Origin of the sequence: Paenibacillus sp. 276b (assembly GCF_900107875.1) — a bacterium.
GTDB classification, from domain to species: domain Bacteria; phylum Bacillota; class Bacilli; order Paenibacillales; family Paenibacillaceae; genus Paenibacillus; species Paenibacillus marchantiae.
Map to the genome: position 1 here is coordinate 1,557,130 of NZ_FNRR01000001.1, position 57,671 is coordinate 1,614,800.

Genomic DNA, 57,671 nt, shown 5'->3' on the forward strand with positions numbered 1-57,671 from the left:
GAAAATAAATATTTCATTACCTTCTTGCATTGGTGTGTAATCTTCATAATTTATTCTAATGCTACCCTCTTTATCTTCGATCACATAGGAAGGTTCAAATGTTACAAGCTCTGAATCGATCTCCTGTTTTGTAGAATCCTTATATACTTGGGTTACTTTCACCTTAGTTTCTGTTCTGCCTGAAGGCCCCCACTCGAAATTTTCAATGACATTTTTGCTTTCACCAGTTGCAATAACTCTAACTACAGCGTCTGATTGAGATTCTGCATCATCTGCGTTTGTGAAAATTGCATGGTTGGCTTCGATTTTATCTGTACGCACTACAGATGGAGCAAATTTCTTAGCAATTAAATCAATATTTTTACTTATTGCAGCACTATCGTTTTTGCTCTCTACAGTAGAGCTATTTGAATATGATAATACCCCTAGCCCAATTGCTAAAGAAGCAACGGTTGTCAATACTATAATTTTCTTCATGCTTACCACCCCCATTTTTTCTTTCATGAGCCAAATCAGTAGCAGTAGGTGAAGTCAGTTTATATTTACCTGATTTCATCCAATGGTCGCCAGAGTGTGCCGGTGCATTCTCAAAATGATTTAAGCCGAGTATATGACCGATTTCATGTCCAGCATTCATGTATCTTCCGACTGCCCCCAGCCACTTGTCCAACCGGCATCTATTTGTTTGTAAAGGTAATACAAAAAAGGATCGTCAGCATTTCTGCAACGATCCCTAATGTCAGCCCGCTAGTTGAAATCAGCAGCTGATCAATTTTGATGCCTTCTTAAGTTTCATTAAGCTAACGTTACATGCTTAAAAAATATTTATCAAAGTATCCACTATGGTTTACAGTTATATGGTGTTTGACTGCCTTAACTGTATTTTTAACTTTGCTGTTTTGGAAAAACGGTTTAATAATTCTCCTTTCAGTGATTGTTTTATATGTGGCTAACGGATTTCGGGCGTGGAATAGTGATCGGAAATTATCTCTTGTATCGTTTGTATTGGCATTCGTTTTCTCTTATATCTTTTATCGGTTTTTGACTTTGTAGACGCTGTAGAAAAGGAATATGGCTTCCCGCCAAAAATTGCCGGAAACTGTGATGGTCGGTAGAAAGACTTCTGTTTTCTGGATATTTGAATATCCTGCCTGTTAGCTAAAAAAGCTGCTGATACTTTTATCAACTGTTTTCTTTGTATCATTGAGTTATCGTTTCCCGTTGGTTTAACGAGTTTTAATAATTTCTTGCCAGTTAGGAGGCAAGTCATAATCCCTAATGTGCTTATACTCAAGAACCACTATTAATCCGGAGTTATCCATACTAAACCTCATCGAGTCGAGTCCAACATCCAAATGAGGTCCAACGTACGGGATTGTTTTAACCTGAACTTCAATATGTGAAGGTTGATATTTAACGTCTACATCAGTTCCATCCAAAAAAGGCGTAAACGAAGGTGATACAGTTAATTTATTTTTGTAATAGTGGTTAATCTGTTCCTGTATTTTTGGAGCTAACAAAGTAAGTACAAGCCGTTTCAATTGTTCATCGTTTGGCTTTGCACAAACGGGCTGGATTGCCATCAAGAAAATGATGACTGTTAGCAATGATCCGATAAAACTTTTCATTTCTAAAACCCTCATCTTCAGCATTTTTAAGGGTAGTCTTCACTAAATAAAGTGAATTTATAATGCTACCCTGCCCGTTAGTTGAACAAAGGCAGCCGATCACGTTGATCATCTGCTTTGTTGGTTTTATTGAGCTATCGTTTCCCGTTATTTTAATGAAAAAATAGCCTCTCACTTGAACGAATTCATTACGTCACGTTATGTTTTTATCATTCAAATATTCAATTAAGGCACTTAAATCATACTTAGGCAGCTCTAATATGAATGATAGTCCGATAAAACAAAAAAAGCCGCTAAAAAAATAGCGACTTTCAACGGAATATGTTATTTCCCCTAGAGAATTATCAAAATACACTAGTCACGATAATATGGTTCCATAACTCCTTTATTGTTTTGCCCTCAATTTTGGATTTTGATATTAACTGTTCTACAGAGTCATATCTAAGTTGAACTTCTTCATTTTGTTTAACGCAATACCATCCATCTTCATTATAACTGATTAAGAACAGCGGTATATAGACGCGTTTTGCGTTCAATCAACGTCGCTACGCAGCCCTTACTTTTCCCACGACCCGATAATACGACGGTATCCAGTTCCCAGTGCCCAAACGTTTCACGGGAACGGACTTCTTTCGGACGATCTGAAATGGTTCTGCCAATGGCGAATTTACCGCGAGTTTCTGCGGGTTTCTGACGCTTCCCTTTGTGACGGAGAACCTGTAATGTGCCTTGAACCAGGCGTCCTGCGTAGATCCAGCGATAGATGGTTTTAAAGGAGACCGCAGGTAGGCGATCGGCGAGGAAACGTTCTGTGATTTGTTCTGGAGACCACGTTGCTGCCAGTTTTTCCTCTAGTAGAGCAGCCAAGGCGTCTGAACATTTACCGGGAGATACCGAAGCCTTACGACGTTCCTGATAAGCATTCTGGTGGATTCTCCTTGTGTGAATGTGGTGTAGGAACCTTCATTCTACACGAATCCGGCCATGGGCCCTTTTTTATTTATTTCCAGTAGGTGTCGCACTTCATATTACAATCCGTTCTGCATATAGAAACCCATCGTTTTGAATAAAATTGTTCAAAACGATGGGTTTCTTTTGTTTTTTAAAAATTGTTTTTATTAAAAAGTTTGTTCTGGAGTCACCATTTAAATTTCTGGTTCAAAGGCCAGTCTATCGCCCTCCGTATTTGGTTTGTTCACCCCCAAATTGCGACGAACTTCCAATTCAGGTGATTCCGCTAACTTAACAACTAACGCCGCAACACTCTTACGTGAAACTTCTGTCCCTTTAAATGGCTCATTCTTTTGAGTAATCTCATAGTCAATTTCATCATAATCCGTGAGCCAGGCAGCCCTTAACACTGTATAGTCAAGGTCTGAAGCCTCAATAATATCAACTGACTTTCGGTATGGGCCTAAATATTGACCGATTGTCCGCTTATTCCATTCACCAAACTCCCCTGGGATTTCCTCATAAATTCCAAGCGAAGTGATAAAAATTAAGCGTTTCACTCCTGTCGCACCCATTGCTTCAACAATATTTTTGGCTTGTTCTTCTAAGTCTCCATTTAGATTAGCATACACGACATCCTGTCCAACCATTGCTTTTTTTAATGCCTCAAAATCTAGAACATCACCTTCAATTACTCGTACACGATCGGAATCAAGGTGGTTTAATCTGCTAGAGTTACGCAAATAAAGTGAAAGTTGGACATCAGTTTCGTTTAGAAATAATTCAATTGCATAACGTGCAATTTGACCGCTTGCTCCTAAAATCAATACATTACTCAAATTCAAAACTTCATTTCATATCTTTTATAAAAATTATAAATAAGGTAGTAATTCTACAGCCACATTATTAGTTACAGACTTAATGAATCACTTCAATTGAGTCATTGACTCAAAAACATCTTGCTTTAAAAATAAACTTTAGCTAATTTTATTCTTCGATTATAAACCATGGTCCAGAAGCTTGGATGACACCCCAAAGTTTTTCCGGAAGCTCAAGCTCACTAACCTTGGAAGCCTTTATAGTAGTTTGAATTTCGGACTCTTGTCCACTTTGAACTTTTTCAACCCAGTCTGGTTCTGTAATTAACGCGTGTCCGATCACTGCTAGTTTAAGCCCTTTATCTAATCCTTTTGCAACATCATCCGGCGTTACCATAGAACCCGCAGCCAGTACGGGAACCCGGCTATTTACATGTTCAACGATCAACTCTAGATACGTTTTTTTATCTTGGCTATCGACTGGCTTTGAAGAAAGAGCATCAGCTAGTGAAGCATGTACATAATCAACACCCGCTTCAATCAGTCGGTCAATCAATACATAAGAGTCCTTCATTCTTAAACCGCCTTCTTGATGTTCGTCAGGAGAGATTCGGTAGCCCAAAATAAATGGTTCTGTAGCATGGTTTTCGATGACGTTTTTCATTTCCTTAATCACGGCTAGTGGGAAACGTAGGCGGTTTTCAAGTGATCCTCCCCATTGATCCTCACGTCTGTTGAAGAAAGGAGAGAAAAAGTTTTGAAGCAAAAATCCGTGCGCACCATGGATTTCAACGCCATCAAACCCTGCTTCAATGGCTCTTCTTGTTGTTTCTCCAAACCCATGAATCACTTCCAATATTTCATCGTGCGAAAGTTCTCTTGGCATAACGGAAGGAGCAAATCCAGTTGCTTCCGTCTCTACTGCGCTGGAACTAACCACATCCCCATTTGGTGTAAGATCCGGCAGTGCTTTGTTGCCTGCGTGGAAAATTTGAAGTACCACAGGGGCTCCACCGCTTTTCGCTGCATCCGCCAATTTACGTAAACTTGGGATGAATCTATCGTCATATGCTGCAAATTCATTTGTAAAACCTATTCCATTAGGTTGGACATGCGTACATCCTGTTATGACTAGACCCACGCCTTTTACTCTTCTTTTGTAATATTTCACTTCATCATCTGAGATGGTGTAATCATCATTACTTGCCCAAGTAGTCATAGGCGCCATTACAACTCGATTTCTAAGGGTAATTCCATTTTTGAATGTGAAGGATGCAAACAAATTTTTATAATTTGTATTCATTTTCAAACCTCTTTCTAATTTTTTATAAGCTTTATTAATAGTTGTCTGAACTTAAAGCGTTTATTCTTATTCCAAATTTATCACCAAAAAAACATCTATGTTTCTTGTTTGATAACTGCGAAACGAAGAAGGTAATTTCCAGTTGATGGGCGTTCACAACATTGGTAGAATAAAATCATAAAGTATTCGAGTAACTCGAAGTCAATAGCATGGAGGTGCGAAATTTGAGTCAGACATTACATGAACCAAAATATACGGTAAAAGATGTATCTGAAATAACTGGACTTACAAAACATACGATCCGTTATTATGATGACCAACAATTGATACCTTTCGTTTCAAGAGACGGCAGAAATAATCGTTTATTTTCTGACCATGATCTGGATTGGTTACGAATGGTGCACTCCTTTCGTATTTCAGGATTGCCAATTTCAGAAGTCAAACATTACATTGCTATGTGTTTGCAAGGTGATAAGACGATTCCTGAAAGGGCTGAGCTTGTTGCAAAACAAGAAAAACAACTAGAATCGAAGATCTATGAGTACAACCTTCAATTAAAACACATCAAAGAGAAGAAGGCTTACTACAACAGTGTCTTATCTGGTCAATTGAACGATACCTGGAATCCTGTTAACAGTAACCCAGAATGCGGAGAAAAATATGATATTCCAGAACATATCAAATCAGCATCAAAAGTTCATGTTTGACCTTAAATGTGAGTCTAAGGCTTCGTGTGCACACGAAGTCAATTTTTTTTATTTGATTGATGGGTATTGTACTAACCTGCCCGTTAGTTTAATGAATTGAAGGGCAAGATGCCGATTAGATACACGCCTAATCGGCAATAGGAACATGTTCTTGTCCATTCCGGCAATCGGTACAAGTTCTTGTCCTCAGTAAGGGACAAGAACTTAGTTCCTTAAAACAAAAAAGCCGCTAAATAAGCGACTTTGAATGGAACAATGTTCTTGTCCCGCGACATCTTTTCAGATTAACGGCTTTCAAAAATTCAATTTTTTCACAAATCGATAAGGTCAGTTGCTCTTTCTCAATTTATTAACATTTGGCGCATCCCATCCAACTAGCAAATGGCCATTGTAACACCTTATAAGTTTATTGATCTCTCTATACCTGTTAGAGGTATTCCTATTACCAAAGGTTCAACTGCACCTCATGTAACCTTGTATTAGGATAGCCGATGAATCGACCATACTATATCCGTACTGAATCCAATGGGTAGACCATCAGCTTCGTAATATAACTCGACTTGATCACCTGCCTGCAGCTCTACATCACCGGTTAACGTCACCGTCGCACTACCTAGTACAGTTCTCATTGTTAAAATTAACGCTATATTAACGTCAAGGAAAGGCATATAACCTTTTATTAAATCAATATTGCCATTCTTCTTTACAGTAAAAACCGGATCAATGCCTCTTCCTATGCTTACACTGATTGGCGCGTCAATCTTATAATTAACAGTTGCATGTATGGAATATCTACCAGTGTCCGGTGCCGTAAATATCCCTGTAGCAGGATTAAATGTAGGGCTTCCATAATATGGAGACGCCTCGTTCCAATTCGAAAATAGCGTGCTACTATTGATTGAGTATGTCGTACCGGTAACAGAAAATCCTTCCGAGGTAAAAGAAGTCCCCGCTGGGCCTGGATCTCCCTGCGGTCCCGCCAGGCCTGCTGGACCTTGTGCTCCTGCTGGCCCTGGATCTCCTTGCGGCCCTACCGGACCTTGTGCTCCTACTGGCCCTGGATCTCCTTGCGGCCCTACCGGACCTTGTGCTCCTGCTGGCCCTGGATTTCCTTGCGGTCCCACGTGGCCTTGTGGTCCTGCTGGCCCCGAAGCTCCTTGTGCTCCAACTGGTCCAGTCGCTCCGGTATCGCCTTTATCTCCCTTGGCTACATCGCCTGTAGAATTCTGCGATTCTTCGACAACCGATTGCAAAGTACTAATGATTATGGTTTTAATGGTGGGATTCCATACTACTTTTGCTCCGAATAATTCCGCAATAAAACGTACTGGTACCATAACCCGGTTCTGAATGATCTTAGCAGGTTGATCGAGCACCACCTTCTCCTCTACATCACCGATTTTAACGCTGGCAGTCGGGTTTCTAATAATTAGAACACCCAATGCATCTCCTTTAAAAACCGTTATGGTTTGTGTAGAACTATTCCAGTTAAGAGACACACCGAGCGATTCTTCAAGGACCCTTAAAGGAATAAGTGTGGTTCCTTTATGGACAACGGGTTTAACGTCACTCTGGACTACACTATCATTAACAATAATAGAGATCTCATCTATTTGGCCAACTGGAGCCGCCTGAGCAGCAGAAACCACAAACAACGTCATTACAAGCACAAATACAATAGATAATTTCAATCTTCTTATCACTTAACTTTCCCCCATATTAATGAATTTTTATCCCTTAATCCCGGTTGCGATCATCTGCAGAATTCGAGCCCTGCGATTTCAACTAAAGCTCCAAACAACGGATAGAACGTTCCTCATTATCTTCGAGCAACAAAAGAATCCTATCATTCCCCACGTAGACATTGTAGACAAAATTATAGAAGTTGTAGTCATACGAAAGTAGTACGCTGCCCTGAAAAAACGATCGTTCGGGTATACGCCGTATATAGGGTTTGAATAAATTCAAAATTATGAGACTCACTACTCAGACTTAGATATACAACTAATAGGCAATCGGATAAAACAAGTGACTCATTCAATCGGGCTTACTGCTACTTCCTATGCAGATCCATTTACCGTTGCCCGACAGATGGCTTCTCTAGATAAAATTAGTAAAGGACGTGCATGATGGAATGCCATCACTTCGAATCCGGGAGGATTAGCAAATTATAGCCGCATCCATCTTTCAAAAGCAGATTTGTATCCTATGAAAAAAGAGTTTTTAGAGATTGTTGAAGGCCTATGGAATTTCTATGAGGATGATTGAAATGTGGCTTTTATATCGCCACCTAACTTCCATCATAATGCTGTTTAGATAACTACCTAATCCGAAATGACACAATGTTCTTGTCCTTTTCGGCAAAGGAACCAAGATCTTGTCCTCAACTTTGGACAAGATCTTGGTTCCATAAAACAAAGAAGCCGCTATGATAGCGACTTTGAATGGAACAATGTTCTTGTCCCGCGACACTGCCTCACGTACTGGTTCAATCTCAAAAGCACGCATCAATAGTAGAGCCATGTGCTGGCGCTTGATGCTTTCATTGGGATGAAAAGAACCGTCTGGATATCCTGTAATCATCCCTTGACTTGCTAATTCCTCAAACATTTCTTTTGCCCAATGTCCTGAAATATCGTCAAAAGTTACAACGGGTAGTTCAGATTGTGGCTTAAGATGACCTCCTATCACTTGACTCCATCTAGACATTATAGTCTCATCACAGGATATTTAAGTCCTACTAAAGTAGTACACCATAAAAGTTTGATACATAAATTAATCGGACCCATTTTTGTGCATTTCTAAGACTTCTTCCTTTCTACAATATGGAATGACCAAAGAACTCGAGTTGTCGTCTGTTTGAAAACAAACAAAGAAGCGGCCCTTTCAGGCTCGCTTCCTTGTTTGTCACTCTATTAATTTCAACTCTCTAGCACGTACGACAGCTTGTCCCCGCCGTTTTACACCCAACTTGCCGTATATTCTAGAACTATGTGTCTTGACCGTCGTCTCCGCTATACCAAAGAGATTAGCAATCTCCCTGTTCGACAAGCCTTTTGCAATCGCTTTAATAATTTCCGTTTCACGTTCAGTCAGCGGTTCAGTCAGCCCCGGTTGTATGAGACAAGGCACCACGGACAAAGCGTTACTGTCAAAAGCCTTCGGGAATGTTGTATCCGCAGTTTCGTCTTCCAGCATCTTGAGATAAATGATCCGTGTCGCAATAAGCTCCATCATCTGAACATCCCTCTTTGTAAACACACCCGACATCTGTCGATTTTCCAAGTATAGTAGATAGGAAGCTTGTTTTCCCGGAACATCGATTGACATGCACAGAATCGACCTCTGTTTTTTTGCTGCAATATAAGCATCCCTCACCCAAAAACTCTGAAGCGCGTCATGCAGAATTAGCGGTTGCGCCGTCATCGCTGTATGACGTAAGACGCTCTCCGCATACAGGTCGGCTTCTTTTTCCTTATCAGTCCAGTAAGAAGAGTTAGCTTCAATAATGAACTCATTATTTTGACGCTTCAACAACAGACCACGCTCTGCTCCGGTTTGTCTTAGAGCCGTTTTTAAGAGATTTAACCTCCAGTCTGCCTTACTCGTCTGTGCTAACCCATTGATGATTCGTTGTAAAAGCTCGAATTGCTCTTCGCTCTTCGAGCCTTCACCTATCTTAGGGCCGTTCTGCCAAGCTACCTCTGTGATGGTTTGAGTCATATGTGCTCGCTCCTGTAATACTGGACCCTCATAACGTTTGTAAACCGGGTCCAGCAATTCAGCGTGTCTGCTTCTAATTTGAGTTACTTTGGAGGTGATTCCCCATTCGGCGTATGCCGCACAAGCATCCATCATCGTAATTGCCGCTCCGGATCGGCTAAGCAGATCATCTTGATAACATACAGCAAGCCGTTCGCAAGCAATGGCTTCGAGCAATACGTATTTTTCTGTTCTCGCTCGCTTAATTGCAGCCGTATATTGATTCATGGCGACAAACGAATTCCCTGCAATTCGTTCACTTTCTGCTTTGATTAGCAAATATGCGGAGGACTTTCTGTCTAGAAATCCTCGCCAACTCTTCATCAATCGCAATTGCGCGCGTATGGTCTTCCGAATCCGCTTACGATCCTCCCTATTCGTCTCAAAATAAAATCCAGCTAATGCCAAACTCTCGTAAACACGTTGTTTACGAACTCGCATCCAATCCAAATGAAATTCGTTTACCCTTCCTCGTTGCGACCAATACAGCGCTTCCCTGTACCTGCCCGACAGCAACGCCACCTCAAGCCGACAACCGCAACTATAGTTGTCTTCGCCCCGGTGATCCAACTCACTGTCAGTCGACACCAGTGGAATAGAAACAAAACTGTCGATCAAAGAATCGTCTTGCAGCACTGCTGTGTAACTACTCGTCAGCAGCATCATTTCCAGTATCTTGTCGTCGGCAATCTGTCGCATGTTCTCCTCAAAGTATCGGAGCAATTCATTTATGACATATGCATTCCCATGATTACCCATAACACAAAAAATTAAGGCAGAATTAGCAAAGTCATGATCGCCTGCTTCCATCCCTTGACGCATCGCATTGAACAAGACAACAGAAGATTCCAAAGGACTGTCCATTTGCTTGATCATTCCGCTCAGAAAAGTAAAAACATGCTTTTTCCTCAATGTAGAGGTGTTCGCAATTTGCAGAAACACCCCCTCAGCAATCGGACTCGCTCGAGTAAAGCTCGGAAATGTCCTTTGCACAATCAGCTCATATCCTCCGATCATTGATGCTAACGACTCATTTACCCCTTTATGCAACCCATAACGAATAAATGGGGCATACAATTCCAGTAGCGATCGTGCATCGTGTGTAAGTAATGGAAGAAACAACAGCTCCATTAAATGGCATAATTCCTCATAATCCTCGTCAAGTGGGTTGGACAGCAGAAGGTGCTTCTCCCGTTTTCGATGTAAGAGGACCGCGGTCGAGGCCATTTCCTTGGCGATAGACAACAGGGAACTCTTCTTCCCAAGCTTCCAGCCGTACGAGCCTAGCGCCTCCATTCCAAATTGAACCGCAGTCTCATTGTCCACGAATGCATGAAATTGTATTAAAGGTGCCCAGATTTTGAGTCGCTCCGATCGGCTCAGTCGATCGCTGCTTTGGTTCAAGTCCACCAACAGTTCTTTCGCCCGTGCGCTATTGCCACCCATATACTCCGTCCAAGCTAATACCAACTGCAACTCGACATCGAGTGTACCTGGTACTTCCGCCTTGCATATTGCCAGCAGATGAAGCCCATTTTCTGCATAATACTTCCCTTTTGCATAGCGCGCCGCTGCCAACGCCTCTTGTCCCGCTTGAAGATTGTACTCAATCAATTGCTTCGTTTCTTGGTCTGATAATGACGAAGCTGCCAAGTTCAGATGATCAATCGCTGTTCTTGACAGGTCATCGTGTGACTCCTGAGTGCGATCCAGTAGGAACCGTCCAATTACCCGGTGTCGGTGGATATTGCGTCCTGAATCGAAAGCATATACCATTCGGTGAATGAATTCATGGGCAAACACATAGATCAAATCCTGTTCATCTTCTTGCTCTGCTTCGTCTTCCCGATAAATAAACCCTTCAGCTTCCGCCTCTTGAAGATTAAGGAATACCATATCCACTGATATGCCGCACACTTCGGCCAAGAGTGTTAACTGAAATACCGGACCAATTGCGGCAGCCATAGCCAAGAACTCCTTACGATCTTCCTTGAGCTTGGAGAAGCCTACCTCCAGCAAACGCAGATGTTCTTTCGATCTGCTTAGTTGCCGGGTTATTTCAGAGTCCCATACCCACTGACGTCGTCTTTCGTCAAAACGTAGTCTGTTCTCCTTTATCCATCCCTCCAGCAAGAGACGAACCGAGCCAGGATTACCACCTGTCTGATCGTGGACAGACCGCGCCAGAAGTTGAATGCGACCGGATTTCTCATATAGAGCATCAGAGATCAGCTGCCTCACATCCTCATAAGCCAGCGGTGGCAGAGTCACTTGTTCCTCTGGATTGGCACGGCATCTATAGGTTAACCATGCCAGCAAATCCTCTTGATCAAAATTCGCTACATCCCCCGTGGAAGTGATCAACTCCTCCGTACGATAAGCCCCTATTAGGAATAACCCATGCGCTTTTTGTGATAATGCAAGTTCACGAATTACCTCTTGTGTACCATTGTCGACCCACTGCAGATTGTCCATAAATAAAACAAACGGTGGCTTGCATTCAGCCATACAACAGATCAAGTCGGGCAGAAGTTCTTCAAACCGTTCCCAGACCTTCGCATCGTCCGAGATATGTGCTACCTTCGCATCGTTGTCGAACAACAGCTTGGCCTCAGGCCAGCAGGATACGATTACCTGCATTTCTGGACCGAAACCGGCTTGTAGTTTGGCTTTCAGACGTGTAATGATTTCAATCGGCTCACTCCACAGTTGATAGACCCATTCCCGCATTCCCTGAAGGATCGGCCCACATCGAATATTTTTTTGGGAAAGTTCCACTTTCATAGTGATCATCCGGCCACCATGTCGAACGACGTTTTGTTCGATTCTATGGACAAGCGCCGTTTTACCCGTTCCTTCTTTGCCTATCACCCAACGAAAGGCATTCATTCCTTGAAAAGCCTGCTCCAGCCCAGCCTCCATTTGCACCACTTCGGCACTACGTCCATACCACGATTCGGATAGGGAAAGCGTACGGATTTTATCTAAACGTCCCACTTCCAATGGCTTAAACGCTCCATCGTTATCCATCATCATATTCTGATACAATTTCAGATCTTCAAGCACCCCATATATACTCTGATAACGCTCCACCTGTGATTTGGCAAGTAATTTCATCAGTATAGCTTGCAGTGTTTCGTCTAAACTCGGTCGAATATCGGATAAAGATTGAGGTACCTTGCGGGTATGTACGGTACCCCAGTCTTCATCATTGTCAGCATGAAAAGGCAAATGTCCGGTTAACAACTCATAGAGAATAACCCCTAATGCGTAAAGATCACTGCGTTCATTCGGCACCAGATTGAATCGTGCAAATTGCTCGGGAGAACGATAAGCTGCATGACTTTCCGTATGCCAGGATACTTGAGCTGTTTTCCCCTCCCACTGTACGCTGATATGGTCAGGGCTAAGGTATCCAATTATCCTATTCCGCTCGTGTTCACGATGCACCATTTCTGCAAGTATAATAGACAGTTCAATGAACACCGCCAACTCTAAAGGGGACTGCGTTATGTACTCTCTTAAAATCTTAATAATGATGCACACCTATCTGAGTTATATTTGCGTTTCGTGAAAAGGATATTTTTGAATTTAATAATAATTTCGGCTGGATGAGATCGATTTATAAACCTAAAATAATCTTAATCCATGATGCATTTAGAGTCTAGCCACCGATATAGATGCTATATATTTGCGAATGGCAAATGGTGGAATAAATAACCGCAAATATAAGTCGTTTTTTTTCCTCTACGCATATATGCAGAAATAGAGATGAACTGCGGCTTAAGAATAGCTGTCTCTATAAATTAAATCATCTTGTACAGAATGAAAAAATAAAGAGCACCTGATTAGGTGCTCTCTAGTAACCACTATTGCGTTGCAAGTAACTCCTCTACATTGACGTTGGAAGCGGCTTGAATATCGCCATACGTCCGGAACCATTCGGCAACGTCGTTCCACATAATGGTACTTCCCTCAATTGGCTCGTGACCTAGATGCTTATTTAGAATAACAACGGCCTCTGCTCTTGTTAAAGGTGAATTAGGATCTTAAAAATGACTGTGCCGAAACTAGCCAATAACACTCATCTAATTTAGCTATTATCTTTGGTAATCTGCTTTTATCACGCGCGTTGATTTCCATCATCTAACTGTTTAAATAGTCATCTAATCCGAAATGACACAATGTTCTTGTCCTGCGACATTTTACTACATACCGAAGCTTTCAAGATCCCCATCACAGAGCCCACTAGTAAACTTTTCAACCAAAGTTATATTTAGCATAGTTTTACTAGTGCGTCTCTGATCAAACCATCGCAGTAAAAAAGAAGGATTCTGTCGAAGTGTTAACGTTTTGCACGGTAACGCAATCCATCTACAAGAAGAGAAACAATATTTTTCGCATGCGCTATATCACCGTTGTCTACTCCCGTACAGAGACTTGCTACCGCCCACAACAATTCATCTGGTGTAATATTGGCACGTACTTCATCTGCAGCTGTTGCTGTTTCAATCAAAGTCTTCAGAGCTGGACTTAATTCCTCTACAAAACAAAGTGGACGCACTGATCGAAGCCGAATAGCAGCAGCTGGACATTCCTTCGGTGGCCATACGGCGGGCAATCTCTTGGGATTGCGAGTCCTCGACCCAGAAACTAAGAAGGACGTGGACCTGTTTGACTCGCGCATCAAAGCGGGCGTGCTGTTTGCCACCGCTGGACAAGGTGGCGACAGCCTGACGACGTTCGCGGCCGAGAATATGCCGCACTTGAACGTGAGCTTCACGCACATGACCACACCCACACTTGTGATCGTCGGGGATCAGGACTACACCCCGCAAAAGTATCAGTTGACCGTCCGCGGCCCGGAATGGATGTCCGCCCCCTACTTCTTAAGCCCAGGGGCCGAGAGCCTGCTCACCCTATTCGGTGCAGAACACTCACTTGGCGGAATCCCGGGTTATGAAGTTACGGAAACAACAGATGAAAATCCAGAACATGTCGCCTTAATTCAGCTGTTCTCATGGGCTTATCTTTGTCATGCGCTTTGCTCCTTTACCCACCTCTCACTGGTAAAGGAGCTTTTACGTCTATACTCAAAGGACAATTTACAGTGAGGGAGGTATGAAATCATTTCTTTCTGAATCCCATATGTGCAGCAAAATTTGCTCCATATATGATCGAGTTGGTGTTGGCCGCCATAATCGTTATATTGCGTCCTACAAGACTTACAAAATCAAGATAATCATCTAATAGGTAATCGGAATATGTTCTTGTCCATTTCGGCAATCGGTACAAGTTCATGTCCTCGGCTCGGGACACGAACTTGTACCGATAACATAAAAAAGCCGCTAAAATAGCGACTTCAATGGGACCATGTTTTTGTCCCTCGACAACAAAGACTGAATTTTTTTAAAGTTCCCTACTTTCATGCAATTATGCCCTTTAGTCTTTATTTAACTGAGCAGAGTTAGAACTTGATCTGTTGGTCCCCTTTCTTGCAGTACAATTTTATTTATTATCCTCAAATTTATGTGGCTCTTTAACAAAACTTTTTAAAATAAATCCACACGTTATACAAATTACATGAGTAACATCTGATCCTAATGTTAGCATCTTTTTCATAGGATATACCCTAGCTTCGCCGTGCGACTTGCCCTCCCCTAATTTTGTTCCTCCACATTCAGGACAACATTCTTCGTTTCTCATCTCGAACCTCCTTCAATGAAATTAATCTTATCATTGCTTCTATATAGACCATATGTAACTTTCTATTATCAACGTAAAGCCTATTTTTTTGTAAAAGGCTATTAGATCAACGTGTGAAATCGTATCATCTGAAACTATACCATCAGTAATATGAGTCACACCTTCTTTAATACCGATTTCAATTAGACTGTCACGAAACAAAGGAACTACCTTGAAAAATGTGCTACAACCCAACGGATCGCTACTATTTCTATAGGCGTCAGTTAGTACTCCTGCAAGGTTATCCCCTTCCTTCTTCAAAATAGAAAATTAACTTATAGCAGCTTGCTAAGCGGTAATAAGGCATGATTCATATGTCCTGCCATATGGTATTGGTATTTACGAACTTCTAAACGAAGATACTTCAGTCGTATAAGAGACACCCGTTAATTCCCAGAATTCTTGCCCATCTAGTTGATAACCAATATAACATGGATCTCCAAGTTGTATCTTAGTTACATTTTCTGACGGAATTACTACGTAAGAATTATCTTTTGTTTCTTTCGAAAACGAATCCATTATATGCACACTCCTTGTTTGATTAATGAAACTATCATTTTATTCTTTTATTAATGTGGCTCAAAGGGTTCTCTTGTTTATTGTTTAGTAACTTTGTGTCATTGTACATCTGCATTACATCTATAAATGAATTAACAGGCAAAATAACGATTAGATAAACGCCTATCGCAATGAGAACATGTTCTTGTCCCGCGAAATAAACAGCTCCCTTTCTTTCACTTCTGTGTTTTATTTTGCATACCTCGGTCCGTCCTGTTGCAAGCAGCTTTATGCCGTGTTCTTTATCTGATAAGCCACAGACCACGGAAATGTCTGGGCTGGAGGATGAAAAAAGAAGCTGCAACAAAAGGTCCGGGTAACGCCAAACCTCTTGATGCAGCTTCTTTTGTATTTCTACTCGCTTTGCACAGCGAATTCATAATAACTTTAAGCCTTGCGAAGCATTTGTCTCTCGCTTAGCTGTGAAAGCATATCCTTCGTCATGGCCTTCAGGTCGTAGCGGGCATGAAATCCCCATTCTGTTTTCGCTGCCGTCGCATCAATGGAATGTGGCCAGCTATCGGCAATCGCCTGTCTCTTCGGATCAATGTCATAATCGAGGATAAAGCCGGGAAACTCATCCCGAATCGCTGCAGCGATCGCCTCCGGATCCACGCTCATTGCGGTGACATTAAATGAATTTCGGTGAATCAACCGGGAAGAATCCGCTTCCATCAATTCGATGATAGCGTTCAGGGCATCCGGCATATACATCATGTCCATGTTTGAGTCCTTGGCGATATAAGATGTATACCGTCCAGCCGTCACGGCTGCGTAATAAATTTCCACGGCGTAATCCGTCGTTCCTCCGCCGGGAGGCGTCATATAAGATATTAAACCCGGGAATCGCAGCCCCCTAGTATCCAGGCCGTATTTGTGAAAATAATAATCACAAAGCAGTTCGCCGGACACTTTGTTCACGCCGTACATCGTATTGGGCCTCTGGATCGTATCCTGCGGGGTATTGTCTTTCGGAGTCGAAGGACCAAAAGATCCAATGGAGCTTGGAGTGAAAAATTGGCAGCCGAGCTCCCTGGATATTTCAAGTGCATTCATCAATCCGCCCATATTCAAATTCCAGGCAAGCAGCGGTTTCTCCTCTGCGGTAGCCGACAGCAGAGCAGCCAAATGGATGACGGTATCAACTTCGTACCGCTTGGCGATTTCGAACATCGCCTTATCATTCGTCACGTCCAGCAGCTCGAATGGCCCGGATCGGGTAATTTCGTGGGCTGATGACCTGAGATCCGTAGCAACGACGTGATCCGCACCATAGATTTCACGTAATTTAACAACTAACTCAGAACCAATTTGGCCCAGTGCTCCGGTCACCAAAATCTTGTTCATAAGACATTCCTCCCGAAATATACTCCCGCGAATGCAGCTAAATCAGCTTCATTTCCTTGCCAACTTTCTCATAAACGGAGATCACCTGGTCGAGCATCTCCTTGGTATGGGCAGCTGTCGGCATGTTGCGTATTCTTCCGGTTCCTTTGGGAACCGTCGGAAACACGATTGCCTTGGCGTAAACGCCTTCTTCATAGAGCCGTTTGCTGAACTGTTGGGTGGTTACTTCATCGCCAATGATACAAGGTGTGATCGGCGTTTCGCTTTGGCCCACATTATACCCAAGCCGGCTCAAGCCGTTTTTCAAATCATTGCTGTTCTCCCACAGCTTCTCGATCAGCTCTTTGTCATTCATCAAGATGTCGACAGAAGCGCTGCAAGAAGCGATTGCAGCCGGAGGTAGCGATGTCGAGAACAGAAACGGACGGCTTCTCAGCTTCAACCATTCAATCAGTTGTTTTTTACCCGCCACATAACCGCCGACAACGCCGATCGCCTTGGAAAGAGTACCAATTTGAAAGTCAATGCGGTCGGACAATCCAAAATGCTTCACGGTTCCCGCACCTGCTCCGAGAACGCCCGAACCGTGGGCATCATCCACATAAGTAATCAGATCGAATTCTTCTGCTATTTTCACGATTTCGGGCAGCTTTGCTATATCACCATCCATGGAGAAAACCCCGTCAGTGATAACCATAATTTTACGGTACTGACCGGATTCCTTGGCATCTTTCGCCTGCTGTCTTAAATCATTCATATCCGAATGCTTAAAGCGAATCACCTTGGCTCTCGACAAGCGGCAGCCATCAATAATCGAAGCGTGGTTCAGCTCATCTGATAAAATCGCATCATGCTGGTCCATTACCGCGGATATAGCAGCCATATTGCAGTTAAATCCCGATTGATACACGATAACAGCTTCCGTTTTTTTGAAACGGGCCAGTTTTTCTTCAAGCTCAATATGAAGATCCATCGTACCATTAATTGTTCTCACAGCCCCTGCGCCTGCCCCGTATGTCTGCGACGCCTTAACTGAAGCATCAATCAGGCGGTAATCTGTTGCCAGTCCCAAATAGTTATTGGAAGACAAATTGATTAGGGACTTTCCGTCGATACGAATAACAGGACCATTTGCACCCTGCAGCGTATCGATGACGTTATATAGACCTTTAGTCTTTAGATCTTCGATGTTCGAACTTAAAAATTGGTCCAAGGCTTGACTTGACATCCCATTCCCTCCTCGATATACGTATGTCCTCGTACAGGAGACATAAGAATCCTCCAAAAAAACCTGTTTTAAAAGGGATTAAACTAATTTCAATGTATCATCTTTTTTATTTATTGTACACATGTGGCGGACAAAAAAATAAAAATATCCGCACAAAAACATAGCGCGTTCTAAAAGGATCCTCCACTTCTACTTAGACATTCATCTAATCAGAAATCGGATCATGTTCTTGTCCATTACGGTAATCGGTTTAAGTTCTTGTCCCTCGACACGCAATAAACTTTTTGATTATCTTCTTTCATCGTAATTATTAGGCCGAAATGATTTTATACTATTTATACACTAGCCAGCTTTCATGTTAAACTATCCTGCCCGTTAGTTTAACTTCGCCCTCGATTTGCGCATCTACTTTAATTTCTCATTCTAAGTATGGAATGGCAAACTCCGACCTGATGTTATCCTGATGGACCTGTACATGCCAATAATTGACGGCATTGAAGCCAGTCGCCTCATATCGGAAGCGTATCCGGATACACGAATCATCATTTTGACCAGTTTTTCCGACCGCAGTCATATCGTACCGGCCCTTCAGGCAGGAGTTATAGGGAGGGGAGTCTTAAGTGGCTTTCCAAACGTAGCATGATGATCCTTGTTTGCGACTTTAGTAATAAATAAAACGACCGTTCCCAGGTAGAATCTGAGAAACGGTCGCAGCTTAAATAATTTTGAATAAAAATTTATATATGGGCTACGTAATGTATTTAATCTCAATGACATCCATAATTTCAATTGGAATATCTCAAAATATGGATTTTTTGCTCAACAAGAAAGTTTTCACTATGTAAAAATTTCATGTGGATTTGATTTTAATAACAGCTAATACTCCTACTGTGAGGCCCCCACAACTTCATTTTACCAAAGGATCTTTCCATATCACTCATTATCTTTAATCACTCAAAAGAGATCACCACTCTCACTTAGATTTTCATTAAATCGGAAAGACAAATAACCTTAGCACTGTAGTTCTTTTAGGACTCTTGACAACTTTCTTCCAGCCCCACTCATTTACATACCCTAACTCTTTAATTTTCTGGGCAGTCTCTTTAAATGGTATAATATCCCTTGTGAGGTGATTTGATGAACAAGATTTTAGCGATCTCGATTTTGGGAATGGGTTTAACAGGTGCTGTTTTAATCATCTCAATTGCTCTGTTGTTTAACCCTCCAATAGGAAATGTGTTGAAGATGGTTACTGCTGCTTCAATATTATCTTTTATTATATTTGCTGTTTCGGCTTTGGTATTTCGTCGGCGATTAGATAATGAAAAAAGAGAGTAATATATTTATACTTCCTCGATTTAGGACGAATGATACCCAGTAGCAATCCTAACAATGTTTCTACTCAAGAAAATAATGAAATATATTTCCTCCAACATGCATTCTCCCCTACAAGCACCCATGCCAGAAAATAGAATCTTCTGTTTTAAGATATATAGAGTTTGTTTCTATTGAGCTGTGTCCGGCTCTAATCTCAAATATCTTACTAATGTCCTTCATCATCTCATCAATCTGATCGATTCGCCTAACATTCTCCGGTTCATTTTCTTCAAGCTCTCTGGAACGTTTCCCGTTAGCGTAACGATGGATCAATACTTTTCGAGTTCCTTCTCTAAATCATTTAGTAGCACTTGAATCTCAAGAACTGCAGAATCATCTCTATTCCAAAAAATCGACAGCTTATGCTGATCCTCCACCATATTGGGTAACCAGTCACTAATAAACTCGTCTAATGAGATACAATGTGCTTTATAATTTGACCATTCTTCATAAGCACAGTACTCTGCAAACTCTTTCCTAGGCCAGAATGAAATAAGCAATCTCTCTTTATCATCTGAAGACATTGCCCAACCGTCATCATACAACCCCCAAATTTCTTCTGAATCAGTAACCTTCTTTATAAAATATTCATATCGAATATTCGCAGGGAGTTTAATAACAGCTTCAAACTCTTTCGAGGTTATCGAATTCATTTGCGACCTCCTTGTTAGAACTTTAAATTAAATATACCACGCTAACCTGCCCGTTAGCTTAATGAATTAGCAGGCAGAGATAGAATAGATATACTTCTAATCGGCAATCGGATCATGTTCTTGTCCATTACGGTAATCGGGACAAGAACTTGTCCAAGTTCCCTACTCTCCTCCTGTTTTGTTGGAAATTCTATATTAATATGATGCAAAATGTCTGACAGAGCATTGCCTAATCTGTACTGATTAATAGACTCATTATTTGAAAGAATGAAGATACATGTATCTTCATCAAAATAATACTGAACATAAGTGCTTATCCCAAGGTGATCTCCTCCATGGGAGTACCGATCGAAATTCATCTCCGAAATTATAAATAAACAACCTCATTTATGTTGCTCTTTAGAAAAATCCATCATCAAATAAGAATAACTAAAAGAGTCCGCCTAATAATTAGGTGGACTCTTACTCCTATTTCCCGTATAACTTTTGGGAAGTGATTCTTTTTTGAGTAACTACTGATAAATGCAGACTGGATATTGAGTTTAAAAATGCTGAGATGAAGAGGTTCCACGGTATGGCAACAGCCAAGTACCGAGGTCTATTTCGTATGCGAATACAGACATACCTCACAGCATTTGTTGTGAATGTGAAACGAATGGTAAAGCTAGTCGAGCAAAAGCAGTCTTTGGCATATTTGAATAAATCAACAAAGCTTATGACTGAGACAAAATTCCTTTTACAAACAATGAGACACTGTGCTTGTAGAAATCTTCCTCGGTGACGAGTTGGGACTGATATTGCCCGTGAATCAGCTCGCTCATCTGAAATCCGTAGCACATCGAGAGAAAAGACATGGCGGCAAGGGGCTCATCCTGTCTGGCTATAACTTTTTTCTTCTGCAGGCGTTCAAAATATTCAACCAGCAAGGAGTGCAGCTTCACCGGTGGATCGGCCAGCACTCTGTCCAATTCGGGAAACATTCCTTTGTCGCGGATGCCAATCAAAATGATGTCCGCATTTTTATGGAAAAACAATCGGTACTGCTGACTTACATTCAGCAAATCGACTTCCGGATTATCGGTCGCGTCCTCTTTTAACAGCTTCTCAAATTGCGGAATATCCGAATGTCTTTCAATGATGGCTTCCAATATGCCTTGCTTGCTTCCAAATTGCCGGAAAATCGTAGATTCATTGACTTTAGCTTCCGTAGCAATGGCTTTGGTGCTTACTCCACGATAGCCATTCTTTTTGATGAGCCTTGTCGCGGCTTCAATGATTCTGTCTGAAGTTTGCATTGTATTTCTCCTTTTGCATATGTTAAACCTATTCTACTACAAGTTTTGTATATGCAGCAGGGTAGGGGTTCATTATTTTCATAACGTTTATTTAAGGTAAATCGCATCTCTTTTCCCAGCGGCTTGGTTCCGTAATCTTGACATGATCAGGCACCAATTGCGTGAGCGTGCCTAATTTATCAAATGTAATCTGGATTCGGTCAGAGGGCAACAGCCATTCTTCGGTCTCGATTGCGCAGCAATCCGGTATCGTCCCCATTCCTATAATTGTGCCCGGGAGTGGCGTGAAAACTTTGAGAACCTCCTCCATCACTTTTGCAGGGTGTGCAGAATACTCGGATGTGCTTCCCTTCCAGTGCAGTCTCTCCCCGATGCGTACATCCACATCCAGTGCCAGCGGGTTGTCGATTTCATCCGGCGTTACCAGAAATGGTCCTATTCCTTTGCTGCGATCGAAATCTTTGCAGCGCGTCGGTCCGGTCATCGCCTGGAAATCCGGCCACTGCACATCGCGGACAGTACTGTCGTTAAAAATAACATAACCTGCAATGCAGTTCCCCTTCCCTGTAACAAAGGCCAGCTCCGGCTCGATATCCAGGTAGGAAGAGTACGAAGGCCAATGAATCGTATCCCCATCGCCAATTAATGCATTATGGTTACACTTATAATAACTGAAAGTTACTTTATTCAGATCTTGCTGGAATTTTTCAGAAATTTTACGTGTAAGCTCTTCTCTTTCCGGCCCTGTATATTCTCTTTGCAGCAGATTTACGCCAGCATTTCTCAGATGTCTTGGCGTCAGCCCGAAATCGATAAGCGCAGCCGGATTCGGAACCGGCGGTTGCAGGTTTACCGCTGCAATCGGGCTGATTTCATTTTCATTGAATTGATGCAACTGTTCGACAGCATATTGCATCATTTCCTTAGCGGCATCATAACTTGCCGGCAAATAATGAAGATAGCTGTCCATACTTTCAAGACTGTCAACGAATGTTCCCTGCTTTTTCATGATTGCGGCAAAAGACACGACAAATTTCTCGTTTATTACAAGCCCAAACAACGGTTCCTGGGATGTATTGGTTTGAAAGGTTACTAGTTTCATGTTGCAGCGCCTCCATACATGTAGTGTGATGTTGTTCTGTTACTATCATATCGTATAGCATAAATGCGAGCAAGTACATGCTTGCATTTATGTTTTCTGTTCTCTATAATAAAGCCATAGTCAGTATGCCTTACCCCAAAAACATATACGCAAAGGAGAATTTTCATGAAGTATGGACGTATTATTCAAAAACCTCGTGTTAAATTTATTGAAGTCGCAGATGGCGTTTTTGCCGGTATTTCGCCGTATCGCGGGATCAGTTGGGCCAATGCCGGGTTTATCAACAAGGGTGAAGGGCTGGTGTATGACACGTTCTTCGATTTGTTCCATGCGCGGGAAATGAGAGAGGCTTTTATGGAAGTAAGCAACGGCGGCTCTCCCGCATATGTGGTGAACTCGCACTATAACAGCGACCATGCCTGGGGAAACAAAGTGTTTGAAGATGCTTGCATTATTATGCACAAGGAAGCCTCCAGAGAGCGCCTCACCGAAAATATCGCCTGGATGGACAGCGTCATTAGAAGAGGAAAGGATTCTACGGAATCTACTCCGGGCGAGCGGTTTTTTGCAGCGGAATTTGAAGGATTCGACCTGGAAGGCGTAGAATGGTTGCTCCCGAATATTGAGATAAAGGACGATATAAACATCCGTCTTGGCGATACGGAAGTAATGATTTACAATGTTGCTCCGGCCCACTCTGACAGTGACTTGCTGATGTGGATGCCAAAAGAAAAAGTGCTGTTCGCCGGCGATGTGGTGTTTAACGGGTGTACGGCATACAGCGAAGAGGGAACCCTCAATTGGGTTAAAGTGCTTGACCGCATTATTGATGAAATTAAACCCGAAATCGTTATTCCAGGACATGGCGCCATCTGCGGCCTGGACTTCGTGAAGGAGCAGAGAGACTACCTCCTGAACCTGATCAGCGAGTTCAACAAGCATTACAATGACGAAATTGATGCCTTGTCCCTGACCAAGCAAATTGATATTTCCCGCTTCCTTCATTGGATTCAGCCAGAACGCTTGTATGTTACAGTGGACATCCTATTGAAAAGCAAACGAGGGTTACCACCCCTTCCAATTTGGAACGAGGTGCCTGCTAAGCTGGAAGACATGAAAGTTTTTTTGGCCGGAAAATATGGTAATCAAATCAAGCCATGGGACCCTATGAGTGTTTGGCAAGAATGAATAGCAATTGATGCTAGCCTACGAAAAACAAAAAACGGCCCTGTCGCAAACGATGCGAACAGCGGCCGTTTTTTTGAATTGTTCCACGGAATTAAAATGGGTGCTTAAAAACCGATAATGAAGAAAAATGGAGTTGGACTTATGACTTACTAGTAGAACTCTTTTAAAACGATATAACCAAAATTTGATGTTAAGTATATTTCTCTTCTTTATCCGATAATCTAATAACACAAAGATCTATCCATAATTTAAAGCAGTTTTTAAAGATGTTACCATTATATGATAGAGTACCGCATCCAGCAGCTGCAATGCTATTTTACCGTTTTCAGCCGTTTGAACGACGTCGTTTTCTCTTCTCGGTACGAGCTCAATTAAATCTCTGATTGCGACTTCATCGTCAATGACAAGTATCTTCTTCAAGTGCACCCCTTCTAGCCTTGCTCCCCAGCTTGAATCATAATTTACCTTCATCTTAGCACAGACACTTTAGATTCCTTCACCAACTGGAAGTTGAGGTATATTCCATTGAGCCCAACATAACTTGTAATAAACCCGAAGAAAGGAGAACAATCCATGGATCTGCTCTGGGTACTCATTGTTGGTGGACTTATTGGCTGGTTAAGCGGCAACTTGATTGGGCGGGACGTACCAGGTGGTGTACTTGGGAACATTATTGCGGGTTTTATCGGTTCCTGGTTAGGTACGGAATTGCTGGGACCAAGGGGGCCGGTGATTGGCGGATTTCATATTATTCCCGCCATCGTTGGCTCAATTATTGCCCTGCTCATCTTCTTCGCTCTGGCACGCGGCGGAGCCTTCCGAAGACGTTAACAAAGAGAGGCGTAAACCGATACCGTCGTTCATTAGATATTTTTATAAAGATGCTGCCAGGCATTAAGGTACAGGTTAAACATAAAAGGACCGAAAGCATTCATCGATGGAAGATGACACTTACGGGTCCTTTTTTTTATTTTTGCTGATTTCATCCATTCTTTCAGTGCCTGAACAACCTGCTGAAGCTGTTCCTGACCTGTAACCTTAGGCGCGCTGTCTCCCTTTTGCATCCGGTAGGAGCCAAGTTGACCATGGTTGCCACCCTTTATACTCACGAATGTCGTGTTTTTCGGAAGATTGGTTTTGGCTTTTTTCCACGCTTCCCTGTTCAGAACACCATCATTACTTGATGTCACTCCTCAGTCAGGTTGGGAACTTTATGTCTTTCTACATTTTTATTTTTCTATATATTCCCGATTACATGAGCGTTTCTATTCCAAATTCTTTATAATTTTCCCAGGAACACCTGCAGCAATCGTATTGGGTGGAACGTCCTTGGTGACCACTGCACCTGCAGCAACGATAGAATTTTCTCCGATCGTAACCCCAGGCATGATCATCGTGCCTGCACCAAGCCAAGCGTTTTTCTTGATGACTATTGGAGTAGATATCGTGGAGCGTCTTTCAGCTGGTTCCAGCGGGTGGTTAATGGTAATCAGGTTAACTTTTGGACCTATCAATACGTTATCTTCGAGGGTTATCCCACCTCTGTCCATAAAAGTACAAGCATGATTGATAAACACATTTCTTCCCACTCTGATATTCTTGCCAAAATCCGTGTAAAAAGGAGGAAGAAGTCCAAACGATTCATCCACCTCTACTCCCGTTAATTTCGAAAACAATCCTCTGACTTCTTTCGCTTCATGATATGAGTTGTTTAATTGCATTGTAATTTTCTGTGCTTCAACAATAAGATCATGAATTTTATAATACTCCGGGTCATTTAAAGAAATTAACTCGCCATTTTTATCTCGTTCAAGAATGTCTTTGGGTTTCATTTCACATTACTCCTTTTCCATATAGATAAACTAATCAGTAGTCTTACTTCTCTAGATAACTTCACCTCTGGAAACATTCCTGCGGTTTATTCTGCAAGCGACCAGGTGACTTGTACATGCCCTGAACCAAGCGTAGCTGCCAAATTAGACGGATCGTCAACACTTCCGAGTAGTACATAACCGCCATAAGAATTGGAGAAAGTCTGATAAAAAAGCACCAAAGTGTTTCCGGACCAGGACATAATTTCACCGGCATGAATGGTTTCAGGGCGTTCGGTAGATGCAGCAGGAAGCTCCTCGGGCAGATCATTATACTTTTCTAGCCCATTCAGTTCTTTCATTTGGATGGTCATCGGAAATTGCGCTATCAGGGCTTGTGTCGTTTCATTGTTATTTAAAGTTGCTGTAAACGTGCTGCCGCCAACAATAATATGGATGGGAATCACGCTGTTTTCCTCCGTCTGATGATCTACTGTTTCAGCCGTTACCTCCAGATTTTACGAATCCTCTCCATTCGAACCGGTTCAGGGTTGTCTCTGCCGCAATGTAGTCGTTTAGTCAAACGCGATTTTGATCGTTTACACGACATGTGTATAATATTATATTGAATCTAGGCACTTACAATCGTTAAATGATCTGTGTTTGTCGATTATTCTACAAAATCCCCTGAATTGACTATTAACTAAGAGAGCTTGGTGGAAATACGTGCCTAAAATAGATCGAAGAATACTCAAATCACAGGAAGCAATAAAAAAGGCCGTCATTGAATTGATGTCAGAAAAGAATTTCGATTCCATTACGATCCAGGAGATTTCCAACAGGGCAAATGTTCACAGGGCAACCATCTACCTGCATTACACAGATAAATTTGATCTGCTGGATAAACTGATTGAAGAGCATATTAACAACATGAAGGACATTAACCAATATGCATGTGAAATGGAGTGGAGTGAAGCGAATCTGGTCTATTTCGAATACTTTGAGCGCAATTATTTATTCTTTTCAACGATGTTGGCGAGTAAAGGAGCTCCTTCTTTTCGTGCCCGGTTCCTTGAGTTTCTTATTGAAGAATATAAAGGTGAAGTAAATATGAACGAAGAAAGAAACCAGGGATTGGATGAATTGATTGTGGGCTCCTTTATGGGAACAGCTTTTGTAGGAATAGTGGAATGGTGGATCACGAACGGGATGCCTTATCCACCTCATGTCATGGCAAACCAGGTTGGGGTCTTGCTTGAGAGGGTTGTATAAGAGGGATATCAAACGAACGAAACAAAAAAGCTGCTAATTCAGCAGCTCCAGGCTATCGAGACATTCTCGGCAGCTTGAGCCCTGTTTAGCAGAGAGGTTTTATCCGTGTCTATTCAATATGATTATATTCCTCGAAATCGTAATTCGTTCATCATGGCAAGCAAAGTCAATTTGGAACTAGTCGTATTCACAACAAATATCCCAACGGACACCAGACTCTATACCCTTGCGCAGAACCCATGGCATAATCCACGCCCCCATTAAAATGAACCAGGTCCGCTCGAAGTCCATCCGACATTCCCGCCAGATCAAGCTTGGTATCCACCTGTAGCCCTGTCGTCATGAGGTAACGTTGAGATTAGCGTATTGCCAGCCCGGAAAAAGCCACCTTCCTTGATAGGTCTGAATCCCTTCAGTCGCAAATGTCCCGGCTGTTCAGCGAGAGACCAGTAATCCGCCCATAAAATACCATTGTCCATTTGGTGTATGCCTTCCCCTTTATAACAATTCACATATACTCTGAATACTCCTTCATGATATTGAATGGAAACACCTGCAAGCGATCATATGCCGGTTTCGTTTTATCCAGCTTGCTCTGATTTCGAATATCATAATCCAGCGATCCACTGAGACGGTTCCTGAAGTCCTCGAACGCGCTCGCCCATGGCTCTGCACCAATGGCAACCTTCTCCTGCATTAGCTTCAGCGCATCGCCAGTGAAACCCACGGAAGGATGTACGAATCTTGACGGGCTTACCGTCCCCAAGATTGCTGGCTGAGTATGGATAACCGAATCATCGGCGGCCACCCTACCGGGAACGTAACTTATAACCGCACAGATGCTTACGACAAACACACGAATAACCATCCATTTAACAAGGTTATAGCACTGCTTCATTTTTATTGCCTCCTGATTCGCTTAAATGTCGAATTCATCATTATTGCCTCTCGATTTTCTGCTGTCTTCTCCTTTCCTTTGGGATATTTTTCTTCATGAATCGTAAATAAAATCCGGTCTGAAGTGAACCCAAATTTCAATGAAAAAAGTAGGTGAAAACTACTTTTTTCATAAATAAATCATCGACAGGCACCATACGAATAGATTTTTGCAAATATAAAAGACCGTTTCCCGAAAGAATACGGGAAAACGGTCATAGTTAAAAAGTATCTTTTTCCCTGTCTATTAACAGGCATATGAACATGCCAGAAATCAAGGGCATCAGATGTTCAGAGAATCGCTCCTCCTAAGTAAGGGAATATAACTTTAGCTTTGTTTTATAATCCTCCCTCGTCACATTGCTCCTCCTGCACAATTCGAGCAATGTGAATCATCAAATATAATAATTCCTCGTTCGATATGGAGATATCCAGCATGTTTTGCACGTAGGTTTTGATCATCTCCGCGCATTTGTATTCAAGCGGATGCTCCTTCGCCATGTGTTGAAATATAAAATCTTTCGCCGAATTGCCCAGACGCCCTTCTTGTAAACGCTGGATGAAGAATTGCAAATGTGTGACGAGTCTCACATAATGGATGGAATTTTTGTTCAATTGTATATCAAAGGTGTATTGAATCAGGTTAAAAATATCTTTTAACATCTTAACGGATTGCATCGTGCGCTCCATATTCTGCTCATGTGTTTGGGCATTCACAAAATGAAAAGCGATATTCCCTGCTTCTTCTTCCGGCAGTTCAATACCCAATTCTAGATTCAGCATCTGAACGGATTCAACCCCCAGTTCGAATTCGACAGGATGAAACCTCTGGATCTCCCATAACATGCGATTCTGTAATGCTACACCTTTTTTCCATCGTTCAATAGCAAACGACAAGTGATCCATAAGCGTAAAGAAGATTTGATCATCAAGAGACAGCTTTTCTTTGGCATTGGAAATCAGTTTGTTTATGACATTCACATGTTTTTCTGGCATGTTTTCGATGGTTCGTACGTAAGCCTGGGCAGACGGATTATTTTGAAGAATGAATCGTTTCTGGATGTGCTCCTCATCGAGTCGCTCGCCGACTTTGCCTTTGAATGCCAAGCCTTTTCCCATGACAATCATTTCTTGTCCCTGTTCATCTTTGGTCAGAAGCAAGCTGTTATTCAATATTTTGATTACTCTCATGCATTCATCACGATCCTTTATTCTTTCGTGATCGCCTGATCCAAGTTTCCGATACATCTGCCATTCTGTTTAATGACCTCCTGATACCACGAGAAGCTTTTCTTCTTCAAGCGCTTCAAGTCTTTCAGATCCTGTTCACCGCGGTTTACATAGATCATGCCGTAACGTTTCCCATAACCTTGATGAGTGCTTACCACGTCAATCACGGACCAAGGGCAATAACCAATCACATCTACCCCATCCGTTAGAGCCAGTCTGATCTGTTCCAGGTGTTTCTCAATAAAATCAATCCGGTACGTATCGTTAATGGTGTGATCTGCCTCCAGTACATCCGGAGCACCTATACCATTTTCCGTAATTAGAATCGGGAGACCATATCGTTCACATACCTTACGCAATGTTAGCCTCAGGCCAACCGGGTCAATGACCCAGCCATATTTTGTTTTTTCGGTATAAGGATTCTCCGCGGCCCGGTATACTCCCTGCTCGCCAAGCATGATTTGCTGATCACCCGCACGAGCTGTAACATCCGACGCATTGCCCGTACTGGCGGCAATGGTTGCCGTCGAATAATAATTGATTGCTACCAGATCGGGACGGCCAGACCGGATATCATCCATGTCACCCTGCTCAATAACCGGCTCAATGCCACGTTCATGTAAATAACTCCAGAATAATGGGTTATACCGTCCCCATACTGATAAGTCGAGAAAACCCCATCCGCGAATCGTCTCCCAGTTATGTGCAGCGATTGCATCTGCTGGTCTGGAGGTTGCCTGGTACATGGAAGTCATGTTCAATGCAGGACCGATCTTGCCTTGCGGGAGCATGTCATGAAATAGTAGCATCGTTCTGCCTTGAGCCACAAACATGTGATGATTTTGCTGATACAGTTCCTTACTGGAAAGCAAACGTCCGCCCTTCGGTGTGCCAATGGCACCCGGATGAAGAATCATCGTATTTTGCTCATTAATGGTCAACCAATATTTCACTTTATGCCCGTAATGCTCAAACAAGATACGCCCGTACTCGACAAAAGCATCGATCGTTTCCCGGTTGTTCCATCCTCCCGTTTTCTCAAGCTCATAAGGTAAGTCGAAATGGTACATGGTCACAATGGGTTCGATACCATGGAGCAGCAATTCGTCAATCAGTTGGTGGTAAAAATCGAGTCCCTTCTCATTAACAGCTCCTGTGCCTGAAGGCAAGATTCGAGTCCATGCAATCGAAAAACGATATGCTTTGAGGCCCAGCTCTGCAAAAAGCTTCACGTCTTCTCTGAATCGGTGATAGTGGTCGCTCGCTACTGTGAAATCGGCGGTTCCGGCCGGATGATCACACATATCGATGACGGACAGACCTTTGCCATCTTCGTTCCAGGCTCCCTCCACTTGATAAGCAGAGGTAGAGCCTCCCCACAGAAATTCATTGGGGAATGGTTTGATGTGTTGATATAACATCTCAAGCACTCCTTCATTTTAATATTGATCAAGATATATGACGGACCGTATTAAGCTTGTTATGAAAGGTGGATAATAGTCGCTCCAACCTCCACAGGACTCTGCTTCTCCAGCTTAATATCCGGGAAACGATTCGAATTGGCGATAATGATCGGGGTTATGACTTCATACCCTTCCGCCTTGATGGCATCGATATCGAAGCTGATCAACAAGTCACCCCGTTGTACCCGGTCCCCCACTTTAATGGAAGAGTTGAAATGTCTCCCCTTCAGGTTGACGGTATCCACTCCAATATGAATGAGTACCTCTTCTCCATCATAACCATTTAATTTGACCGCATGTTTGGAGTCCATGAAAGCCGTAACTTCACCTGTGATTGGTGCATACAGTTCTCCTTTTGCAGGGATAATTGCAGCGCCTTTACCCAGCAATCCCAAAGAGAAAACATCGTCTGGTACACGGTCCAGAAAGACTAATTCCCCTTGCATCGGGCTGGCGATCGTAAGTGGGCGTAATTCATTTTGGCTCGGTACATTTGCATTTGTTGTTGCAACAGACTGCGTGCCGGCCGTGTTGTCTTTAACAGGCTGCCCGGAAAGCATCTTGTCATCGTTAACATTGGAATTGCCTTCTTCTTCATCGTCTACTGGATCTTCAAAACCAATGATCCATGTCAGGGCAAAGGTAACGATAAAAGCAATCAGACAAGTCACAATGGCATGAACGATGTTCATCGGATTGCTTCCAATGAAGGCAGGCAACGCGGCAAGCCCAGGAGAAACGAAGGCATAACGCACTAATCCAGTCAGACCAGCGTATATCCCTGCTACGCCACCACCAATCATTGCGGCAATCAAGGGTTTCTTCAGTTTCAGTGTTACACCGTACAAGGAGGGTTCCGTGATGCCAAGCACAGCGGTGAAACCGGATGAAGCAGCGAGCTGTTTCAGTTTTTTGTTTTTGGTTTTTAATGCTACAGCAAGCGTAGCCCCACCTTGAGCAATATTGGACGCTAGCATTCCCGGACCGTTGATCATTTCATATCCATTTTTGGTCAGTTGGCTAGTTGCAATCGGCGTCATCGCCCATGCAGTGCCTGTCACGATCAGGAACGGTTGCAAAGTTCCCATTAACAAAGGAATCAGCCAACTGGCTCTGGCATTAATCGCTTCTGCACCCAGCGCAACTAGATCATTCAGGTACGTTCCGAAAGGCCCGATCGCCACCAATGCAAGAGGTGCTGTAATCAATAGCACAATCATCGGTTTCGTGAAAAATTTGATCATTGAGGGCGATACTCGATCCGCGAAACGTTCAATATAAGACATGAGCCAAACGACAATAATAATTGGCAGCACGGAACCTGCGTAATCGGTTAGTCGAACTGGAACACCGATGAAAAACACATCTTTTCCTTCCGCCATCAGGGCGCTCCATCCCGGGTGTAACAAAACACCGGCAACGGTCATCGCCAGAATTGGACTTGTTTCGAACTTAATGGAAGCTCCATAAGCCAGCAGAATAGGCATGAAATAAAACGCCGCATCCGCAATGGTGTTAAGGATGTAATAGTTTTGGCTTTCTGTAGTTACGAGGCCTGTCAGCACAAGTACGGCTAATATCGCTTTGATCATACCCGCGCCAATAATTGCCGGTATTACCGGAGTAAATGTCGTCGAGATTACGCTTATGAATCTGGAAATCCAGCTCTGTTTCTGCTTTGGTCCGTTATTTTTGCCGGAATCTGATTTGGACTCCGCACTTTGGGTTGCTGAACCCATCTGCTGAGTGATAACTCGGTAGACCTGCTGCACCTCATTGCCCACGACAACCTGGTATTGTCCACCATTGTTCACAACGGTAATGACACCTGGAAGAGCTTTGAGTTTTTCTGTCTCCGCTTTGGAGATATCGTGCAGTTCGAATCGAAGTCGGGTTGCGCAGTGCGTAAGCCGAGCGATATTATCCTTCTTTCCAACCAATTCCGTAATCTCTTGTCCCAACTTGCGATAATCCATACCTTTGCCTCATTTCTGAAATTGGATATAAAAAAGACCAAAACGATATGCCTCCCCCTTCTCACATAAGGAAAATGCAAAATCATTTTGGTCATGCCTGCTTTACCAGTAACAGCCAAACACTGCTAATATTCAATTCATTATTGATGTAAACGTTTACTGGATCATAATATCACACAACAATTTAGTTAGCAATCACTTTATTCGACATTTTTCTTTATACCTATTAACAGGAACGAGAGCCGAATGACCCGAAGCGTGAATATGATGTTAGCTGATGGATACACCTTCTTTGAACTACTTACTTACACTTTCCCCCTTAATCAACTTCTTAAAAGCAGTGTATTCTTTATTAGATCTTATAAAATTTAATATCTCATTGGCACACTCACTCGATCTCATTATTTCAGTATTAAATTCAAGATCATATTCATTAAAGCAATACACGTTATCATATTGTGAATTTGCTAAACCAATCTCCCTGTCTCCTCTAAGTTGTTCTCTTCTAGCAAGTTCTTCCTTTGAACATTTAACTTCTACGAATATGACTGAGTGATCTGATAATAATTCAATACAAGTATTGAACCATTTGTCATTACCTATAACAGAATCTACAACTACGTTATTTCCCATCGCAGAAAATAGTTTTATTGTCGAGTAGTATAATGAAATCAACGGATCTGCAAGAATTTGATTTACTACTTGTCCATCCTCTGCACCATTTGCTTCCATACTCGGAAATGTGCTATTAATGAAATCTTTATAACTATGAAATAGCCCATTAATAAAATTATCAAATGATAAATGTTGAAATGGGATATCACTTTGAGTTAATAATTCATTAGATATGCTTGTCTTTCCAGAACTTGAAGTACCATTAAGAAGAACTATAATCCCTGGCTTCAATAGAATCCGCCTTTCATCATTTTATTTTTGCGTATCTTTCAGCTAATACTGAACTTCATGAATTATCCATTTTAAAGTATTCGCGAAGTTATTGAACAATCCTGCCCGTTAGTTTAATGAATTGACAGGCAAAATAATGATTAGATATAACCCTAATCAGCAATAGGACCAAGTTCTTGTCCCAAGTAAAGGACAATAACTTGTACCGATAAAACAAAAAATCCGCTATAATAGCGACTTTAATGGGAATATATTCTTGTCCTTCGACACTTACCCTTTATGTATACAGCTCCAATTACGTGGAAAGTTGCCAGACTATTCCTCATTCCGCGCTAACGGAGAACGTTAGTCAAAACGACAACAGCGGCAGTCTAAGACTTTATTTATCAAGTCTTGGTCCGCCGCTGCTTCTTTTAATTGATCAGTCCAATTCTTTATTTCAACCGAACATTTAGTGTTATCTATATTGTACTGCTCTAGACAGTTTTGGACCCTATCCCATACTGAAAGTACTTAGGGGTGCAATGGACATGCAATTCAATTCCCGCACTAGCAGCAATTTGCTCAATCTCTTTATCGCCAAAGAAATTCTTCACTATAGTAGCATGATCACCATTATTAAGCTTCCGAACCATCGTTTGCCCAGATGTCCCCACTACATGAGACTCACGGGTTCCTGCTACTTCTCGATCATCGATAAAGAACATTTTCCCTCCGGGCTTCAAACAGCGTGATACCATGGTGAAGAAGCTCGCCAGTCTCTCTCTGGGTAAATGAGATATCCAAAAAGTAAAAGCAACTGAATCGTATAACTGATCCGGAGACCAACTGAAAAGATCTGCAATGATCGTTCTTACATTGGGTTCAGATACTACCGGATTATGCGAAAGCATTTCTTCGGAACCGTCTACAAGGGTCAATATAAGGGCTTCTTTTAAGAACAAACTACTCCAAGTGCCAGTCCCCGCCGCAAGTTCAAGAAAGTCACCATGAAAATGTTCAGCTTTAAAAGCATTCTTAATCGTACTGATCTCATCGAACCAGATTTGGTTAGCTTCGTCTCCTTGATTAAATGTGCCTCGACGGTACCACCAGTCATCATACTCTGGAGCTCGTTCTTTATAATATTTCAACTGATCTTGAAGCTGCTGATCTGTCACACTTTCGTACGAAGCACCGTTGGTTTCCTTGCTGTTCATGCAAACATCCTTCCCTTCTCCCATCCGGAATTCAGATTCCTACATAGTAAAACCGTTCAATTGGAAGCAAGCACTTCTGGTTCGCGTTTGAGCCGTTCTCAAGTAACGGAAACGAATTATCCAGAACACTCTCTTGCTTCAATTCCCTGCATTAATACTATGTGTAGCATTGTTAATATTATAATCATAGATACAACAATTATATGATACATCAACTTTAAAACTTGAAATTTTTTATTCTAAAATCATTATGTAATTCGCATTCAATATAGATGATCTAACGTTGTTTCTTTAGGGAAGGATTTCGTGGCTACTTGTCGAAGTAATAGAGACAATGATTCAGACAGGCAGGGGAATTTAATGGACTATAAAGCATCCATTCAAGAGATCGAAACCGCACTCCTGTGCTTTTATCTCGCCAGATGATCTACATCATGATACTATTTATATAATTAACTAAACCGAAATGACACAATGTTCTTGTCCTCACCTTGGGACAAGAACTTGATTCCTTAAAACAAAAAAACTGCTATAATAGCGACTTTGAAAGGAATAATGTTTGTGCGCCGCGACAATAACCCTTAAAGACCGCTCACCCGAGTATCGGATGAGCGGTCTTTTTATTTTACTTCTTGTACTGATTGCCGTGTAAATCCCCACTTCTCGGTTTAAGGATCATCGATTGAATTTCTTATTTAGCATTTTCATGTTGATAAGGACATTTGCATTTATTAAAGAACGGTTCTTTTTATTTAAAAGTTAATACTCAATGCTGCTGGATGAACTGCGCTCATCAAAGTTGTATTTGAATGCAACATCGGAAGAAGACTGATCCTTCATCTGCTCAATTGATTTTCATTTGGTAACTGACAACTTGATCAGAGAACTGGCTAGCGATTTTCATTGGTAATATTTACTTATTAAACTGTGTTCTTTTCTTTGTTAAAGTGGATAAGCATTATCAAGACAAAGATGGGAGTTTTAATAGACATGAACGTTCTCACTAAATCCATCATTGGTCTGCTTTGCGCGACGACACTAGCGGGCACGTATTTCAGTTATACGGAGCATCAGGATAATCGACAATGGGAGCAGCAACAACAGCGCAATACGCAATACTGGTCGCATATGCAATCGATCTACTTGGGCAATTTCGACTATGCGCTTGCGGAGTCCCTTGCGGCACCTACGTTTGCAGATCGGCAAGCAGCACTTCAATCTGCGATTGAAAATGCCAATCTTATATTGCAATTAATAAGGAGTGCATCCGCTACAACGAACATTCAATCTTGGCCAGCGTATGAATCGTTTATCACGAACGGCAGTCGCTACTTGGCCTATCCCGCCAGCGAGAAGAAAATTTCGCTCAACCAGAATCAATTAGAACAAATTCATCGTCTGAGAAAGTTCGCGAGGAGCGCCCTACCGTATCTTGATCTGATGAGAGAGAAAGGTGACGGCACCTCTTTATCGGATATAGAACGGATCTCGACCGAAATGGAAGAGGCCTTGTCTCAACTCGACTCGGTGTCCACGTACGGCAATAAAGCCTTTAACGAGTTCCTGTACAATCAGAATCCTTACGCACCTCCGAAGCCAGGAACCGTTTTCGCCGGTGAAACCACTTATAAGGCTACGGAGCTTGCGGCCAAAGCGAAAATCTTCATGGGCGAAGCTTGGAATACAGGAGCAGGTAAGCAAATCGTCAACATGGTCTCAGGCGGGAGCAGCCCCCAATTAGGAGAAGTCATGGATTTCAAGTTATCAGACACCGCTGGAAAACCAACCAGCACCTATATTGCAACACTGAGTAAAAGCGGACACGTGCTCCAAGTGACACGCGACGGCTCGACCTCCGAAGAAGAAGCTGTGGAGCAATCGATGGACTTAAAGCAGGCTATCTCGGTAGCAGACACCTGGATGGCGCGTTGGTCTGACGAACGTCTGACAATAGTAGCAAAAGAAATAAAAAACACCTCAATTCATATCACTTATATTCCGGTTCGGGAGCAAGTTTCCATTCCGCAGATGCAAGTTTTATGGGAGTTTGATCGCCGTACTGGTGCGTTAAAGAGCTTTGATGCGTATAATTATTTTTACAATTACAATAAAACCTTTCCACTTCACCCGAAACTGACAGCGAAGCAAGCCTTTGAGAAGCTCGGACCAAAAGTAAACGTCTCGGGTAAGCCAAAGCTGGAGATCCACAACAGCAAGCTTGTATACGCATTTTCTGTCACTGGAATCGAAGGCGTTTCTCACGTATACATAAACGCCCTCACAGGCGCTTACGAAGACATCGATTACAGCTTATAACCACAACAAAACTAGGCAACCCCACGAACACCTCGCTGCGGGCAGCCTAGATTTTTGCGTGCCGATGTGGAGCCACCACAATTCAATTATTCTGCCCGTTAGTTTAAATAAAAGCAGCCGATCACGTTGGTCAGCTGCTTTCTTGGTTTTATTAAGCTAACGTTTTCCCGTTGTTTCAGGTGCTAACAAACCTAGTTTATTGAACGGTGTTGATCTTAGGTTGTGTTATGTCTTATTAATTGAAACACTTTTAATAGTTGAGTTAGTACTATCAGTTACTGAGTAAGCCGTTTTAAATGCGAGTATATTTGCACAAATACTATAGCCAACCCTGCCATCAGTAATCCCAGCACCTCAACAAATGATAAATTACGATGTAAGAAGAGAACATCTAACACAGTGACCTCCAATAGCATCAAATTGTTGATCAGACTATTTTCATAGGCTCTTAAGTGCTTTTGACTCCAAGTCCATAAGGAGAATGCAAATGAACCATTTATGATCCCCAGCCAAAGTAGAATACCGATAAGTGGCCAAGAGAAGCTCGGTAACCCTTCAAATAATAGTCCTATTATTAACATACCAAAGGCACCAATCGACATAGGAATGAGAACAAGATCTCCCGGCTTTGCTCTGCCGTTTTTTAGTAAGTGCCTCGTAAAGGCCAAATGGACAGCATATCCAGCACAAGAAGCAAGTATTAATACAATTCCGCTAAAATCGCTTTTCCCAAAATCCCAAGGGAAATAGAAAACAACAATTCCAGCAAGTGCAGCCATTATACCTATAAATGATGAGCGACCACGTAACTCTCTAAGCCAAAAAACGTCGAGTATAAGTAAAGCTGCAGTATTACCAACGGAGAGTATCATACTCGTTTGTGTTGGTGTTATAAACATTTGGCCAGCGTACTGTAGTCCCTGTGCCATTAGATATCCGGTTACTCCAAGAATAACCAAATAATAGGGTCGTAATTTGATACGTGCATTTCCCTTTTGAGTATCCGGTTTTGGCATGATCATAGTTCGATTCACCAGAATCAACCGAATTAGCAGCAATGTAATTGCAGAAACAGTGTATCGTAATCCAGCTAATGTAAAAGGTCCAATATTATGCTGAAACGCAAACTTATTCAAGATATAAGAAGTCGACCAGAGCAAAGTGACCAATACGGCTGCACCAATGGCGAGAAAATAACGATCTTTGACTGTACCTACACGACTTGAGTCTTCCTTAGTCAATAGAGACACCTCTTGCTTCGTGAGAAATGAGCCATTCTTTGATACACTCCGTTGCCTTTGCTAAAGCCTGCCGATGATGATCATTAATTTCAATAGTGGGTGATCCTTTTTCAGCAATGGTTAAACCGCTAGGCAACTCAAAAATGCGAGAATAACCACTCGCTAGCTCACCACGTGGACTGAACGCAATTCTTCCTTCTAACTTTCCATATGTAACTGAACTACTACCATCCGGGAAACGGATTACGATTACACTCATAAATCGTGCGTCACGAAGTGGAGGGTTATGTACATGTTTTAATTTTTCAAGCAATTTTAAACTTCGATCATCATCTGTACCTGGAGCCCACCGGGCAGTACGAACACCAGGCTCTCCATCCAAAACACTTACACATAACCCTGAGTCTTCCGCAACTACTATTCTATTCGATGTTAGCTGTACTGCACTGGCCTTCAAAAGCGCGTTTTCTTCAAAAGTTACTCCGGTCTCGTCAACTTCGTTCACTTCACCTGAAAATAACGCCCTAGTTTGTATCGGTAATTCCATTAGTCCTTCCATAAGCATTTTTATTTTCCTCGGGTTCCACGTGGCTAAGACAATTTCCATAACTTTCTCCTCCTATTTAGCTACACTTATGGTTCGTATGATATGATTGTAGTTAAAAAAAGGGAAATAAAAAGAGTATAATTTTCAATTGAAAACTTCCCCTTTTTATTGTGGAGGTGAATCTTTTGCAGTTATCGGAACATTTCTTCAATCTCAAGAACTTATTTGGCAAGCTCGAAGCTCAAATTTCACAGAAGACTACATTAGAGGAGCTCGGCACATTGTGGAACTGTACACCACGAAATGTAAAGTGGATCATCCGTCGTTTGTGTGCGGCTGGGTGGATCGCATGGTCCCCAGGTCGCGGACGAGGTAATCGCTCAACGTTGACTATATTAACTTCGGAAGCCGAGGTAGCACTTGCACTTGCCCAGGAAGCAACGAATAAAGGAAGATTTCATGATGGAATAAGATTTCTTGAAGAGCATGACGTAGACGATGCAATACGTGGTCGTTTTGTACAATGGCTGGAAGGACAGTATGGTTACCGAGTAGATAAGAATGAGAATTATCAACTTGATACGCTGCATCTACCCTTTTACCGTAGTATGCCTAATTTAGATCCGATTTTCACACTTCGGCGCACGGAGTGGCATATGGCTCGCCAACTCTTTGATACGCTTCTTACCGAGGATGACAACAGCGGAGTCCTCCCTCATTTGGCTTATTACTGGGAGACTGACGAAACTGGATGTATATGGACTTTTTACATACGTAAAGGGGTACTTTTTCACGATAATACTGAACTGCATGCGAAGGATATTGTCTATACAATTAAACGTTTAACGTCTACAGATTTTGGACGAACGGAATGGACTGAGCTTCCATTGGATAAAATCCGGGCACAGGGCCCTTACTGTGTTGAGATTAGTCTTAAACGACCTTATCATCTTTTATTACAACTGCTCGCTTCTCCGCGGGCTTCGATCCTCCCCCTTTCTTCCGCAGAACGTTTGCCTAGGGATTTTGCACGTCTACCTATTGGAAGTGGACCGTTCCGAGTGATTGAGAATGATAACTCCCAAATTGTTCTCGAGGCATTTCCTTCTTATTTCTCGGGACGAGCTCAACTCGACCGGATTGAACTGTGGATCATAGCAGAGACACGTTATCGTCCATTGCCGCTAAAGGAAATAGCAGGAGAAGCCCTCCCTTATATTCACCCTTTTCAACTTCACACACGGAACAATCATCCGCCTGATATTAAACAAGTAGAAACGGGATGCACATATATGACATTTCAACTGAACAAGCCGGGACCTTTGGAATCTAACGATTTTCGACATTGGCTTTGTCGTGCGGCCAACCCACACCGCATGAATGTTGGTCTCAATAATCATACCTATTCCCCTGCGTACAGTTTTTTTTCCAATTGGAGCATAATAACCGAACAAATGTTAAAGCGTGAATATATGAATGATGGCCCCAGCTATTTTAATACTGAACCAGATCCTCTTAATGCACCTCCCTTTCATCCAGAGCAACCACTATCAATTCTGACTTATCATATACTGGGTGATTCCTTGGAGCGAAATGCTCGCTGGTTTAGCGAACAATGCGCTGAATATGGAATAAAGATTAACGTGGAGGTTCGAGATTATGAAGATTTTATTCGTCCGGAGATTATCGATGCCGCGGATCTTGTATTAGCTAACGCTGTTGTTAATGATAATTCGGTAATTTCTTTCTTACGTCTTATGTTTGACGATCGTCACGTCATACGTAGGCATCTATCCCCTGAGATTTATGAACATCTAATCATAAGATTACGCAAGATCGAAAATGAGCTTGAAGCAAACAAACGGATCCGAATGACTCAGGAAACAGAACAATGGCTTAAAGATAAATTGGCTATATCCTTTTTGTACCATCTAGATCAGTTTACTTACTATGACAATCGTTTAATAGGAATGCAAACAAACGCTTATGGTTGGGCAGATTTTTATAGACTTGCGTTACGACCGTCCAAGCACTAATGATTTTTCCATATCCAGGAGTAGTAAACTTGGGAGGTTTTGATTTAGGTACCTTCAATCGTTAATCTGAATAAGTTCCCATCCTCGTTTCGAGACAGGAACTTATTCAGATAAATAAAATGGTGACTTTATATCAAATATCAAACACAGTCCCCTTTCTATACGGACAAGCATATCAACAACCTTCGAGTTATCATCTGATTTAATGATGAAAGACTTAAGCAATTGATTTTCTATCGCAAAGTAAATTTTCTAATAAACTAAAATATCACAAAAAATTTAAGCAAGATCAAGAACACCCTAGAAACTTCCTTTTATTCAACTAACCTACCCGTTAGCTTAATGAAACAGATGAAGAATCTTATTAACATTAATACCATGTTCTTAACCTTTTCAACAATGAACTAGTTCTTTGGCTTTGGTCGAAAAAACCTAGTTCCTGAAATGAAAAAATCGTTATTCAAGCGAAGTCTGATAATCGTATGCTTTTATCTAGTCACATGATCTCCATCGAGTTCTATTTAGATAATAACCTAATCCGAAATGACACATTGTTCTTGTCCTCAGCTTGGGACAAGAACTTGATTTCTTAAAACAAACAAGCCGCTATAATAGCGACTTTGTATGGAACAATGTTTTTGTCCCGCAACATCTCTGTTTGCCATTTCATTTCTATGGCTTTCATCTTTAATTCCGCCGGATAACTCACTCTGAGGTTTTCATTAAAAAACACCTCCAAGATGATCTCCCTATCTTACGACAAGGTTTCATTCTCTTGAAGGTGTTTTATTTGTCTCACGTTATGTGATCAGTCCATCCGCTTCGTTGGTCTGTCACTGCTTTTCTATATAACATACATATTCCTAATGAATATAATTGCAATTAAGTAAGTACGGTCATCGCCTCTCTTGTAAATGGAAGCAGATCATCGGTACGTCCTTCTTGAATTTTCTTAGCCCATTCAGGGTCGACTAGAAGAGCACGCCCTACAGCAACCAAATCAAACTCATTATTCTGAAGTCGTTGTACCAATCCATCGATACCGACGTTACTTGCACCTTTACCTTCTGTGAACAGACTTGTAAAGTCACCATCAAGACCAATCGAACCAACGGTGATTGTCGGTTTTCCAGTCAGTTTTTTGGTCCATCCAGCAAAATTCAGATCAGAACCTTCGAATTCCGGCTCCCAGAAACGTCGTGTGGAACAGTGGAAGATATCGACTCCAGCTTGAACCAAAGGTGCGAGAAGCTGCTCCAGTAATGCCGGTGTTTCAGCCAATTTAGCCTGATAATCATCTGTCTTCCACTGAGATAAACGCAGTACAATCGGGAAGTCCGGTCCAACTACTTCACGGCAAGCCTCAATCACTTCAACTGCAAAACGTGTGCGAGCCATCATATCTCCACCGTAACGATCCGTACGAGAGTTGGTTTTCTCATACAGGAATTGGTCGATCAGGTAGCCGTGTGCTCCATGGATTTCAACACCATCGAACCCAACGCGTTTCGCTTCTGAGGCTGCTTTTGCGAATTCCTGAACGATTGTAGCAATCTCAGCTTCCGAATAATCATTAACATGACCCTTGGCTCCCATATGCCAGATCTGTGGAATAATTCGACCGCCAGCTTCATGTACTTCAGATACAACATGTGCCCACCCATTCATTGCAGCTTCCCCATAAAAATGCGGCACATTGGCTTGATTGGATGCATCCGGGTGATTAATTATCGTCCCTTCCGTCACAATAAGCCCCACTGCGTTCTCTGCTCTGCGGCGGTAATAGCCCGCAACATTCGAACCCGGGATACCGTCCGGAGAAAACTGACGCGTCATCGGCGCCATCACGATCCGATTGGATAACTTCAAGTGACCTAACTCTATAGGTTGGAACAATGCTTCTACGGATTGAGAAAAATTCATAATAACCTCCACATATTTAGTTTATATAGTTGACCTAGGAGATGTTAAACAGCAACCAGCCTGGTTAACAGCTAGACGTTACTTCCAAATGAATCAATACACGATTTTTATCGAAAAGCCCCACCTCCTTCAAGGTTTCGTGGTGTATTAATCCGCCTTAATTATTTTTGACTTCGCAGTCAAGAATTTCACAAAAAAAAGATCAAGACATGATCATGCCAAATGAAGTACGCAGAACCATCTCGATCTGTTCACGGGATGAACCTGATTTCTCCATAACTCTCACACCCAGGATGGTGTTATTTAGATAAGATGCAAGCTCTATACTCGTATACCGGTTGGAAATTAACTGTTGTTCCTGGCCACTACTTATGATCTTCTCTAATACCAGTTGAATCTCTTCTACCATGAGTTCAGCTTCGCGTGTGACCTGCTCGTCATCTGTTCCGAATTCGAGTGATGCATTCACAATTAGACACCCTTGGCAGTTAGCTTTATCGTCTAAAAGGGAATATCGTAAGGCATCCAGTTTATCACCGGGAGACGAATCCAGGGCTTCAATCTCCTTCAGTTTCGCTATAACCTGTTCACGGTAAAGTGCCAGTGCCTTCAGGAACAACGATCGCTTGTCTTTAAAAACACAGTACAAACTTTGCTTTTTGACTCCTGTGGTACGCGTAAGGTCCTCATAAGAAGTTGCTTTGAAGCCTTGATTCCAGAACACTTCCATAGACTGGTGTAATACACGATCGACATCAAATTCTCTTGGTCTGCTCATGGGATTAATATATCAGTTATTGACCATGCAGTCAATAACTGATCATCTTCCATCCTAATCTCTACGGAAATTTCCTACTGGTCCCTTGAATGCAGTCTAACTCTTCCGGTAAGCAACCTTGTGAAAAGCATTGATATAACGGAATAGTGCTTCACCATCATCAGGCACATGCGTGCTTTTATCCAGCGGAAACATCATTGCCTGATACGGCTCTGGCACCATTCTATATTGATGGACATAGGAGGTCAGGATGAACCCGTTGCGTTGCCAGAACTGAATGCGTTCCTGATGAGCCTCCGTTGTCCCGGACTCCGCCTCGATAATCATACCTTTGATCTCGTGTTCCCTTAACGCCCAGGCTCTGAGCTGCTCTAGCATCCAGGTCCCTATGCCCAACCCGCGCAGCTTCTGATCAACCGCGAGGTAATCGATGATCAGGATGCGGTCCGCAGCCTGCCCCTCCAGTCCAGTAACAGCCATCGCAACCACTTCTCCATGATGCACGCCCGTGTGTAAATAGCCAATCCCCCGGTCAAGCATACTGCGCAGAATCGCTTTTGTCTTAGCACCGCTTTGAAAAGCCTCGTGATAGATTCGCTCCATCCGCGCCCACAATGCTTCATCCCACTCCTCTATAGTAGTAAACTCTAATTCCAGCATCTCATTCGCCTCCAGATTTCTATCATAACAATTTCCGCCTCTGCTAATAACACTGTTAAACGTTTGTAGAAGGTACTCTACTGTCTAGTACTTTTATAAATGAATCAAAGAAAAAGCAGAGTACACCACTTGTACGCTGCTTTTTACTCGCTTTTTCAGCTTACACCGAATTCAAGACATGTAAGAGATACTCCTTCCGATTTAATGGATTATGATCGTATCTTGTACATGATGGCACTTCACCATCGAAGGACTGATAGCCATAAAATTCGGATAGCAATACACCTTCACCTTGGGTCCAACCCGGAAGTTGGTTCTTGAATGACTGAATATTCTTAATCGGGATCATGCCATATATCATAAATACCTGGTCATTCTGAATCGGATCCTGATAGGTTGAAGAGGCTTGAGTTAGTTTAAATAAAATCCTACTTAGATAATTAGCAGGAACCTCTAATTCGAACCGATGAATGGGTTCATAAATTTGAGTAGTTGCTTCAGCTAGTGCTCTCATTAGCACAAGAGGCGTTAATTTTCGAAAATCACTAGCTGTACTAACTGCACTTGCATAGGCGGTATCCGTAAGTGTCACGATTAGATCGCGAACTTCCCAACCATATAGTCCTTGCTTAAGCGTCTCATAGACGGTTTCTTCAATTGCCTTATGAAACGATAAAGGTAGGGAGCCAAGCTCTACTTCTAGATGATATTCAATACCGGTTGAACGAGGATTCGGATCAATACGAAAGCCTATAGTACTATAAAATGGGTTTCCCTTGTCTCCCATTCTCTCAACTGCCTCCCCTGTAAAGATAGGCTTTTCAATATAAATAGGCTGTGTCACAAGAAATTCGATATCGATTTGAGCGTCTTTTTTCAGTTGATCCCGAATCACTTCTTTTTGAATTTCACCATAAAGATGAATAGATAGCTCCCTTTGAAGAGAATTCTGCTTGATATGAATAAATGGATCCTGTTCGGCTAATTTTTTCAATGCTCTGAATAAATGAATGGTCTCGTTTTCGTCAGAGGCTTTGATCGTTGTTACTAAACTAGGCGGCGAGAACAGAGTTTCAGTCGTTGCATTGGAAGGAACACCGATATCATCGCCAACCTGGCAGTCTGTTAACCCCATAATTTTCACGATATCTCCACATGCAGCAATTGTTCCATCTGTTGTTTTTCCAGAAAAGAAGTGTTTCAACCCCGTGACCTTGTTGGTAAATTTGATAATTTCTCCTGTTTGATTCATCCGATAATAGGAAAGACTCTCACGTATCTTGATTTCACCAGAGAAAACTCGTACGTAAGCGATCTTTTCGTCGTTTTTTCCACGTTCAATTTTAAAAATTCTCCCTCTTGTAAAAGGAGTATTTTCATAATGAACGGAAGAATTGCAATTCTGTATGGCTGTAATCAAATGGGGAATGCCCTCACCAGTAATTGCCGAACCAAATAGCACCGGATAAAGCTGTGCTTGTTTGAACTGTTCTAGAAACTCCAATTCAAAGTCAACGGGGGCTAAGTCTTTAGCGCTGTAAAGATATCGTTCGAGAAAGCGTTCATTATTATCAGCTAAACGATTTGTTAGGCCCTCCATAAATTTCTGATTGTTTTCCGTGAACAATTCCATATGCGCGGCTGATGTACCGATATTATTAACAAAGCCCATTGCTAAAGCATGGGGTGTCAATTTATCATGGATCTCAGTTAGTAACGATTCGTACCTTGCACCCATACGATCTATTTTATTGATAAAAAAGATTGTAGGGATTTTCAATTTAGCAAGTGTCTTCATCAAAACTCGTGTCTGAGTTTGAATACCTTCGACAGATGAAATGACAAGGATGACTCCATCTAATACTCGTAAAGCCCTCTCAACTTCAGAGATGAACTCGGGGTGACCTGGTGTATCAATCAAATTCACTTTCACATTATTAACCGTAAAAGAAACGACAGCAGATTGAATGGTAATTCCTCGTTGTCGTTCCATTTCCATAGAATCTGTTTGCGTATTTCCTTTATCAACACTGCCGATTTCAGATATGATACCCGTTTCAAAAAGTAATCTTTCAGTTAAACTCGTCTTTCCTGCGTCTACATGCGCAAGAATCCCTATATTTATATTTTTCAAACGTTATCATCCTTTTTATTTTCATATTATTCTCCTTTTGTATAGTCATAGTATTTTTTCGCATACTATTCACGCTCCTTATATGTAATACTCTTATTATACTTTTTATGAATTTTATTACAAACCTTCAACATCAGATTCGTTATCCATCTAGATAAACTCAAAATGAAAAAGACCGTAAAGAAACTAATTCTTCACGGCCCTTTATAAGGTAGGTCAATGATTCATATAATAGTCATATAGTTGCTCGAAGGTTGTAAAGCGTTTGACTTCTCTGCCCACCTTATCATACTCGTCTAGATATTCATCCATCACTTCAAGGAACTTCTCTTTCATTACTGGTAAATCACTTGCATCAAAGTACTGCATAAGATCAAATTTCTTGATCCCCTTCTCCACAGCCATTTCATCAAGATACCCTTGTGCTCCAAAGGCCGAAAGAAAGACGTAGGAAGCATCATTCGTTGTAACACTGTTCAAGATTTTATTGTAGTAGTTGCACCACAATTCTTCGTATGTTCCCCTCAGATTATCAAAGTTAGGAGCAGGTTTAACAATAAAGTTATCGCACATCGTACTATGTAACCTTGTAACGCTATTCAACATATGAAATGATGCTATTCGGATATCTTCAATGGTATGAGCTTCGATGACTGACATGTATAAGGATTCGAGATCATCAGGAACATAGCGAAATGAGCATATCTCTTCCAAATATCGCTTGATTCCTCGTTTGATACACGTGTTATTCATACTGACCAAGGCATTGACTAGATTGTAAAGAACGTCGGCAGATGCATGTCGCACTGAACCGATATCTTCACTCAGCATCGTATCGCTGTATGCTTGCTTAGCCAGATCAATCCATTTTTTTGCTCGATTAAGACACGCTTCTCCTATCGGGCTTGCAAGTGCATCAAGAGCTTTTTGCCTGAAGTCATTCAATTTCTCCAAATCCTCAGGCTTTGCATAGTAGAGTATTTTGAGCTCGGTTAGGCTTGATACGTTGGGACTCTCTAGTGTGGATTGCTCTTGTATTCTTGAATCCCATGGCGTGCAATAGATGTCATATCCAACGTCATCCAAGATGAAGCAATCGGATATTTCCCATCCCCTTTCTGTATTGTTGATAATAATCAAATCAAGATCGCTCTTCTCGTGAAAGTCCCCGGTGCTAAATGAACCCGTAAGCCCAATAATGGCGATATCGTCTAGAAAATCTTTTTTTGCGCGTTCGATAACCATGTTAATTAGCAGTTCATTTTTGTCCAGCAGCTTCTTCTTCACGATTTCGTTCATTCGTTACACCCCTTCGTATAAGCAGGCCGTTCTTCATCCCAACAACCTTAACTTGAGTCTATCGATGTAGAGGTGCGGTTTCTATGTATAAGTTGATTTAATCCAACTTTGCACAAAACCCGCTAAACCGTCGATACGACCATTTAGCGGGTTTCATTAGTTCTTACTATAAACAATTTTCTTTATGCTTTCGTAGGACAAGAAATACTGAGCCGCCAAATCCTCTATACTGACTCCATTGCGAAACAAGGATTTGATCTCAGCGTTTCGAGCAGAGACCCTACTTTTGCTTTGTGTTTTCTCGCCCCATTTTAGGTGTGCCTCTTTGGGTTTGGGGATATAAATCAATTCGCCTTGAACGTATTCTTGAATGATACGTAGCAGTTCTTCGGGAAAAACAAACTCGGCATTTGAATATTTCATGAGCCTCACTCCTTATTTAATAAATCAATAAGGTGCAAAGCCAGTTAGTAGAATATTACGATTTGTCGTTGGCAATGTGATTGTCCCTAAGCTCTATGCAAAGCATTGCCATATCCTTTACTGGCTTTGCATAGAGCCATGCATATAAGAACCCTACCCCGATTGTTTTCAATAGCCTCACCTCCATAGAAAATAGTTAGATTAACCAAGAAATCGCTAATGCGAATATTAAGTATCTCCGTCTCTATCCAATTCCCCAGGTACCGATAAGTTTTGATTTAAACTTTTGAATCTTATAAACAACTTATTGGTTGTCGAATAAGACCTCTGCGGTTAGTTGAATGTGTGCTCTAAAGATCTGTGTAGCACGTTCACCATCGCGGCTAAGAACAGCATCTGCTAATGCCTTATGTTCAGCGAGTCCATCGCGGACTTGCTGTTGCGGGGGGGAACAATGTCGATAAAATTCGCTCAAATCCCAAAGGTTGCTGCAGATATCCAAGAGAACTGGATTCGGACATGCCGCAATAAGCTCGTAATGAAATTGACGATGAATCTCAGACCATTCTTCGCGGACAACAAGCTTTTCATTCCCTTCCTTGTACTCAGCCGTTTGCGATAGCTTGTGATGCACGGCAATTACATTGGATTCCCATGTGAGATCACCATGGGCGATGGATAGGCGTAAAGCTTCGGATTCATTGATTAACCTCGCTTGTATGATGTTGTTCAGTTCTTCTTCCGACGCCGTCTTTACTGAAAATCCGTGGTTAGGATTTTGCTGTACCAGACCCTGAGTCGCCAATCGCGTCAACGCTTCGCGAACAACAGCAACTGAGACTTCGAAACCTTTAGCTAATTCCGCAACTTTTAATGGAGAACCCGGTTCATATTGTCCAGTCAAAATATCGGATTGTAGTTTCTTCCTGACATTCTCGCTTAAGGTGGACGAACCATTCCTTTTGGCCATGAAGCAGCACCTTCCTTCATACACATTATAATTCTACGTAATTGTATGTAGATAGTTTACACCGTTATCAATAAAAAACAAACATTAAATTCGATAGTGAATTATAAAAACGATTATTATTTACAGAATCGATTATTTAATGTATTATCGAAAATGAAAATAAAAGGAGGTAATTTACAATGAACAACAATCCATTTTCCAAATTGCCAGAAGTAGCAATCTTTCAATTGGAGAGTAATGACATTATGGAGGGACATCCTCTACCGACCCAGCATTATTCGGAGATGTCAACACTTGAGGGAAGTAAAGATCTCTCGCCCCATTTGAAGTGGTCGGGTGCACCCGACGGGACAAAGAGTTTTGTCGTAACTGCATATGATCCGGACGCCCCAACTGGATCGGGGTTGTGGCACTGGGCCGTTATCAACATCCCTGCCAGCGTAACCGAGCTACCTACAGGCGCAGGTGACGAGTATTCCAGCGGTTTGCCGCAAGGCTCCTTGCAACTACCGAATGATTTGAGACTTGAACGCTTTATCGGTGCAGCGCCTCCAGCGGGACACGGTCCGCATCGATATTATTTTGTCGTTCATGCGCTGGACGTCGAAAATATTAGTGTCGCCCCTAATTCCACGCCAGCTCTCCTTGGATTCACCATGCTGAGTCATACGCTGGGGAGAGCAGTTCTCATGGCAACAGGGGAAATCAAGTAAACCAAGATGTTGAAGCATAGGAAAGAATGATATGAAAAATTCCGAGTATCTTATGCGTGTTTACGATTTTTTTTGCACACAACAGGGTTTGAAAAATAAGTACTCCATGCAATGCGGAGTCAAGTACGGAGGAAGTGGTGAAGCTGAACGATCACCCACATCATCATGTATGCCCCAATTGCCAGCAGCCAATTATAATTTTGAAGCATACCGTCATTTGCGGCTGTGGGAGCAAGATTAAAAACAAAGTGAAATTTAGAATATATCCAGAAAAACTGAAAAGTCCTCATCATTGAGGACTTTTCAGTAAATTAGCGTTGACCATCTCTACCAGCGAAGTATTTAAAATATTACATTGTCGGCTTAATCAGATGAAACTTTTATCATCAAAGGAATACAGGTTCGTTATTTCATCAATACAGTTTTATCCTATAGAAATGAGGCATTCCAATGCAAACCAATCATAGCGTTCAAAAAAATAAAGGAGAATTATTACTTGGTTTACTTGTCTTTACACTCATCATATCCGTCATGAATGCAACCATGTTTAATATTGTACTCCCTAATATCAGTAAACAATTTCAAATTTCTTCCTCACAAGCGAGTTGGATCATCACAGGCTATATGATTGTGTACGCAATTGGCTCGGTAACTTACGGTAAATTGACAGACAGATACAGCTTGAAGAATTTATTGACGTTTGGCCTACTGCTTTTTGCAAGTGGGTCTGTCATCGGCTTAGTGGCTAGTGAATATTGGATGGTCATTGTGGGGCGAATTGTACAGGCAGCTGGTGCATCAGTCATTCCGGCGATTTCTATGATTGTACCCGTTCGTTACTTTACATCTGAAAGGCGCGGTCGTGCATTAGGTACCGTTGCAATCGGATTTTCATTGGGTTTGGCCATTGGTCCGATCATTGCCGGCGTGGTAAGCAGTACATGGAACTGGCGGGTACTATTTGTAATCTCGCTTTTATCATTACTAACTTTGCCGATGTATCGGAAGTATTTAGATGATGAAAAGGGAGTTTCCAGAAAAATGGATTATATTGGCGGAATACTTCTGGCCGGTACCATAGCCATTTTGTTACTGGCTTTAACAAACGGAAGTGTTTGGCTTGCCTTAGGCGGGATTCTTATTTTCATTTTTTTCGTACTACGTATACGCTATACTCCAAACCCATTCATAAACCCGGCCATATTTCGAAACAAACCGTTTTCATTCGGTCTAATTATTACTTTCGTCATGATCGGGATTGGCTTTGCCTTTCCATTCATTACACCTCAGCTACTTTCTTCTGTACACCACTTGTCACCGGTTTTCATCGGAATAGTGATGTTGCCGTCGTCTTTAATGGCCGCGCTTTTGGGTCGACAAGGCGGTAAATTAGCAGATGATAAGGGAAATCGTTTCCTTGTGTTTACTGCAGCTGCACTTCTTATTATCGGTTTTCTCTCTTTGTCTTCAGTCGTTGGTATGTCGCCAGTATTTATAGCGATCTTTCTTATTTTTGGTGTTCTTGGTCAATCGTTCATGCAAATTGCAATGTCAAACACGGTTTCACGTACACTCTCACAAGAGAATATCGGCGTAGGGATGGGATTATTCTCGATGGTCACTTTTATTGCTACGGCCACATCAACAGCTGTTATCGGCAAGATACTAGATTTGGGCACATCGACCATTAACTTAAATCCGATACCACAAAACAGTGCAACTTTCGTATATAGCAATATTTTCCTGACACTTCCCATTCTTATCGTTGCCGTAGCTGCATTATATTATGTCCAATTCAGGCGAACAGGTACAATGGCTAAGGACGAAAAGATGAATAGCGAACCAGTTACTTAGTCACGGTAATATGGAAATGCTAGGTCAGATCGGGTTAGATAACATCAAAAAATTAAATCTAGCCTGCTTAATCAAAAAAATCTGCATGCCAGTTTATTCAAAGTTAATAAGAGACATTCTTCTTGCTGAGAATCTATAACTCTTAGGTTCTATGCTGTTAATTAGATCACACTTATTACGGTTCTCCGCGCTGTCTGTAACGGCAAGTTTAAAGGCCATCCTTTGTGGGATGGCCCTTCCTTTTCTAGCTTTTTTAAAGTATCGTACACGTTAACACAAAAAGTCCATATCAATATAGGGAGTGTTATTTAACAAATTTTCATAGTAGAAGCGTCGGGCTTGCTCATCCCATTCGCTCCAATCAGGAGCGTTAAAATCTCTGCTTCTATAGAACGCGGCTAATACTCTAGCTTGCCTTAAATTAATAAATAATGGGATTTTGTTTAACCAACTTTGACTCACAGTATTTTCCTTACAATAGCCGTTTAAAAAGTTGCAATAGTAACGCTTTGCAATCTCCCTCCTTACATCTCCAGACACAACCCACGGAATAGGAATTTCATAAAGTAATGGTGTAGCAATATCAGAAACAAACCAGCTATATTCCGCATCGTCATAGTCAATAATAATAGCTTTGTCCCCATCATTAAGATAATTTCCAGGGCTGATATCCCCATGAATAAGACCGTACGTATCTTTTTCCTTGGGTAGAGCGCTAACTTCAGTAATTAAACGATCAAAGTTATCGTGTAATTCTAACGGACAGTACTTCTTGAATGAGGCTAATAGGGCATTATCATTCCATTCAAAGCGTGAATGTTGGGACGAATAATGAAGTGAAAACTTATGTATTTTCCCGACCATTTGACCGATATTCTCATAAAACGTATTGCTCTCCTCGGCTATTACTGCATTTCTGCCGGGTGCTTTCTCAAAAGCTGTCACAACAAAGGACTCGTCAATGATATGAATAAAATCCCCGGATAAAGACTGAATGGGCCTCGCTACTTTCATTCCTCGATCAGCCAGGAACATGATATAATCTAGTTCCGCTCTTGTTAATAATTCATTTCGATGTGTGACATGGGCAATTCTTAAAATAACTTCTCGATCTCCAATAACCCCGGAATAAACGAAATTTTGAAACCCATTTAATTCGAAAATGGAGTCTTCACGTATTCCAAAACATTGCGCGGACTGTCTCAATATATCTTGTGTGTATAGTCGTTTAATCTTTTTATCCATATTTAACCTCACCCCTTTACTTTTATGGTAACAAAAGGTGCTGATAAAAAATATACTGAATTTGATTCAGAATCAAACTCTACACAAAAAGCCACATCGGAAAGCTCGATGTGACTTACAAGTGAATCTATTTTTTAGAGTAAATGATTTTCTTGATGCTTTCGTAGGAAAGACCGATTTTTGTGCAATTTTTCAGGGGTCGGGACATACCATACAAACAACCGCCATTGTTTATAGAAAAGACTTTGCATGGAGCAGATTGTGGATTTTCTCACCAGTTGAAACCCTCGATCCCTCACACACATAGCGTCATTTAATCAAGTACGTTTTTCCGTGAGATACGTTCTGACAGCAGGAGCAGTATACATTGAAAATTGATTAAGTATCCCTTCCGGAGTTTGATCTATTAAGACCATATCCCGAACGTTCGGTTGCATGAAACGTTCTCGGTCCATAACATTAAACATGGATACAATGGGATCGAAGTACTGATTAACATTCAATAAACCACAAGGCTTTTGATGCAGGCCAAGCTGGCCCCAAGTAAATATCTCAAAATATTCTTCCAACGTCCCTGGCCCCCCCGGGAGTGAAATAAATCCATCTGCTAATTCAGCCATTTTGGCTTTACGTTCATGCATAGAATCGACCATAATAAGTTCAGTCAAACCTTTATGCGCAATCTCACGAGTTTGTAAAAAATGAGGAAGCACTCCAATTACACGGCCCCCTTTTTCCAACACTGCATCAGCAACTTCTCCCATGAGCCCAGTAATAGCTCCTCCGTAAATCAGAATGATTTCTCGTCTGGCTAGTTCATGACCCAGTTCTATTGCAGCCTCTTTGTATATTGCAGACTTTCCTTCTTTGGAACCACAGAATACAGCGATTGATTTCATAGATACATTTTCTCCATTTCTTTTGTTAACTGCTTTATACTTTCTATATATTACAGGTGAAACTATGACATCTTTATGTCATAATTAGATTAAAAATTTTGGGGGATCTCCATGAAAATTGAAAGGATTCTATCGATAGTGTTACTTTTGTTAGAACGTAAAAAAGTGAGTTCCTCTGAATTCGCGAAAATGTTTGAGGTCACTCCTCGTACTATCTTTCGAGATATCGAAACTATTACCAAAGCCGGAATTCCAATCACCTCTTCCCCTGGTGTGAATGGGGGCTTCAGTATTATGGAACGTTACAAATTTGAGAAGAAGATCTTTACTCAAGCGGAGATACTAGTTTTAATACTTGGATTAAACAGTATCCATTCGACTGTTTCTAGCAACGAAGTATTGAATGCCATTGCTAAAGTGAAATCTTTGATCTCGGAAGATGAAAATCGACTGGTAGATAAACTAATAGCAATAGATCCTTCACCTTGGTTCGGAAGTACTCATGTCAAACCACCTGAATTGGGGCAAATTCGAACCGCAATTGAAGAGGACCGCTTAATTACATTTGAATATCTAGATCCTTTTGAAGGTATGACTCCTTTGGAACTCACCATTGAGCCTTGCCGATTAGTATTGAAGAATTCAGTGTGGTATATGCAAGGATTTTGTACAGATAAAGGGGGATTCCGAATGTTTAAGGTTTCCCGTATTTCTTCTCTTGTTACTCACCATGATACATTTAGGAAAAGACAAATCGAAGACGAGGTTTTAGATATTACGGAGAAAGAAATCATTCATTTAACTCTGCTTTTTGACCAATCACTTATTCCTTATATGAGCGAGTACTGTGGAGAGAACAACATTCGCTTATATGAAGGTGCTAAGTGGATAGCAAAGTTCCCCTTCATTCCAAATGACCATGGATATACTCATTTACTTAGCTTTGGGGACAAATGCGAATGTATCGAGCCTGAACATGTAAGAAGCGAGTTAACCAAACGAATTGAGGGTATTCACAAAATCTATTCCACTTAAAAAAACGCATCGATTTCTTCCATCGGCACCTTTATTACGCCTTTCAATATCCCCTGCCTCGTGTTAAATCGCTCTGTAAAAAAAGAAAGGCTCGCACAGGCAGGGTATTATTACTTCCCTTCCCAATACGAGCGTCTACGTCAAATTGCACTCAAACGGTTGATCCGGGTGTGTACTTTTAGCAATCGTTTCATTTCATGTAGCGATACTCTAGTAGATCCTTCAAATTTGAGATTTTCTGCAGAAGCTTCTCCCCGACATTGGTTTCCCTCACCAGCTTCCGCTCCAGTTCTTTGTCCACTAATCTTTTTACAGATAACACGTCTATTCCGTTACATAACACATCTTCTTTTGAATTAAATTTCTTATGGGCGACGAGCTGCATGCCAAAGGAATTGTACAACAAGGTGTATCCGGCAATGCCCGTTGTGGATTGATAGGCTTTGGAAAAACCGCCGTCAATCACGATCATTTTTCCGTTTGCTTTAACAGGGTTCTCTCCACGAATTTCTTTGACTGGCGTGTGGCCGTTAATGACATGTCCATGGTCCGGATTCAAATCAAACTCCAGCAAGATTTTTCGACAGGTCTCTTCATTTTCACGTAAATGGTAGTAAGGATTCTTTCTCTCCTTATGTGCTTCTTTATCTTGGATAAAATACCGTTCAAAAGTGGTCATTTCTCTCTTTCCAAAGAGCGAGGAACATTCCCCTGTCCAGATGTACCATACCATATCCGTCGCCAGATCTTCTGTCTCTTCCGGGTGCGCATAGGCGTAACGCAAATAATCTTCAAAAACATCAAGCAATTGACGGCCTGCATATGTCTTGTCTTCAATCTGCATTTCTTCCATATTTCCTTCTTCATCCAAAGGAATACAGCCGTGGATTAACAAATTCCCGTTGTATTTTAAATAAAGGCTTCCCTTTTTCATGAGAAAATTCATATGTCTGGCCAGCTTTTCGGAATGCTGAACGGAGAACAGAAGCTTTTCCATCACCTGGCGTTCTTCCTCCAGCAATTGTTCAGGATTCTGCGGATTTACTGTTGCGAAACAGGTGTTTTCCAGCAGGTACGTTTTTCCGCAGATATTAATTTCATTTTTCTCGTAATCAATCTGCTCCAGCAAAAGTCTTTCAGACATATTAAAGTATGGACGTCTTTTGATAATCGGGATTTCAAGTTTAAACTGGATCATGGCAATGGCTTGGTGAATTTTGGTGATCTGCAGAATTTCCTGCTCCGATACGGTATGGCCAGCCTGTAGCTTCGGTCTGAAGGGCGAATTGTCTTCATAGTATTTCTCCGCCAAGTTTAGCAGTGGGCGTAGATTGATTCCGTATACATCTTCAATAATGTCCAGATTGTCGTATCTGGCGCAGATCCGGATAATATTCGCAAGGCAGACCAGAGAACCCGCGTAGGCACCGATCCAGAGGACATCATGGTTCCCCCACTGAATGTCTACAGAATGGTAGTTGATTAGCGTATCCATAATTTTATCGGGATCCGGCCCCCGGTCATAGATATCTCCAACCACATGAAGATGGTCAACCACCAGGTGCTGGGTTGTATAAGCAAGGCCGATAATGAGCTTGTCCGCCTGGCCCAAGGATATAATTTGCCGATATATTTCCTCATAATAAGGATCCTTATTGTTGGTCGAATCCGTCTTGTATAGAAGCTCTTCTACAATATATACATACTGCTCCGGCAGCGCTTTACGCAATTTCGAGCGCGTATACTTGGAAGAGGCATAAGAAATAAGCTTAAGCATTTGTTCAATCGTTTGTCTATACCACTGGTTCAAAGCCTGTTTATTGCACAGTTCCCCTATAACCAGCTGTATTTTTTCTTCCGGATAATAAACCAACGCCGCAAAATCATTGATTTCCTGATCCGTCCAAACCTCCCGGAATATTTCTTTGATTTTCTCTTTGACGGTACCCGAACCGTTTCTTAGTACATGCTGAAAAGCCTGGAACTCCCCATGCAAATCACTGACAAAATGCTCGGTTCCCTTCGGGAGATTGGAGATCGCTTCAAGATTGATGATCTCTGTTATAATTTTTTCTTCCGTATCATATTTCTGGGCCAATAAATCTAGAAACTGCTCATCCAAAACAGATGTCCCCCTTCAAGGAAGTTATGTGGCATTAATTTTACAGGAAATTTCAAAGGACGACCCTTTTGAACCATAGCTAAAAAGAAAAACATTGGGTTTTTGCTAACTCTTTACCTGTATGGTTAACAATAAATATAAAATTATTTATATGGTGATTATCAGCATTGCCTTCCCCCATCATACTCCAGTTTCTCATATATGAACAAATTTCATTAAAGGGATGTATTTTGGAGTTGCTCATTTAAGTCCACTGACTCACGTGTTATCCCGTTGCTTAAAACTTTTGAAAACAGGATTAGGAAGGAAGCGAGAATATGAACAACCATTCGTTAAAGGGATTAGCTCCTTGGCTTGGGACACGAACTTGCACCGATAACATAAAAAAAGCCGCTAAAATAGCGACTTCAATGGGACTATGTTCTTGTCCCCCGACAGCAGTGCCGTCTCCCTGCCCCCCATCGCGTTGCAGATTCCTTAATAATTTATTTTGCTTTCTCTAGGTTTATTGAAACCATCCCATCATTTTCTTCATCAATTAAAGCAACTTCAGAATCAGATATCCATTTAAGCTCACCTAGATGTCTAGCATATGCAAATTCATCTGGAAATTCTGAAATTACTTTTTCTAACAGTATTTGTGTCCCGTCTCGGTGCATAATAGAAAGATATATATCCATGCTTTCTACATTGTGTTGACAAATAACCTTAGCACTGTAGTTCTTTTTAGGACTCTTGAACACTTTCTTCCAGACCCACTCATTTACATACCCTAACTCTTCAATTTTCAGAGCAGTCTCTTTAAATGGTGTAATATCCCAATTTTTATCCAAAACCAGTTTTTCTATTCCATTCATAAGCAGTTGGAGCGTTGTTCTTTTTTTCTCCGTCTCATTTCTTACGCTGAAGTCATCCAAATTAAATTTGATTTGTACTACACAGACTCCTGAATCATTAATAATCCTCTCATCCGAAATATTTTCAACGCAATCCACAAGAATTTTCCAACAATCTTTCGTTT

Annotated in this window: 49 protein-coding genes and 4 pseudogenes (2 of these 53 only partly in view); 13 read left to right on the plus strand and 40 right to left on the minus strand. The window is 41.7% G+C overall.

Going from position 1 to position 57,671, the window contains the following annotated elements; genetic code table 11:
- The 5 genes and pseudogenes from BLV50_RS06585 to BLV50_RS06605 form a co-directional block, all read right to left on the minus strand.
- Positions 1-477: the 5' portion of a hypothetical protein gene (locus BLV50_RS06585; RefSeq protein ID WP_090806595.1), read on the minus strand. 3 nt of this gene lie to the left of the window's left edge; only the first 477 of its 480 coding nucleotides appear in the window; its start codon is at positions 475-477; the stop codon falls past the left edge of the window.
- Between the two features lie 749 nt (positions 478-1,226).
- The gene (locus tag BLV50_RS06590) at positions 1,227-1,628 is read right to left on the minus strand and encodes a DUF3888 domain-containing protein (protein WP_256337874.1); all 402 of its coding nucleotides are present in this window, start codon (positions 1,626-1,628) and stop codon (positions 1,227-1,229) included.
- A 504-nt stretch (positions 1,629-2,132) separates the two neighbouring features.
- Positions 2,133-2,573: pseudogene (locus BLV50_RS06595) on the minus strand (IS30 family transposase); the annotation flags it as partial.
- 200 nt (positions 2,574-2,773) lie between these two features.
- A complete protein-coding gene (locus BLV50_RS06600) occupies positions 2,774-3,418 on the minus strand; it encodes an SDR family oxidoreductase (protein ID WP_063563783.1) in 645 nt (214 codons plus the stop codon).
- 148 nt (positions 3,419-3,566) lie between these two features.
- A complete protein-coding gene (locus tag BLV50_RS06605; protein ID WP_090806597.1) occupies positions 3,567-4,700 on the minus strand; it encodes an NADH-dependent flavin oxidoreductase in 1,134 nt (377 codons plus the stop codon).
- 224 nt (positions 4,701-4,924) lie between these two features.
- Here BLV50_RS06605 and BLV50_RS06610 point away from each other — a divergent pair, with 224 nt between their 5' ends.
- Complete coding sequence (locus BLV50_RS06610) at positions 4,925-5,407, plus strand: MerR family transcriptional regulator (protein WP_072732985.1); 483 nt, start codon at positions 4,925-4,927, stop codon at positions 5,405-5,407.
- 479 nt (positions 5,408-5,886) lie between these two features.
- On the opposite strand, the gene BLV50_RS33655 is transcribed toward BLV50_RS06610, so the two are convergent.
- The 4 genes from BLV50_RS33655 to BLV50_RS32675 all read right to left on the minus strand — a co-directional run bounded on the left by BLV50_RS33655 (position 5,887) and on the right by BLV50_RS32675 (position 13,790).
- Entirely contained in the window at positions 5,887-7,110 is a 1,224-nt protein-coding gene (locus BLV50_RS33655; protein ID WP_072732986.1) for a copper amine oxidase N-terminal domain-containing protein, read from the minus strand.
- Positions 7,111-7,648: 538 nt separating this feature from the next.
- Complete coding sequence (locus BLV50_RS06625) at positions 7,649-8,116, minus strand: S-layer homology domain-containing protein (RefSeq protein WP_090806599.1); 468 nt, start codon at positions 8,114-8,116, stop codon at positions 7,649-7,651.
- A 198-nt stretch (positions 8,117-8,314) separates the two neighbouring features.
- Positions 8,315-12,655 (minus strand): BREX system ATP-binding domain-containing protein, encoded by a 4,341-nt coding sequence (locus BLV50_RS06630; protein ID WP_139295617.1) that lies wholly within the window; start codon positions 12,653-12,655, stop codon positions 8,315-8,317.
- A gap of 859 nt (positions 12,656-13,514) precedes the next feature.
- Positions 13,515-13,790 (minus strand): SbtR family transcriptional regulator, encoded by a 276-nt coding sequence (locus BLV50_RS32675; RefSeq protein WP_177031089.1) that lies wholly within the window; start codon positions 13,788-13,790, stop codon positions 13,515-13,517.
- On the opposite strand from BLV50_RS32675, the pseudogene BLV50_RS06635 reads away from it, so the two are divergent.
- A pseudogene (locus tag BLV50_RS06635) lies at positions 13,723-14,283 on the plus strand (alpha/beta hydrolase family protein); the annotation flags it as partial. The gene BLV50_RS32675 and the pseudogene BLV50_RS06635 overlap by 68 nt on opposite strands.
- A gap of 394 nt (positions 14,284-14,677) precedes the next feature.
- Here BLV50_RS06635 and BLV50_RS06640 read toward each other — a convergent pair.
- From BLV50_RS06640 to BLV50_RS06660, 3 genes are all read right to left on the minus strand, one after another.
- Positions 14,678-14,875 (minus strand): hypothetical protein, encoded by a 198-nt coding sequence (locus BLV50_RS06640; RefSeq protein WP_063567440.1) that lies wholly within the window; start codon positions 14,873-14,875, stop codon positions 14,678-14,680.
- A 984-nt stretch (positions 14,876-15,859) separates the two neighbouring features.
- Entirely contained in the window at positions 15,860-16,819 is a 960-nt protein-coding gene (locus tag BLV50_RS06655) for an L-threonine 3-dehydrogenase (RefSeq protein WP_090806602.1), read from the minus strand.
- Between the two features lie 37 nt (positions 16,820-16,856).
- Positions 16,857-18,047, minus strand: a complete 1,191-nt coding sequence (locus BLV50_RS06660; protein WP_090806604.1) for a glycine C-acetyltransferase — start codon at positions 18,045-18,047, stop codon at positions 16,857-16,859.
- A gap of 451 nt (positions 18,048-18,498) precedes the next feature.
- Between BLV50_RS06660 and BLV50_RS06665 the strand changes: the two are divergent.
- Both BLV50_RS06665 and BLV50_RS06670 read left to right on the plus strand, forming a co-directional pair.
- Positions 18,499-18,690: pseudogene (locus BLV50_RS06665) on the plus strand (response regulator); the annotation flags it as partial.
- Between the two features lie 494 nt (positions 18,691-19,184).
- On the plus strand, positions 19,185-19,385 hold the full coding sequence (locus BLV50_RS06670) for a hypothetical protein (protein WP_064637898.1): 201 nt from the start codon (positions 19,185-19,187) through the stop codon (positions 19,383-19,385).
- A 308-nt stretch (positions 19,386-19,693) separates the two neighbouring features.
- Here BLV50_RS06670 and BLV50_RS06680 read toward each other — a convergent pair whose 3' ends face one another.
- The gene (locus BLV50_RS06680) at positions 19,694-20,077 is read right to left on the minus strand and encodes a DUF2750 domain-containing protein (protein ID WP_063567447.1); all 384 of its coding nucleotides are present in this window, start codon (positions 20,075-20,077) and stop codon (positions 19,694-19,696) included.
- Positions 20,078-20,612: 535 nt separating this feature from the next.
- On the opposite strand from BLV50_RS06680, the pseudogene BLV50_RS33730 reads away from it, so the two are divergent.
- Positions 20,613-20,744, plus strand: a pseudogene (locus tag BLV50_RS33730) (transposase); the annotation flags it as partial.
- Between the two features lie 46 nt (positions 20,745-20,790).
- On the opposite strand, the gene BLV50_RS06695 reads toward BLV50_RS33730, so the two are convergent.
- Both BLV50_RS06695 and BLV50_RS06700 read right to left on the minus strand, forming a co-directional pair.
- On the minus strand, positions 20,791-21,372 hold the full coding sequence (locus BLV50_RS06695) for a TetR/AcrR family transcriptional regulator (RefSeq protein ID WP_090806612.1): 582 nt from the start codon (positions 21,370-21,372) through the stop codon (positions 20,791-20,793).
- A gap of 91 nt (positions 21,373-21,463) precedes the next feature.
- The gene (locus tag BLV50_RS06700; RefSeq protein WP_090806614.1) at positions 21,464-22,474 is read right to left on the minus strand and encodes a fumarylacetoacetate hydrolase family protein; all 1,011 of its coding nucleotides are present in this window, start codon (positions 22,472-22,474) and stop codon (positions 21,464-21,466) included.
- A gap of 165 nt (positions 22,475-22,639) precedes the next feature.
- Between BLV50_RS06700 and BLV50_RS06705 the strand changes: the two genes are divergently transcribed.
- A complete protein-coding gene (locus tag BLV50_RS06705; protein WP_090806616.1) occupies positions 22,640-23,662 on the plus strand; it encodes an MBL fold metallo-hydrolase in 1,023 nt (340 codons plus the stop codon).
- Between the two features lie 237 nt (positions 23,663-23,899).
- Here BLV50_RS06705 and BLV50_RS33355 read toward each other — a convergent pair whose 3' ends face one another.
- Positions 23,900-24,133, minus strand: coding sequence for a response regulator transcription factor (locus BLV50_RS33355; protein WP_256337875.1), 234 nt, complete (start codon positions 24,131-24,133; stop codon positions 23,900-23,902).
- Between the two features lie 102 nt (positions 24,134-24,235).
- Here BLV50_RS33355 and BLV50_RS06715 point away from each other — a divergent pair, with 102 nt between their 5' ends.
- Entirely contained in the window at positions 24,236-24,493 is a 258-nt protein-coding gene (locus BLV50_RS06715) for a GlsB/YeaQ/YmgE family stress response membrane protein (RefSeq protein ID WP_024630063.1), read from the plus strand.
- Positions 24,494-24,525: 32 nt separating this feature from the next.
- Here BLV50_RS06715 and BLV50_RS06720 read toward each other — a convergent pair whose 3' ends face one another.
- The 3 genes from BLV50_RS06720 to BLV50_RS06730 all read right to left on the minus strand — a co-directional run bounded on the left by BLV50_RS06720 (position 24,526) and on the right by BLV50_RS06730 (position 25,940).
- On the minus strand, positions 24,526-24,852 hold the full coding sequence (locus tag BLV50_RS06720; protein ID WP_090806618.1) for an alpha/beta hydrolase: 327 nt from the start codon (positions 24,850-24,852) through the stop codon (positions 24,526-24,528).
- Between the two features lie 75 nt (positions 24,853-24,927).
- Positions 24,928-25,494, minus strand: coding sequence for a sugar O-acetyltransferase (locus BLV50_RS06725; protein WP_079693626.1), 567 nt, complete (start codon positions 25,492-25,494; stop codon positions 24,928-24,930).
- 86 nt (positions 25,495-25,580) lie between these two features.
- On the minus strand, positions 25,581-25,940 hold the full coding sequence (locus BLV50_RS06730) for a cyclophilin-like fold protein (RefSeq protein WP_079693627.1): 360 nt from the start codon (positions 25,938-25,940) through the stop codon (positions 25,581-25,583).
- Between the two features lie 259 nt (positions 25,941-26,199).
- Between BLV50_RS06730 and BLV50_RS06735 the strand changes: the two genes are divergently transcribed.
- Positions 26,200-26,745, plus strand: a complete 546-nt coding sequence (locus BLV50_RS06735) for a TetR/AcrR family transcriptional regulator (RefSeq protein ID WP_063567455.1) — start codon at positions 26,200-26,202, stop codon at positions 26,743-26,745.
- 187 nt (positions 26,746-26,932) lie between these two features.
- Here BLV50_RS06735 and BLV50_RS33045 read toward each other — a convergent pair whose 3' ends face one another.
- The 8 genes from BLV50_RS33045 to BLV50_RS06770 form a co-directional block, all read right to left on the minus strand.
- A complete protein-coding gene (locus BLV50_RS33045) occupies positions 26,933-27,088 on the minus strand; it encodes a hypothetical protein (protein WP_218135366.1) in 156 nt (51 codons plus the stop codon).
- Positions 27,054-27,224 (minus strand): hypothetical protein, encoded by a 171-nt coding sequence (locus BLV50_RS32680; protein WP_177031128.1) that lies wholly within the window; start codon positions 27,222-27,224, stop codon positions 27,054-27,056. Before BLV50_RS32680 ends, BLV50_RS33045 begins: the two co-directional genes overlap by 35 nt.
- Positions 27,225-27,253: 29 nt before the next feature.
- Positions 27,254-27,643, minus strand: a complete 390-nt coding sequence (locus BLV50_RS06745; RefSeq protein ID WP_090806622.1) for a hypothetical protein — start codon at positions 27,641-27,643, stop codon at positions 27,254-27,256.
- A 377-nt stretch (positions 27,644-28,020) separates the two neighbouring features.
- On the minus strand, positions 28,021-28,872 hold the full coding sequence (licT, locus tag BLV50_RS06750; protein ID WP_090807519.1) for a BglG family transcription antiterminator LicT: 852 nt from the start codon (positions 28,870-28,872) through the stop codon (positions 28,021-28,023).
- A gap of 17 nt (positions 28,873-28,889) precedes the next feature.
- On the minus strand, positions 28,890-30,332 hold the full coding sequence (locus BLV50_RS06755; protein WP_090806624.1) for a glycoside hydrolase family 1 protein: 1,443 nt from the start codon (positions 30,330-30,332) through the stop codon (positions 28,890-28,892).
- A 59-nt stretch (positions 30,333-30,391) separates the two neighbouring features.
- On the minus strand, positions 30,392-32,350 hold the full coding sequence (locus tag BLV50_RS06760; RefSeq protein WP_090806626.1) for a beta-glucoside-specific PTS transporter subunit IIABC: 1,959 nt from the start codon (positions 32,348-32,350) through the stop codon (positions 30,392-30,394).
- A 297-nt stretch (positions 32,351-32,647) separates the two neighbouring features.
- On the minus strand, positions 32,648-33,256 hold the full coding sequence (locus tag BLV50_RS06765; protein WP_090806628.1) for a chloramphenicol phosphotransferase CPT family protein: 609 nt from the start codon (positions 33,254-33,256) through the stop codon (positions 32,648-32,650).
- A 476-nt stretch (positions 33,257-33,732) separates the two neighbouring features.
- Entirely contained in the window at positions 33,733-34,455 is a 723-nt protein-coding gene (locus tag BLV50_RS06770; protein WP_161490639.1) for a class I SAM-dependent methyltransferase, read from the minus strand.
- A gap of 990 nt (positions 34,456-35,445) precedes the next feature.
- On the opposite strand from BLV50_RS06770, the gene BLV50_RS06775 reads away from it, so the two are divergent.
- On the plus strand, positions 35,446-36,771 hold the full coding sequence (locus tag BLV50_RS06775; RefSeq protein WP_090806630.1) for a hypothetical protein: 1,326 nt from the start codon (positions 35,446-35,448) through the stop codon (positions 36,769-36,771).
- A 275-nt stretch (positions 36,772-37,046) separates the two neighbouring features.
- Here the strand turns inward: BLV50_RS06775 and BLV50_RS06780 are convergent, their stop codons facing one another.
- Together BLV50_RS06780 and BLV50_RS06785 are read right to left on the minus strand one after the other, a co-directional pair.
- A complete protein-coding gene (locus tag BLV50_RS06780; protein ID WP_256337876.1) occupies positions 37,047-38,012 on the minus strand; it encodes a DMT family transporter in 966 nt (321 codons plus the stop codon).
- Positions 38,005-38,619: a non-canonical purine NTP pyrophosphatase gene (locus tag BLV50_RS06785; RefSeq protein WP_090806632.1), complete on the minus strand. Its 615-nt coding sequence runs from the start codon at positions 38,617-38,619 to the stop codon at positions 38,005-38,007. The genes BLV50_RS06780 and BLV50_RS06785 overlap by 8 nt, the downstream gene beginning before the upstream one ends.
- Before the next feature lie 125 nt (positions 38,620-38,744).
- Here BLV50_RS06785 and BLV50_RS06790 point away from each other — a divergent pair, with 125 nt between their 5' ends.
- Positions 38,745-40,595: an ABC transporter substrate-binding protein gene (locus BLV50_RS06790; protein ID WP_143038099.1), complete on the plus strand. Its 1,851-nt coding sequence runs from the start codon at positions 38,745-38,747 to the stop codon at positions 40,593-40,595.
- Between the two features lie 882 nt (positions 40,596-41,477).
- On the opposite strand, the gene BLV50_RS06795 is transcribed toward BLV50_RS06790, so the two are convergent.
- The 7 genes from BLV50_RS06795 to BLV50_RS06825 all read right to left on the minus strand — a co-directional run bounded on the left by BLV50_RS06795 (position 41,478) and on the right by BLV50_RS06825 (position 48,782).
- Positions 41,478-42,518, minus strand: a complete 1,041-nt coding sequence (locus tag BLV50_RS06795) for an NADH:flavin oxidoreductase (RefSeq protein ID WP_177031129.1) — start codon at positions 42,516-42,518, stop codon at positions 41,478-41,480.
- A 202-nt stretch (positions 42,519-42,720) separates the two neighbouring features.
- Positions 42,721-43,296 carry a TetR/AcrR family transcriptional regulator gene (locus tag BLV50_RS06800; protein WP_090806636.1) on the minus strand — a complete coding sequence of 192 codons (576 nt, stop codon included), beginning with the start codon at positions 43,294-43,296 and terminating at the stop codon, positions 42,721-42,723.
- A 96-nt stretch (positions 43,297-43,392) separates the two neighbouring features.
- On the minus strand, positions 43,393-43,956 hold the full coding sequence (locus tag BLV50_RS06805) for a GNAT family N-acetyltransferase (RefSeq protein WP_064637872.1): 564 nt from the start codon (positions 43,954-43,956) through the stop codon (positions 43,393-43,395).
- A gap of 160 nt (positions 43,957-44,116) precedes the next feature.
- Positions 44,117-46,090 carry an elongation factor G gene (locus BLV50_RS06810; RefSeq protein ID WP_218135367.1) on the minus strand — a complete coding sequence of 658 codons (1,974 nt, stop codon included), beginning with the start codon at positions 46,088-46,090 and terminating at the stop codon, positions 44,117-44,119.
- Between the two features lie 216 nt (positions 46,091-46,306).
- Positions 46,307-47,389 (minus strand): nucleotidyltransferase domain-containing protein, encoded by a 1,083-nt coding sequence (locus BLV50_RS06815; protein WP_090806638.1) that lies wholly within the window; start codon positions 47,387-47,389, stop codon positions 46,307-46,309.
- 156 nt (positions 47,390-47,545) lie between these two features.
- Complete coding sequence (locus tag BLV50_RS06820) at positions 47,546-47,812, minus strand: CD3324 family protein (protein ID WP_064637866.1); 267 nt, start codon at positions 47,810-47,812, stop codon at positions 47,546-47,548.
- 304 nt (positions 47,813-48,116) lie between these two features.
- Positions 48,117-48,782: a GntR family transcriptional regulator gene (locus tag BLV50_RS06825; protein ID WP_090806640.1), complete on the minus strand. Its 666-nt coding sequence runs from the start codon at positions 48,780-48,782 to the stop codon at positions 48,117-48,119.
- 179 nt (positions 48,783-48,961) lie between these two features.
- Between BLV50_RS06825 and BLV50_RS06830 the strand changes: the two genes are divergently transcribed.
- Together BLV50_RS06830 and BLV50_RS06840 are read left to right on the plus strand one after the other, a co-directional pair.
- Positions 48,962-49,495: a YbhB/YbcL family Raf kinase inhibitor-like protein gene (locus BLV50_RS06830; protein ID WP_063567472.1), complete on the plus strand. Its 534-nt coding sequence runs from the start codon at positions 48,962-48,964 to the stop codon at positions 49,493-49,495.
- A 450-nt stretch (positions 49,496-49,945) separates the two neighbouring features.
- Positions 49,946-51,349 carry an MFS transporter gene (locus BLV50_RS06840; RefSeq protein WP_090806642.1) on the plus strand — a complete coding sequence of 468 codons (1,404 nt, stop codon included), beginning with the start codon at positions 49,946-49,948 and terminating at the stop codon, positions 51,347-51,349.
- Between the two features lie 270 nt (positions 51,350-51,619).
- Here BLV50_RS06840 and BLV50_RS06845 read toward each other — a convergent pair whose 3' ends face one another.
- Both BLV50_RS06845 and BLV50_RS06850 read right to left on the minus strand, forming a co-directional pair.
- On the minus strand, positions 51,620-52,594 hold the full coding sequence (locus BLV50_RS06845) for a phosphotransferase enzyme family protein (RefSeq protein ID WP_090806644.1): 975 nt from the start codon (positions 52,592-52,594) through the stop codon (positions 51,620-51,622).
- A 317-nt stretch (positions 52,595-52,911) separates the two neighbouring features.
- Positions 52,912-53,493 (minus strand): LOG family protein, encoded by a 582-nt coding sequence (locus tag BLV50_RS06850; RefSeq protein WP_090806645.1) that lies wholly within the window; start codon positions 53,491-53,493, stop codon positions 52,912-52,914.
- A gap of 111 nt (positions 53,494-53,604) precedes the next feature.
- On the opposite strand from BLV50_RS06850, the gene BLV50_RS06855 reads away from it, so the two are divergent.
- Positions 53,605-54,528: a helix-turn-helix transcriptional regulator gene (locus BLV50_RS06855; protein WP_090806648.1), complete on the plus strand. Its 924-nt coding sequence runs from the start codon at positions 53,605-53,607 to the stop codon at positions 54,526-54,528.
- 190 nt (positions 54,529-54,718) lie between these two features.
- Here BLV50_RS06855 and BLV50_RS06860 read toward each other — a convergent pair whose 3' ends face one another.
- Complete coding sequence (locus tag BLV50_RS06860) at positions 54,719-56,650, minus strand: fructose-1,6-bisphosphatase (RefSeq protein ID WP_090806650.1); 1,932 nt, start codon at positions 56,648-56,650, stop codon at positions 54,719-54,721.
- A gap of 485 nt (positions 56,651-57,135) precedes the next feature.
- Positions 57,136-57,671, minus strand: the 3' portion of a protein-coding gene (locus tag BLV50_RS06865; protein WP_090806652.1) for a hypothetical protein. It continues 202 nt past the right edge of the window; the window shows 536 of its 738 coding nt (coding positions 203-738); its start codon lies beyond the right edge, outside the window; the stop codon is at positions 57,136-57,138.

Bases quoted from the DNA above. Each gene is read 5' to 3' on its own strand.
- BLV50_RS06830 (WP_063567472.1), top strand. From the start codon at position 48,962: ATGAACAACAATCCATTTTCCAAATTGCCAGAAGTAGCAATCTTTCAA.
- BLV50_RS06855 (WP_090806648.1), top strand. From the start codon at position 53,605: ATGAAAATTGAAAGGATTCTATCGATAGTGTTACTTTTGTTAGAACGT.
- BLV50_RS06840 (WP_090806642.1), top strand. From the start codon at position 49,946: ATGCAAACCAATCATAGCGTTCAAAAAAATAAAGGAGAATTATTACTT.
- BLV50_RS33045 (WP_218135366.1), bottom strand. From the start codon at position 27,088: ATGACGACAGGGCTACAGGTGGATACCAAGCTTGATCTGGCGGGAATG.
- BLV50_RS06770 (WP_161490639.1), bottom strand. From the start codon at position 34,455: ATGAACAGCAAGGAAACCAACGGTGCTTCGTACGAAAGTGTGACAGAT.
- BLV50_RS06825 (WP_090806640.1), bottom strand. From the start codon at position 48,782: ATGGCCAAAAGGAATGGTTCGTCCACCTTAAGCGAGAATGTCAGGAAG.
- BLV50_RS06850 (WP_090806645.1), bottom strand. From the start codon at position 53,493: ATGAAATCAATCGCTGTATTCTGTGGTTCCAAAGAAGGAAAGTCTGCA.
- BLV50_RS06745 (WP_090806622.1), bottom strand. From the start codon at position 27,643: ATGAAGCAGTGCTATAACCTTGTTAAATGGATGGTTATTCGTGTGTTT.
- BLV50_RS06680 (WP_063567447.1), bottom strand. From the start codon at position 20,077: ATGAATTCGATAACCTCGAAAGAGTTTGAAGCTGTTATTAAACTCCCT.
- BLV50_RS06815 (WP_090806638.1), bottom strand. From the start codon at position 47,389: ATGAACGAAATCGTGAAGAAGAAGCTGCTGGACAAAAATGAACTGCTA.
- BLV50_RS06640 (WP_063567440.1), bottom strand. From the start codon at position 14,875: ATGAGAAACGAAGAATGTTGTCCTGAATGTGGAGGAACAAAATTAGGG.
- BLV50_RS06800 (WP_090806636.1), bottom strand. From the start codon at position 43,296: ATGAGCAGACCAAGAGAATTTGATGTCGATCGTGTATTACACCAGTCT.
- BLV50_RS06695 (WP_090806612.1), bottom strand. From the start codon at position 21,372: ATGCAAACTTCAGACAGAATCATTGAAGCCGCGACAAGGCTCATCAAA.
- BLV50_RS06805 (WP_064637872.1), bottom strand. From the start codon at position 43,956: ATGCTGGAATTAGAGTTTACTACTATAGAGGAGTGGGATGAAGCATTG.
- BLV50_RS33355 (WP_256337875.1), bottom strand. From the start codon at position 24,133: ATGAAGGTAAATTATGATTCAAGCTGGGGAGCAAGGCTAGAAGGGGTG.
- BLV50_RS06605 (WP_090806597.1), bottom strand. From the start codon at position 4,700: ATGAATACAAATTATAAAAATTTGTTTGCATCCTTCACATTCAAAAAT.
- BLV50_RS06655 (WP_090806602.1), bottom strand. From the start codon at position 16,819: ATGAACAAGATTTTGGTGACCGGAGCACTGGGCCAAATTGGTTCTGAG.
- BLV50_RS06845 (WP_090806644.1), bottom strand. From the start codon at position 52,594: ATGGATAAAAAGATTAAACGACTATACACACAAGATATATTGAGACAG.
- BLV50_RS06715 (WP_024630063.1), top strand. From the start codon at position 24,236: ATGGATCTGCTCTGGGTACTCATTGTTGGTGGACTTATTGGCTGGTTA.
- BLV50_RS06725 (WP_079693626.1), bottom strand. From the start codon at position 25,494: ATGAAACCCAAAGACATTCTTGAACGAGATAAAAATGGCGAGTTAATT.
- BLV50_RS06785 (WP_090806632.1), bottom strand. From the start codon at position 38,619: ATGGAAATTGTCTTAGCCACGTGGAACCCGAGGAAAATAAAAATGCTT.
- BLV50_RS06795 (WP_177031129.1), bottom strand. From the start codon at position 42,518: ATGAATTTTTCTCAATCCGTAGAAGCATTGTTCCAACCTATAGAGTTA.
- BLV50_RS06590 (WP_256337874.1), bottom strand. From the start codon at position 1,628: ATGAAAAGTTTTATCGGATCATTGCTAACAGTCATCATTTTCTTGATG.
- BLV50_RS06660 (WP_090806604.1), bottom strand. From the start codon at position 18,047: ATGTCAAGTCAAGCCTTGGACCAATTTTTAAGTTCGAACATCGAAGAT.
- BLV50_RS32680 (WP_177031128.1), bottom strand. From the start codon at position 27,224: ATGGACAATGGTATTTTATGGGCGGATTACTGGTCTCTCGCTGAACAG.
- BLV50_RS06820 (WP_064637866.1), bottom strand. From the start codon at position 47,812: ATGAAATATTCAAATGCCGAGTTTGTTTTTCCCGAAGAACTGCTACGT.
- BLV50_RS06760 (WP_090806626.1), bottom strand. From the start codon at position 32,350: ATGGATTATCGCAAGTTGGGACAAGAGATTACGGAATTGGTTGGAAAG.
- BLV50_RS06625 (WP_090806599.1), bottom strand. From the start codon at position 8,116: ATGTCTAGATGGAGTCAAGTGATAGGAGGTCATCTTAAGCCACAATCT.
- licT (WP_090807519.1), bottom strand. From the start codon at position 28,872: ATGAGAGTAATCAAAATATTGAATAACAGCTTGCTTCTGACCAAAGAT.
- BLV50_RS06775 (WP_090806630.1), top strand. From the start codon at position 35,446: ATGAACGTTCTCACTAAATCCATCATTGGTCTGCTTTGCGCGACGACA.
- BLV50_RS06700 (WP_090806614.1), bottom strand. From the start codon at position 22,474: ATGAAACTAGTAACCTTTCAAACCAATACATCCCAGGAACCGTTGTTT.
- BLV50_RS06755 (WP_090806624.1), bottom strand. From the start codon at position 30,332: ATGTTATATCAACACATCAAACCATTCCCCAATGAATTTCTGTGGGGA.
- BLV50_RS06670 (WP_064637898.1), top strand. From the start codon at position 19,185: ATGAACAAGATTTTAGCGATCTCGATTTTGGGAATGGGTTTAACAGGT.
- BLV50_RS06705 (WP_090806616.1), top strand. From the start codon at position 22,640: ATGAAGTATGGACGTATTATTCAAAAACCTCGTGTTAAATTTATTGAA.